Raw genomic sequence first — 55602 nt, forward strand, 5'->3', positions numbered from 1 at the left:
GCGTGCCGATCTCCGAGGCGGTGTGGGACACGTTCAGCTTTCTCGGCGTTCTGATCGTGGCCAACCTGCTGGCCCTGATCCTCTACGCGATCTTCACGCCGCTGGCGCCTTCCATCTTCTGGGGGCTGAACGGGTTCCTGCTGGGACGGGAGTATTTCACCCTGGCCGCGATCCGGCGCGTCGGGCGCGAGGGCGCGGGCAAGCTGCGCTCGCGTCACATGGCGACCATCTGGATCGCGGGGACATTGATGGCGGTGCCGCTGTCGGTGCCCCTGCTCAACCTGCTGGTTCCCATCATCGGGGCGGCCACGTTCACCCACATCTTCCACGGGCTGAATCGGCGCGCGAGTTCCGGGGATCAGCTGTAGACGAAGGCTTCGCTGAGGATCTGGCGCGGTGGCACGCCCATCGCGACCAGATCCCGGCGGACCGAGTCCAGCATCGCGGGCGGCCCGCACAGGACAAAGACCCAGTCCTTTTGCGCGGAGTCGTCAAAGACCTTTTCCAGAATCCTCCGATCGACCATTCCCACCTCACCCTGCCAGCCCTCCGGCGGCTCGGAGAGGACATGGACCAGCCGCAGACGGCCTGCCTGCTCCATCGCGGCCAGTTCCTCGCCATCGACGATCTGCGATGCAGCCCGGTTGCCATAGAGCAGCGTCACCGGGCGCGGGTCGCCCTGCGCGCGCAGCTCGCGCAGCAGGCCCAGCATCGGCGCGATGCCGACGCCTCCGGCGATCAGCGCGATGCCCGGCGCGGTCTGGCCGGACAGGGTCAGGTGACCGAAGGGCGCATCGAGATAGGCCCGCGTTCCGGCCGCGATGGTTCCGAGGCTGCGGGTGAAATCGCCGAGTTCCTTGATGACGAAGCGGATCTCGGGGCCTTCGGATGGCGCCGAGGCGATCGAGAACGGGTTGTCATTCACCGAGAACGGACTGCGCCCGACCTGCAGCCAGGCGAACTGCCCGGCCTCGTATCGCAGCCCGTCATGACCTTCGGGGGTCAGCACCATTTCCCATGTGCGCTCGGCCACGCGCCCGATCCTCGTGACCCGCCAGGGCCGCCGCAGCCGGGCGAGCGGCGCGAACAGGTAGACGCGCAGCAGGGACAGCACCGCGATGCCGCCAAGCCCCAGCCAGAGCGCCGCCAGCGCCGGATCGGCGCTGTAGCGTCCGGCCGCCAGCGCGTGCCAGATTGCGAATCCCGCCACCGCCAGGGCCGTCAGGCCATGCCCCAGCCGCCATTTCTCATAGCGTTTGCCCGGCGCGCTTCGCGACAGGGCAAGTCCGACCAGCACCGGCAGCAGGAACCATGCCATGGCCCCGGGCAGGATGGTTTCGGGCTGCCATGACAGGGTGAGTTGCCGCGTCGTGTCCCACGGATAGGCCGGGTTGCGCTCGGCCCGGTAGAGAAAGGGATGGATCAGCGCCAGCACCAGCGCCACGCGGCCCAGCAACTGGTGCCAGCGCATGGTCACATCCATGCCGATCCGGCGCGAGATCACGCGGAACCGCCCCGAAAGCGGAAACTCGACCAGCAGGATGGCCGTCGCCAGCAGCCCGGCGCCGGTGGCCAGCTCGTCCCAGAGCGATCGCGGCGGGATACCCTGAAGCACCGCCAGCGCCACGGGCGCCAGCAGCGCGCCCAGATAGACCAGAAACAAAAGCCAGCCCGGCAAGTCCTTCCTCCCCTCGGTCCTGCGGGGCCGCCAGCGCGCCCTGCCCGCCGGGGATCAGTCGCGCGGGCCCAGCCGGTTCATCCAGTCAAAGTCCCTGACGGTAATAAGGCCCGAAATGATGATCCCCGCAATGATCATCCACAGGATCACGGCGATCAGCGTCGTGATCCAGGCCTTTTTCTTGAGGTGATGCTCTTCCGGCGCGCCCGCATGCGTGCCCGGCACGATTTCACCCAGGTCGCCCTGCGTCTTGATCCGGATCGGCAGGACGATGAGGAAGGTCATGAACCAGATGACGGCGAACAGCACCAGGGCCGCGGTGATCGTCATGTCGGGGTCTCCGGAATGGTGGCGTCAGACCTGCTCGAGTTCGACGAGGCAGCCGTTGAAATCCTTGGGGTGCAGGAACAGAACCGGCTTGCCATGCGCGCCGATCTTGGGCTCTCCGGACCCCAGCACGCGGGCGCCGGTTTCCTTGAGGTGATCGCGGGCGGCGATGATGTCCTCGACCTCGTAGCAGACATGGTGGATGCCGCCCGAGGGGTTCTTTTCAAGGAAACCCTTGATCGGGCTGTCCTCGCCCAGCGGATAGAGAAGCTCGATCTTGGTGTTCGGCAACTCGATGAATACGACGGTGACGCCGTGGTCGGGCTCGTCCTGCGGTGCGCCGACCTTGGCGCCCAGCGCGGTGCGGTATTGCTCGGACGCTGCCTCGAGATCCGGAACAGCAATGGCGACATGGTTCAGGCGGCCGATCATGGGCGTCTCCTCTTTCCTCCGTTCAGACGGGGTTATGGGGGCTGCCCATCCAAAGGGCAAGTGCGCCAAAGCGCCCATTAACCCCTCGTTAGCCGGTTTTGCCTAGCAATGAAGCATCTGCTGAAGGGGAGCTTGCCATGGACGATTCGGATCTGTTTGCCGCGCCGCACCGCCGCCCAAGCCTGACGCGACCGTTGCTGGGCCTGACGATTCTGGTGATTGAGGACAGCCGATACGCCTGCGACGCGATGCGCCTGATGTGCCTGCACAGCGGTGCCCGGATCCGCCGGGCCGATTGCCTGAAATCCGCGTGCCGGCATCTGCAGGTCTATCGGCCGTCGGTGGTCATCGTGGATCTGGGCCTGCCGGACGGCTCGGGGGCCGAATTGATCGAAAACCTCGCCGCAGCGACACCGCGGATATCGGCGATCCTGGGGACGTCGGGCGACGACTTTGCCGAAAGCGTGGCGCTGGCCGCCGGCGCTGACGGGTTCCTGGAAAAGCCTCTCTCCTCGCTGGCGGCCTTTCAGGAAAAAATCCTGTCGGCACTGCCGCCGGACCTGCGCCCGCATGGCCCGCGTCCACTTGTGGATGAGGCCATCTGCCCTGACCCGATGGCCTATCGCGACGACATGGCCCATGTCGCCGACCTGCTGACCGAGCCCCGCGACGAGCGGGTGCTGGATTACGCCGCCCAGTTCGTCAACGGCGTCGCCCGCGCGGCGAAGGATCACGTTCTGGCGGATGCGGCCCAGGCGGTGGCCCGCTCGCGCAAGCGCGGCGCGCCGGTTGGCGCGGAAACGGCACGCCTGGCGGGCCTGGTGCAGAACAGGCTGGAACGGCGCGAGGCGATCTGACATGACCGAAGCCGTTCTGGGCCTGATCGCATCGTTCGGTCTGGGCCTTTTGTTGCATGCGCGCTCTCGCGCCAGGGCCATAAGGCAAAGACGCGAAGGCGCTGGTGACGCGTTCATGCGACTGGTTCTGACGAGGCACGACGACTGAGACCGGCGGGCGGGCCGATCACGCGTTCCGCCGGTGCCCTGAGCGGACAGGCGACAACCTGCCCGACCGGTTTCACGACTCGGCCCACCGCCCCTTGGCGGGACGTCGTGATCCGGCCCTGTCTCGCCGCCCACGCGGGGCGGCGACACAGGTCACTCCTGCGGAATGATGCGCAGGCCGAGGTCCATCAGCTGATCCGAGGTCGGGTCCGACGGCGCCTGCATCATCAGATCCTCGGCGCGCTGGTTCATCGGGAACATCATGACTTCGCGGATGTTGGCCTCGTCGGCCAGCAGCATCACGATCCGGTCGATACCGGCAGCACAGCCCCCGTGCGGCGGGGCGCCATAGTGGAACGCGTTGAACAGCGCGCCAAAGCGGCTTTTGACCTCATCCTCGCCATAGCCGGCCAGTTCGAAGGCCTTGAGCATGATCTCGGGCTTGTGGTTGCGGATCGCGCCCGAGACGATCTCGTAGCCGTTGCAGGCCAGGTCATACTGATAGCCCTTGACCTCGAGCGGATCGCCCTCCAGCGCCTCCATCCCGCCCTGCGGCATCGAGAATGGGTTGTGCTCGAAGTCGATCTCTCCGGTCTCGTCGTCCTTCTCGTAGATCGGGAAATCGACGATCCAGGCAAAGGCGAACCGGTCCTTGTCGGTCAGGCCCAGTTCCTCGCCGATCACGTCGCGGGCCTTGCCGGCGACCTTTTCGAAGGTCTTGGGCTTGCCACCCAGGAAGAAGGCCGCATCCCCCTTGCCGAGACCCAGCTGCAGGCGGATCGCCTCGGTGCGCTCGGGGCCGATGTTCTTGGCCAGCGGGCCGGCGGCCTCCGTCCCGTTCTCGCCCTCGCGCCAAAAGATGTAGCCCATCCCCGGCAGGCCCTCTTTCTGGGCAAAGGCGTTCATCCGGTCGCAGAACTTGCGGCTGCCGCCACCCGGCGCCGGGATGGCGCGGATCTGGGTGCCTTCCTGTTCCAGCAGCTTGGCGAAGATGGCAAAGCCGGAGCCGCGGAAATGCTCGGAGCAGTCCTGCATCTTGATCGGGTTGCGCAGGTCGGGCTTGTCGGTGCCATACCACAGCGCCGCATCCTTGTAGGAAATCTGCGGCCAGACCTTGTCGACCTTCCGGCCATTGCCGAATTCCTCGAAGATGCCGGTCAGCACGGGCTGGATCGTGTCGAACACGTCCTGCTGGGTGACGAAGCTCATCTCGAGGTCGAGCTGGTAGAAGTCGGTCGGCGAGCGGTCGGCGCGCGGGTCCTCGTCGCGGAAGCAGGGCGCGATCTGGAAATACTTGTCGAAGCCCGACACCATGATCAGCTGCTTGAACTGCTGCGGCGCCTGCGGCAGCGCATAGAACTTGCCCGGATGCAGGCGCGAGGGCACCAGGAAGTCGCGCGCGCCCTCGGGCGAGGAGGCGGTGATGATCGGGGTCTGGTATTCGCGGAAGCCGCTCTCCCACATGCGGCGGCGCATCGAGGCCACCACGTCCGAGCGCAACGTCATGTTGCGCTGCATCGCCTCGCGGCGCAGGTCCAGGTAGCGATAGCGCAGGCGGGTTTCCTCGGGGTATTCCTGATCGCCGAACACCATCAGCGGCAGTTCCTCGGCCTTGCCCAGCACGTCCAATTCGCGGACATAGACCTCGATCTCGCCGGTGGGCAGCTTGGGGTTCACCAGTTCGGGGTCGCGCGCCTTGACCGTGCCGTCGATGCGGATGCACCACTCGGACCGGACCTTTTCCAGTTCGGCGAACGCGGCGCTGTCGCCGTCGCACAGAACCTGCGTCACGCCGTAGTGATCGCGCAGGTCGATGAACAGCACGCCGCCGTGGTCGCGAACGCGATGGACCCAGCCCGACAGGCGGACGGTTTCACCAACATTGGCGGCAGTCAGATCGGCGCAGGTGTGGCTGCGATAGGCGTGCATCGGTCATATCCCTTCGGGCGGAGAATTCGTCGCGCCGATACACCGCGATGCGCCGGGGAAGTCAAGGGTTCCCCCGCGCAGCAGGCCGGTTGACACCGAAAAGAGAGACAAATCGTGATTTTGTAGTATCTTTCCAATGATGTGTTATCGTTTTGCGCGACCCGGATTTCGAAATGCCCCCATGACGGGCAGGAGAGAAAAGGATCATGTGGCAGAGTGTTTTGGATCGTGTTCTGAGTTCGTTGATCGCCCAAGGCGCGTTGCGGGTGACCTATCCGAATGGCGAGACGTGCCTCTATGGCGACGGATCGGCCCCCGCCCCCGAGATACATATCCATGACGAGGGGCTGGTGGCGCGATTGTGCCGAAATCCCGAACTGGCCTTTGGCGAAGGCTACATGGACGGCACCCTGACGACCGGCGACAGTTCGCTGGAGGACGTTCTGCGCGTGGCGATTCGCAACGTGGCGGCGGGCAACTTTCCTCCCGTCTATCACTGGATCGACCAGGTGCGGTTCATGCTGCGCCCGATCCAGCAGCGCAACACGACCGGCCTGGCGCGCCGCAACGTGGCCCATCACTATGACATCTCGGACGAGTTCTATCGCCTGATGCTGGACGAGGACATGCAATACAGCTGCGCCTATTTCTCGGACCCCGGCATGACGCTGGAACAGGCGCAGGCGGCGAAAAAGGCGCATATCGCGCGCAAGCTCTGTCTCAAGCCGGGATCGCATGTGCTGGACATCGGCTGTGGCTGGGGCGGGCTGGCGCTGACGCTGGCGCGCGACCACGGCGCAAGGGTGACCGGCCTGACCCTGTCGCAGAACCAGTATGAAACCGCCAGGGAACGCGCCGCCCGTGCCGGGTTGCAGGACCGGATCGAGATCCGCCTGCAGGATTACCGCGAGCTTGACGGAGAGTTTGACCGCATCGTGTCGGTCGGGATGCTGGAGCATGTCGGGGCGCCGCATTACCGCGAGTTCTTCACCAAGGTCGCCAACCTGCTGCACCCCGACGGGGTCGCCCTGATTCACACGATCGGGCGCAACGGGCCGCCGACGAACCAGTCGCCCTGGCTGAACAAGTATATCTTCCCCGGCGGCTACGTGCCGTCGCTGTCCGAGCTGGTGCAGCCGATCTCGTATACCGGCCTGTGGAACCTCGATATCGAGAGCCTGCGCCTGCACTACGCCATGACGCTGCGCTGCTGGCGGGAGAACTTCGAGGCGAATCTGGACCGGGTACGCGCCATGTATGACGACCGGTTCATCCGCATGTGGCGGTTCTACCTGACCATCTGCATCCTTGTCTTCGAAGAGCGCGACCAGACGGTGTTCCAATTCCAGCTTGGCCACCGCCGGGACGCGGTGCCGCTGACCCGCGATTACCTGTATTCCGAGAATGACAGGCTGCGCGACGCGGCCGAATGATCCGGTTTACCCGGACACCAGTTCCACCGGGATCAGGCCGCGCAGGGAGTTTCCGACGAAAACCTGCCTTGCGCCCATAAGGTCGCTCAAGGTCAGCGGTTCTTCGGCGAACTGACCTTTTTCCAGCAACTCTTCGCGCAGAATGCCAGGCAGCAGGCCGCTGGACAGGGGCGGCGTCACCTTTCGTCCGTCGCGGGTCTCGACGAAGACATTGGTGATCGTGCCCTCGCACAGCTCGCCACGCTCGTTGAGAAACAGCAACTCGTCCACGCCCCGAGGCAGGTTTGCGCGGGCGGTGTCGTAGAGCGCGCGCCGCGTCGTCTTGTGGCGCAACCACGGGTCGTCCGAGATCAGCCGGGTCTTTGCGATGGCGACGCGCCAAAGCGGCGGGGTGTCGGTCAGCGGGCCGGTCGCCAGCTCGAACGCGCCGGATATGTCCAGCGTCAGTCGGCACCTCAGGGGGGCGTCGCCCTTTGCCTCGGTCGGCGTGGCCTCGGCGCGAACGCGGTCAAAGGGCATTCCCAGCGCGGCCGCGGATCTGGCCATGCGCGCCAGATGGCGGTCGCGGCGGACAAGTCCTGCGCCGGGCCGATAGCCCAGGGTTTCGATCAGGCGGAAACCAGGCTCAGCTGGCGGGCAAAGCGCGCTTTCCATAGTGCCTCCTCGTATTCGGACGGGGCCGTGCTGTCCCAGACCACGCCCCCGCCGACATTCAGCGTGGCGCGCGCCCCTTCGACCATCAGGGTGCGGATCGCCACGTTGAATTCCGACCGGCCATCGGGGGCAGCCCAGCCGATGGTGCCGCAATAGATATCGCGCGGCCACGGTTCGAGATCGTTGAGAATCTCCATCGCGCGGATTTTCGGCGCGCCGGTGATCGAGCCGCAGGGAAACAGCGCCGTCAGGATCTCGGACAGGCCGGCATCGGTGCGCAGTTGTGCCCGCACCAGCGACACCATCTGGTGCACGGTGGCATAGGTTTCGACCTTGAACAGCTCGGGCACCTTGACCGATCCGGGCACCGCGACGCGGGAAATGTCGTTGCGCAGCAGATCGACGATCATCAGGTTCTCAGCCCGGTTCTTTTCGTCGCTGGCCAGAAACGCGCGGCGGCGGGCGTCCTCGGCCGGGTCGGCGCTGCGGGGCTGGGTGCCCTTCATCGGGCGGGTCTCGATCACGCCATCCGCATCGGTGCGGAAGAACAGCTCGGGCGAGCGGCTCAGCAGATCCGGCAGCCCCGACTGCTGCACCAGCGCGCCGTGGCCGACCGGCTGGCGTTCGGCCAGCGCGGCGTAGAGCGCGGCGCCGTCGCCCGCGACGCCCAGATCAATCGGAAAGGTCAGGTTGGCCTGATAGATGTCCCCGGCCCCGATCGCCTCGTGCACGGCCCGGAACGCGCGCGAATATTGCGCCTCGTCCCAGCGCGGCGCGAAACGGGTGAAACCGCCGCCTGCGCCGGGCAGCGGGTGGGACGACGGGCCATCGAAAACGCCAAAGCACAGCAGGGGCAGGCGGCGGCCCGACGGCAGTCGCGCGGCAAGGCGGGGCTCCAGCGCGTAGCCCAGCTCGTAGCTGGCATAGCCGGCCAGCCAGCCGCCCCGCGCCCGCGCCGCATCGAGCGCCGCCAGCGCAGCGGGCACCTCTGCCGGTTCATCGGCCCGGATCAGTTCCAGTGGTCGGTCGAAACATGTTCCCTGCCCCGCCGGCCCATGATCGAAACGAATACGCAAGAGATTCCCCATTTTCCGCAGGGCGCGGTATAGAGATTCCAGCGCCGAACGAAAGGGAGGAAAGCGGCAAATCCGCCGCTGTTTCCGATCCCCCTTGCACCTTTTCGCGCGGTGCCTATAACGCACGACAATTTGGGCGCTCGGTCGGCGCCCCTGACTCGCGCACAATCGAAGGAACCTGGCCATGCCGAAGAGAACCGACATCCAGTCGATCATGATCATCGGGGCGGGGCCCATTGTCATCGGGCAGGCCTGCGAATTCGACTATTCGGGGGCACAGGCCTGCAAGGCGCTGCGCGAAGAAGGCTATCGGGTCATCCTGGTGAACTCGAACCCGGCCACGATCATGACCGACCCGGAACTGGCCGACGCCACCTACATCGAGCCGATCACCCCCGAGGTCGTCGCCAAGATCATCGAAAAGGAACGCCCCGACGCCCTGCTGCCCACGATGGGGGGGCAGACCGGCCTGAACACCTCGCTGGCACTGGAAGAGATGGGCGTGCTGGAGAAGTTCGGCGTCGAGATGATCGGGGCCAAGCGCGAGGCCATCGAAATGGCCGAGGACCGCAAGCTGTTCCGCGAGGCGATGGAGCGGATCGGCCTTGAAAACCCGCGCGCCACCATCGTCACCGCCCCCAAGCGCGAGGACGGCACGGCCGATCTGGAGGCCGGCGTTCAACTGGCGCTGGACGAGTTGGAAAACATCGGCCTGCCCGCGATCATCCGCCCCGCCTTTACCCTGGGCGGCACCGGCGGCGGCGTGGCCTATAACCGCGAGGATTACATCCATTATTGCCGCTCGGGCATGGATGCCTCGCCGGTGAACCAGATCCTCGTGGACGAAAGCCTGCTGGGCTGGAAGGAATACGAGATGGAGGTGGTGCGCGACACCGCCGACAACGCCATCATCGTCTGTTCAATCGAAAACGTCGATCCGATGGGCGTGCATACCGGCGACTCGATCACCGTGGCCCCGGCGCTGACGCTGACCGACAAGGAATACCAGATCATGCGCAACGGCTCAATCGCCGTTCTGCGCGAGATCGGGGTCGAGACCGGCGGCTCGAACGTGCAATGGGCGGTGAACCCCGCCGATGGCCGCATGGTGGTGATCGAGATGAACCCGCGCGTGTCGCGGTCTTCGGCGCTGGCGTCCAAGGCCACCGGCTTCCCCATCGCCAAGATCGCCGCCAAGCTGGCCGTGGGCTATACGCTGGACGAGTTGGACAACGACATCACCAAGGTCACGCCCGCCTCGTTCGAGCCGACCATCGATTATGTCGTCACTAAGATCCCGAAATTCGCCTTCGAGAAGTTCCCCGGATCCGAGCCCTACCTGACCACCGCGATGAAATCGGTGGGCGAGGTGATGTCGATCGGGCGCACCATCCACGAATCGATGCAAAAGGCGCTGGCCTCGATGGAATCGGGACTGACCGGGTTCGACGAGATCGAGATTCCCGGCCTGAACGTGGGCGTCTGGGACGAGGCCGATGACAAGGCCGCCGTCATCAAGGCCATCAGCCAGCAGACGCCCGACCGTCTGCGCACCATCGCGCAGGCGATGCGGCACGGGCTGTCGGATGACGAGATCCAGGCAGTCACCAAGTTCGATCCGTGGTTCCTGTCGCGCATCCGCGAGATCGTCGAGGCCGAGCGCGACCTGCGCAAGAACGGCCTGCCGGTCACCGAAGAAGGCCTGCGCGCGGTCAAGATGCTGGGCTTTACCGACGCCCGTCTGGGCAAGCTGACCGGCCGCGACGAGGACAACGTGCGCCGCGCCCGTCACAATCTGGGCGTCAAGGCGGTGTTCAAGCGCATCGACACCTGCGCCGCCGAGTTCGAGGCGCAGACGCCCTACATGTATTCGACCTACGAGGCCCCCACGATGGGCGAGGTCGAATGCGAGGCGCGGCCCTCCGACCGCAAGAAGGTGGTCATTCTGGGCGGCGGTCCGAACCGGATCGGTCAGGGGATCGAGTTCGACTATTGCTGCTGCCACGCCTGTTTCGCGCTGACGGACGCGGGGTACGAGACCATCATGGTCAACTGCAACCCGGAGACGGTGTCGACCGACTATGACACCTCGGACCGGCTGTATTTCGAGCCGCTGACCTTTGAACACGTCATGGAAATCCTGCGGGTCGAGCAGGAGAACGGCACCCTGCACGGCGTGATCGTGCAGTTCGGCGGCCAGACGCCGCTGAAGCTGGCCAACGCGCTGGAAGAGGCCGGCATCCCGATCCTCGGCACCTCGCCGGACGCCATCGACCTGGCCGAAGACCGCGAGCGGTTCCAGGCGCTGGTCAACGAGCTGGGCCTGAAGCAGCCCAAGAACGGCATCGCCTCGACCGACGAAGAGGCTCTGGCCATCGCCGAAGAGATCGGCTTTCCGCTGGTGATCCGCCCCTCCTATGTTCTGGGCGGCCGCGCGATGGAGATCGTGCGCGACATGGACCAGCTGAAACGCTACATCAACGAGGCCGTGGTGGTCTCGGGCGACAGCCCCGTTCTACTGGACAGCTATCTGGCCGGGGCGGTCGAACTGGACGTGGACGCGCTGTGCGACGGCAAGGATGTCCATGTGGCGGGCATCATGCAGCATATCGAAGAGGCAGGCGTGCACTCGGGCGACTCGGCCTGTTCGCTGCCGCCCTACTCGCTGTCGAAAGAGATCCTTGCCGAGATCGAGGAACAGGCCAACAAGCTGGCCCGTGCGCTGAACGTCGTGGGACTGATGAACGTGCAGTTCGCGATCAAGGACGGCGAGATCTACCTGATCGAGGTCAACCCGCGCGCCAGCCGCACCGTGCCCTTCGTGGCCAAGGCCACCGACAGCGCGATTGCCTCGATCGCGGCGCGGGTGATGGCGGGCGAGCCGCTGTCGAACTTCCCGCAGCGCCCGCCCTACAAGGCAGGCCAGGACACCAAGATCGCCGACCAGATGACCTTGGCCGACCCGAACATGCCGTGGTTCTCGGTGAAAGAGGCGGTGCTGCCCTTTGCCCGTTTCCCCGGCGTCGATACCATCCTCGGCCCCGAGATGCGCTCGACCGGCGAGGTCATGGGCTGGGACCGCGACTTCCCCCGCGCCTTCCTCAAGGCGCAGCTTGGCGCGGGCATGGAACTGCCGTCCAAGGGGCGGGCCTTCATCTCGATCAAGGATGCCGACAAGGGCGATCTGATGCTCGAGGCGGCGAAGGTTCTGGTGGAACAGGGCTTTACGCTGGTGGCCACACGCGGCACGCAGACCTGGCTGGACAGCCAGGGCGTGCCCTGTGACGTGGTCAACAAGGTCTATGAAGGCCGCCCGGACGTGGTGGACATGCTGAAGGACGGCCAGGTGCAACTGGTGATGAACACCACAGAGGGCGCGCAGGCCATCGAGGACAGCAAGGCCATCCGCTCGATCGCGCTCTATGACAAGATCCCGTATTTCACGACTGCCGCGGGCTCGAACGCCGCCGCGCTGGCAATCAAGGCGCAGGCGCAGGGCGATATCGAGGTCAAGTCCCTGCAGGGATAAGTCACCCACCGAAGAAAACTGAAACACGGCCCCGAGCAGTCGCCCGGGGCCGAATTTTTTGTTGGTTTCGCGATTGAAACCACAGGCGACTCAGGGCCGCGCCGCGTAGAACACGTTGGTCTGGCTCTTGATCGGCAACTGCTCGACGGTTGAAAACCCGCCTTCCCTGAGCAGTGAGATCGTGTTCTCGGGGCCCATGCAGGTGCCCAGCCCCGGCCCGCCCTGTGCCAGCGATTGCGTCATGCAATGAAACAGACTGAAGCCATAATAGGACGTTCCAAGAGAATTCACGTTGTCCTCGAGCCGGTCCGCGGCGCGTGGCTCCATAACCATGAGAACACCGTCGGAGCGCAGCCTTTCCCGTATAGCGGCAAGGGTTTCTCGCGGCTCGGTCAGATCGTGGAGACAGTCGAACAGTGTCACGAAGTCGAACCCGTCTCCCCTGCTCACGTCGTCAATCTTGCCCTTCAAGAATGTGACCCGTTCCGAGGCCTCTTCGTTCAGATTGCCTTTTGCCTGCTCGATCGATACCTCGTCAGGATCGACACCGACGATTTCTGCATTGGGAAAAGCTCTGGCCAGGACCGCTGCAACCCGGCCCACGCCGCAACCCACATCCAGAATACGGCCTCCGCTCGCCAGTCGCTCGGAAATGTCCGGTATCTGCCCTATCCAGTAGGAGGCAAGCCTGTGTTCGTACGCGCCGCTGTTCATGAGGTCCATTGCCTCGATCCAGTCATCGTCGTACTCGCTGAACGCGACCCCCCCACCTTCTCGGAACGCCCGCGCAACTTTAGGTGCCTGCGACAGCAATGCCGGCCCCGCCAGAAAGAGACCGCCCATGAAATGGTCGGTGCCTTCAGACGCAATCAGGAAAGCATGTTCCTCGGGCAGGCTGAACTTTTGGGTTTCTCGGTCATGTTCCAGCCAACCTGCGGCGGTCATTCCTTTCAGCCATTCCTCGACATATCTGGGCTGCAGACCCGTGGCGCTGGCAAGCTGGGCTTGCGACACGTCGCCCGCGGCAGCCAAGGCGTTGAACAGACCCGTTTTCTGCCCGAGATAGCCTATTCCTATGGCCATGGCCCCGGCCATGTCCCGGTACACGGTTTCGGCGAATTCCGCCATGCGCTGCTTGTCCATGCGCGCCTCCCTTGTTCAGAACCGCCACGGCCATTCCGAATATCACCGGACATCGGTGTTCGCACTGCACGCGAGAGCCTTCGGGCGACCAAGGCGCGCTTACTATAACATGGCCGAGGCAACCCGAAAAACGGGCCGTCCCGGCGAAGCCGCAACCGGATAGGGCCTAGGCTGCGACGGGCGCGGCTTTCCGCCGTTCATCCCGGGCAAAGAACACGAGATAGAACACCGGCGCCGCCACCATCGTCAGAATGGTGGCAAAGGCCAGGCCGCCCATGATCGTCACCGCCATCGAGACAAAGAACGCGTCCCACAGCAGCGGCGCCATGCCGAGGATCGTGGTGATCGCGGCCAGCATCACCGGGCGCAGACGCGAGACCGAGGCCTCGATGATCGCCTCGCGCAGTGGCTTGCCGGTTTCGCGCACCAGGTCGATCTCTTCGACCAGCACGATGCCGTTCTTGATCAGCATCCCCGACAGGCTGAGCAGGCCCAGAAGCGCGGTGAAGGTAAAGGGCAGCCCGGTACCCAGCAGGCCGATCACCACGCCGTTCACCGACATGGGCACCAGCAGCCAGATGATGATGGGCTGGCGGATCGCGTTGAACAGCAGCACCGAGATCAGCACCATCACCAGCAGGCTGATGGGCAGCTGCCTGCCCAGGCTTTCCTGCGCATCGCGCGAGTCCTCGAACTCGCCGCCCCACTCCATCTCGTAGCCGGTCGGAAGCGCCATCGACTCGATCGCGTCGCGCAGCTCGGCATGGACCTGCGCCGCCGTCATGTCGGGCGGGATGTCGGCGCCGACGGTGATGGTCAGAACCCGGTTGCGGCGATGCACCAGCGTGTTGAGCGCCTTGTATTCGAACCCGTCCACCATCTGCTCGACCGGAACGAATTTCTGCGCCTGGTCGGAATAGACGACCTGATCGACGATCGAGTATTCGCCATCTGCGGGGCGCCGCAGGATGATCGGGATCAGGCGGTCACGCTCGCGGAACACACCACCCGTGATGCCATCGGTCGAGAACAGCAGCGTTCCGGCGATGTCCTCGCGGGTGACGCCCGCGGTCTGGGCGCGCTCGGTGGCATAGACCGGCTGAAGGGCCAGTTCCATTTCGCGCCAGTCGTGATGGACGTGCAGCGCGTTGGGCGAAGCCTCGGCCATGCGGCGCACCGCTTCGTCGGCCAGCTGCCGCAACACGGCCGGATCGCTGCCCGAGAACCGCGCCTCGATCGGCGTGCCGCCGCCGGGGCCAAAGACCAGCCGCTTGGTCCGGAACTCGCCCTCGGGGAAGCGCGCATTGCCGAACGCCTCAAGCTCGGCCTGAAGCGCGGGGATGTCATCCAGCGTTTCCGTGCGGATGATCATGTGCCCGTAGCTGGGGTTCGGCTTTTCCGCCGAATAGGTCAGCATGAAGCGCGTCGCCCCCTGCCCCACGAAGGTGGTGGTAGAAACCACGTCGTCACGCTCGGCCAGCCAGGATTCGATTTCGGCCAGATCCGCCGCGGTGCGCGCGATCGGGGTGCCTTGCGGCAGCTTGTAATGCACGAAGAACAGCGGCGTGTTCGAGTTGGGGAAGAACTGTTCCTTCATCAGCCCGAAACCGGCATAGCAGGCCACCGTGATGCCCACCAGCCCGGCCACGACCAGCCAGCGGAACCGCAGGGCGAGGCCAAGGGACGCGCCATATGTCCGGAACAGCCAACCGCCATAGGCGTCGGTTTCCCCTTCCTTGCCCTGCTTGAAGAAATAGTGCCCCAGGAGCGGCGTTGCCGTGATGGCCAGCACCCAGCTGAGCAGCAGCGAAATGCCGATCACCGCGAACAGCGAGAACAGGAACTCGCCCGTCGCATCCGGGCTGAGCCCGATGCCCGCGAAGGCCATGATGCCGATGACGGTGGCGCCGAGCAGCGGGATCTGGGTTTTCGAGGCCGCCTCGTCCGCGGCATCGCGCGAATTCTTGCCGCGCAGCATGGCGATCTGCATCCCCTCGGCCACCACGATGGCGTTGTCCACCAGCATCCCCATCGCGATGATCAGCGCGCCAAGGGAAATCCGCTCCATCTCGATCGAAAACAGCGCCATGAACAGCAAGGTGCCCACCACGGTCAGCAGCAGGGTCGACCCGACCACGATGGCGGCCCGCCAGCCCATGAAGATGCCCAGCACCGCCACCACGATGGCGACCGACATGGCCAGGTTCACCAGGAAGTCGTTCGAGGCCTGCTCGACCACGACGTGCTGCTGATAGATCGGCTGGACTTCGACGCCGAAGGGAATGGACTGGTCCAGTTCGGCCAGCTTTTCGTCAACCCGTTGCCCAACCTCGACGATGTTTTCGCTCGAAAGCCCGGCAATGCCGAGGGTGAACGCCTCGGTCCCGTTGTGGCGGATGATGATGTCGGGGTCATCCTGCCGCGCGCGATAGACGTTCGCCATGTCGAACAGGTTGATCACATGGCCCTGCGAGCCCACCGACAGCCCCGCGATGGCCGACACGCTGTCCGAGCCTTCGGCGGTCAAAATCGTGGTTCTGTTGTCTTCCGATTCAAGCGAGCCGGAATCGTTGACCGAGTTCGCGTTCGCGATGGCGCTGTTGATCGCCTGAAGCGGCACGTTCTGGTTCACCGAGATCGCCAGGTCGGGCTCGACAAAGATCGCCTCTTCGGGAAGGCCCTGCACCTCGACATCGGCCACCCCTTCTACGGTCAGCAACTCGCGGCGCAAGAAGGTGGCCAGCTCGTGCTTTTCCGCGTCCGAGAAGCCCTCGGCCGTGACCGCGTAGAACAGGCCGAACACGTCGCCGAACCCGTCATTCACAAAAGGCTGCCCGACGCCTTGGGGCAACCCACGGGCGGCGTCGCGGATCTTGGCGCGCAGCTTGGTCCAGATGTCCGGCAGTTCCTCGCCGTCATAGGTCATCTTGATCTCGACCTCGATCAGCGACTGTCCGGGCCGGTTGACCGAAGTGATGACATCGACCTCGGACATCTGCTGGATCGCGGATTCCAGCGGTTCCGACACCTCGAGCGCCACCTGCTCGGCCGTGGCGCCGGGATATTCGGTCGCGATCACCGCCTGCTTGATGGTGAAGGCAGGGTCTTCGAGACGGCCCAGCGAGAAGAACCCCCAGATCCCCCCGAGCAGGGCGATCAGGATGATCAGCCACGTATAGAGCGGCCGGTCGATGGAGGCGCGCGCAATGTTCATCGGCCCGCTCCTCAGTTCGCGAAGCCGCTGAAGCGGCGGACTTTCTGCCCGTCGACCAGCACGGCGCCGCCGGCAACGACGATCTCGTCACCGTCCTTGAGGCCCGACAGCACCCGGACATCGCCGGATTGCGTCGGCTCGATTTCGACGGGAACCCTTTTGACGGTGCCCTCCTCGGCCCCGACCGGAGAGAAAACCATGACGCCCAGTTTCCCGTCGGCATCCGCCACGATGGCGGTCGGCGGCACGATGATGCCCGTCTTGTGGTCCTGCACCTGGACATTCACCGTCACGGACGAGCCAGGCAGGATCTGCAGCCCTTCGGGGGGTGTAAGTCCGAACTGGATCCGGAAGGTCTGTCCCACGCTCGAGGTTTCCGCGTCGAATTCGCGGATCTGGAGCGGGAAAACCTCGTCGCTTGCCGGAAACTTGGCGGTGATCGTGACGTCGTCCTGCGCGCTGGCCCGCTGGAACAGGATCTCGGGGACGTCGACCTCGATCCGCAGCTCGGACATGTCGTGGATGCGAACGATCGGGGTTCCGGCGGCAACGGTGGAATATATCTCGACCTCGCGGCGCGAGACCAGCGCATCGAAAGGCGCGGTCAGCGTTGATTGCTCCAGCGCGTATTCGGCGTCGCGAAGGGCGATGGCGGCCAGTTCGGCGTTGGTTTCGGCGTCGTCCAGCGCAACCTGGCTGACCGTCGTGCCCTTGAGCCGGGCCAGGCGGGCAACCGTGCGGTCGGCCTGATCCTTTTGCAGGCGCGCGCGATTGAGCTGCAACTCGAAGGGTTCCTGATCCAGCCGGGCGATCAGATCGCCCTTGGCGATCACGAAGCCTTCGGTGACCGGCATCTCGACGATCTGACCGGCGACCTGAAAGGCAAGGTCCACGGTTTTCCGTGCCGCAACCCGGCCAAAGAACTGGCGCGAGAAACCGGGGGCGGTTTCACTGACCTGCATCAGTTTGACGGGCTTGGCGGCCCCGTCAGCCGAGGCCGAGGCGGCAAAAATCGCCAGACCAAGGCCGAATGCTGCAAGCAATTTCATTTCTTAAGTCCCTCTGGGATGCCTGTTTTCAGAACGTTGTCTCGGATCTTGCGGGAAAGCCGCGCGAATTCGTGGGTTTCGTGATCGTTCAGACCGGAAGCGCGGCGGAACAACTCGCCCGCCTCGGCCATGAATCTCTGCCGGACGTCGGCGCCTCGCTCGGTCAGCACCAGCAGCCAGGCGCGCCGGTCGTCAGGGTCGCGCTGGCGTTGCAGATAGCCGGCTTTTTCCAGCGCGTCGGCAGTGGCGGTGATGGTCGAAGGCAGGGTGAGCATGTCACAGGCCAGAACACCCATGCGCTTGGGCTGCCCCAGCTTGACCAGCATGTGGATCTCCTGCCGGCTCAGGTCCATCTGGCCGGCCTTTGCCTCGAAACTTTCCTCCAGTTTCCAGTAGAGCGCATAGACGCCCATCATGGCGATGATCTCGGGACTCAGCCCTTCCGCCGAATAGGAATCGTCGTCAGCCATTTTGCCGCCTTTCGCAAACCTGCGTGGCATATATTTCATTTTTTGAACTATTCAATACGCGAAACGTAATTCCGCCGAAGGCGATGCCTTCCCTCGGGTCAACTGCCCTTGATCCCGAAAGGGTGTGCCTGCATTTTGAGCAAATTCAGGAGATGTCAGGAACGACCATGCATACGCCCGCAATCACCGGAACCGGCGTTTTCACGCCCGAGAACGTGATCACCAACGCCGAGCTTGTCGCCGCGTTCAACGCCTATGCCGACAAGCAGAACGCCAAGAATGCCGAGGCCATCGCCGAGGGCCGGATGGAGCCGATGCAGCATTCCTCGGAAGAGTTCATCGTCAAGGCGTCGGGCATCGAGAACCGCTATGTGATGGACAAGACAGGCATTCTGGACCCGGACGTCATGCATCCGCTGCTGCGGCAACGCAGCGACGATGAACCCGGCATCATGACCGAGATGGGCGTGGATGCCTGCAACAAGGCACTGGCGCAGGCGGGCCGGACTCCCGAGGACGTGGACCTGGTGATCTGCGCGGCCTCGAACCACGAACGCGCCTATCCGGCGATCGCGATCGAGATCCAGAACGCCCTGGGGATCAAGGGATTCGGCTTTGACATGAACGTCGCCTGCTCGTCGGCCACGTTCGGCATCCAGGCGGCGGCCGACATGGTGCGTTCCGGCTCGGTCCGGTCGGCGCTGGTCGTCAACCCCGAGATCTGCTCGGGCCACCTGGAATGGCGCGACCGGGACTGCCACTTCATATTCGGCGACGTGGCCACCGCGACGCTGATCGAGCGCGCCAAGGACGCCAACGGGCCATATTTCGAAATTCTCTCCACCCGCTGCGCCACCGAGTTTTCGAACAACATCCGCAACAACAACGGTTTCCTGCGCCGGTCGCGCCCCGACGGGCTGAAAGACCGCCGCGACATGCAGTTCATGCAGAACGGCCGCAAGGTGTTCAAGGAAGTGCTGCCGATGGTCAGCCAGCATATCAGCGACCACATGCAGGCCGAAGGGATCGAAAGCGCAGACCTGAAACGCCTCTGGCTGCATCAGGCCAACAAGACGATGAATGACTTCATCGGTCGCAAGGTGCTGGGCCGCGAGCCGGAACCGGACGAACAGCCCAACATCCTGCAGGATTACGCGAACACCTCGTCGGCCGGGTCGATCATCGCCTTTTCCAAGCATTCGAACGACTTCCAGGACGGCGATATCGGCCTGATCTGCTCGTTCGGAGCGGGATACTCGGTGGGGTCGGTGATCGTGCGCCGCCACGCCTGAGCTTCACTTTTTTCAAAATACTCCGGGGGAGTCGCGGCCCCGCCGCGACGGGGGCAGCGCCCCCATTGCCCCCCGGACCTTGGCGTCCTAGACAGGCGTCATGGCAAAGCTCTACTTCAACTACTCGACCATGAACGCCGGCAAGTCGACGGTGCTGCTGCAGGCGTCTCACAACTACCGCGAACGCGGCATGGATACCTATCTGATGACCGCCGCCATCGACGGGCGCGCGGGCGCGGGGCGCATCGCCTCGCGCATCGGGATTACCGCCGAGGCGGATACGTTCAGACCCGAAGACGACGTTTTCGCCATGATCGAAACGCGCCTGTCAAAAGGGCCGGTGGCCTGTGTCTTCGTGGACGAGGCGCAGTTCCTGTCGGAACGGCAGGTCTGGCAGCTGGCCCGCGCGGTGGACGACCTGAAGGTGCCGGTTCTGGCCTATGGTCTGCGGGTGGATTTTCAGGGCAAGCTGTTTCCGGGCTCGGCCACCCTGCTGGCGCTGGCGGATGAAATGCGCGAGGTGCGCACCATCTGCAAATGCGGCCGCAAGGCGACCATGGTGATCCGGCAGGACGAGGCCGGAAACGCGATCACCGAAGGGGATCAGGTGCAGATCGGCGGCAACGAGACCTATGTCTCGCTCTGCCGCAAGCACTGGCGCGAGGCCGTGGGCGCCTGATCCTACGCAGTCACCGCGTTGGGCAGGGGCCGTCCGTTCAAAAAGGCCGCCACGTTGTCCAGCGCCATGTTCCCCATGTCGGTCCGGACCTCTTCGGTTGCGGTGCCCAGATGCGGCAGCAGCGTGACGTTTTCCATCTCGCGCAAGGCCGCCGGCACCTCGGGCTCGAACTCGTAGACGTCCAGCCCGGCGCCGGCGATCTGTCCGCCCTGCAACGCGCCTATCAGGGCGGTCTCGTCCACCACCTCGCCGCGCGCGATGTTGATGAGCAGGGCCGAGGGCTTCATGGCGTCCAGAACCAGCGCGTCGATCAGGTGCCGCGTCTCGGCCCCGCCGGGAACCGCGAGCATCAGGAAATCGACCGATGCCGCCAGCGCGGGCAGATCCGGGACGTACTCGGCGGGGAACTCCAGTTCTTTCCGGCTGCGCGCCACATAGGCGACCTGCATTCCGAACCCGAAATGGCAGCGCCGCGCGATCGCCTGCCCGATGCGGCCCATGCCGACGATACCGACCCGCTTGCCCGTGACGTGCTGGCCCAGCATCTGCGTCGGGTGCCAGCCCTGCCACTGGCCCGAGCGGACCAGCCGTTCGCCCTCGCCCGCCCGCCGGGCGGTGGCCAGCAGCAGCGTCATGGCGATGTCGGCGGTTGCGTCGGTGACGGCGCCGGGCGTGTTGGTGACCTGCACCCCGGCCGCCAACGCGGCCCGGACGTCGATGTGGTTGTAGCCGACCCCGAAATTGGCCAGCAGCTTGCAGCGCGGCTGAGGCACAGCGGCAAAGATATCCGCCGAGAACAGGTCACCCAATGTCGGCACGACGATGTCGAACCCGGTCAGCGCGCGGTGCATTTCGTCACGGCTCAGGGGCAGGTTGCTGTCGCGGATCTCGGCATCGAAGTCCGCCCGCGCCCGCGCCTCGACCGCGGGCGGCATCGGCCGCGTGATCCAGAGCTTCATCAGTGCATTCTCCCACCCAGCGGCACCTTGCCGTCGGGGCCGATCAGGACGATCTCGCCGTTTTCGTCGGGCAGGCCCAGCACCAGCACCTCGGACATGAAGCGGCCGATCTGGCGCGGCGGGAAGTTCACCACCGCCAGCACTTGCCTGCCCACCAGCGACTCGGGCGTGTAATGCGCGGTGACCTGGGCCGATGTCTTGCGCTCGCCGATCTCGTCGCCAAAGTCGATCCACATCTTGATCGCGGGCTTGCGCGCCTCGGGATAGGGTTCGGCGCGGATCACCTCGCCCACGCGAATATCGACCTTGAGAAAGTCGTCGAAAGAAATCTCATTCACGAGACAGCTCCTTGGAACGGTTGGTGGCGGCGGCGACGGCGCGGTTCAGCAGCGCCGGAAAACCGGTTTCCGGGTCCATCAGAACCTCGAGCGCGGCCTGCGTGGTGCCGTTGGGCGAAGTGACGTTGATGCGCAGTTGCGCCGGGTCTTCCTCGGCCGCCTCGGCCAGCGCCCCTGCCCCGGCCACGGTGGCCTTGGCCAGCTGTATCGACAGGTCTGCCGGCAGGCCCTGCGCCTCGCCCGCGGCGGCCAGGGTTTCGATCAGGTGGAACACATAGGCCGGGCCCGAGCCGCTGACGCCGGTCACCGCATCCATCTGGGCCTCGCTGTCCAGCCGCACGGTCTGACCCACCGCAGCCAGCAACCCCTCGGCCTGCGCCATGTCTGCCTCGGTGGCATGGGAATTGCCGATCAACGCGGTGATGCCCTTGCGGATCGCGGCAGGTGTGTTCGGCATCGCGCGGACGATCGGAGTGTTTTCGCCCAGCACCTTTTCGAAGGTGGCGATCGAGGTTCCGGCAGCGACCGAGACAAACAGGGTATCACCGCCGCCCAGCGCCTTTATCCCCGGCAGGGCCTCGCCCATCATCTGCGGTTTGACGGCGATCAGCACGACGGCAGGAGATTCAGGCAGCGGCGCGTTGATGTTCACACCCTGCGCCTTGAGCCAGTCCGACGGATAGGGGTCGATCACCCAGACCGAGGCCGCGGGCAGACCGTGCTCGAGCCAGCCCGCCAGCATGGCCGACCCCATCTTGCCGCAGCCCAGAAGAACCAGCCCCTGATCCGCGACCCGTGACATGTCCATGAGTGCCCCTCCCCTTCATTTCAGGTTCGGGGCAAAGCTTTACGCGCGGCCGTAGGCCTCTGCAATGGCGACTTGCATTGCCTCATCCGGGGTCCGGTTGCCCCAGGTCACCAGCTGGATCGCCGGGTAGTAGCGCTCGGCGCTCAGAACCGCCGCGGTGATCATCGTGTCGATCTGTTCGGGGCTTGCCACCTGCCCCCCGGCCAGCACGAGCCCGTAGCGGTAGACCATCAGTTTCTGGTTGCTCCAATAGGTGAAGGCGCCCGCCCAGCACTGATCGTTCATCGCGTTGAGCAACTCGTAAAGCTCTGCTTCGCGATCCTCGGGCGGCTCCATCTCGAACGAACACAGCATCCGCAGCGTCTCGTCATAGGGGGACCAGGCCAGCGTGATCGAGTAGGTGCGCCACTGTCCTTCGACCGCCATGGCGATCTGGTCATCCCCGATGCGATCAAAATCCCATTCGTGGTGTTCGGCCAGATGCTCGACGATGTCGATCGGATGAATGTCCTCTTCGAGGTACTGCTCGGATAGTGCCATGATACACCTCACTGATCTCTAGCTGGTCGGGGCGGGCAGCGCCCCAGCGCTAGTTGCCTGCTCTACAGACCGGGCGTCCCCCCGCAGCCTGATACTAGATATGGTGCGGTGTGGCAGGTGTTCTGGCAACCCCAATTTTTGGGGATAACGGCAATAAGTTGTGGACAGCCAGCAACTGCGCCCAAAATATTGGCGCCCGCCCCATCTTTTTCTTGAAATATGCCCGCGAGACGCCAGAATACACCGCAGCGCGCAAGCCTTGATGGGATTGCACGGTACGATTTTTCTGGCCTTTGAGATGAAATGCTCTGAACCTGCGCTCAGTCGCCCAGCTTGGCTTCGAGTTCGGCGATGCGCGCCTCGAGAGCAGCATTTTCCTCGCGCGCCTTCTGCGCCATGGCGCGCACGGCGTCGAATTCCTCGCGGGTGACGAAATCGCGATCGGCCAGCCAGCGGTCGAGCAGCGACTTCATCGCGGTCTCGGCCTCTTCCCGCGCGCCCTGCGCCACGCCCATGGCATTGGTCATCAGTTGGGAAATGTCGTCAAGGATCTTGTTGCGGGTCTGCATGTCTTTACTCCGGTATCTCGGTTGCCCCCTATATGGGCAAGGAAAGGCCCGGGCTCAAGGTTGACTTGCCCCTCAAACCCCGGGCAATGAGGCGCACATGCAGGCAGTTCTGAATTTCCCCGACCTTTCGCCCGAACTTTTCTCGATCTCGCTGTTCGGGATGGAGTTTGCCTTGCGGTGGTACGCGCTGGCCTATATCGCCGGCATCCTGATCGCATGGCGCATGGCGCTTGCGGCTCTGCGGCGCCCAGCCCTGTGGCCCGACGAGACGCCGCCGATGACGGCGCAGCGGCTCGAGGACCTGCTGACCTGGATCATTATCGGTGTCATCCTTGGGGGCCGTCTGGGCTTCGTCCTGTTCTACCAGCCCGCCTATTACCTGCAGAACCCGGTCGAGATCCTCAAGGTCTGGCAGGGCGGCATGTCATTCCATGGCGGCCTGCTGGGCGTGGTGCTGGCCGCACTCTTCTTTGCGAGGCGTCACGCGATACCGGTTCTGCCGCTGGCCGATCTGGTCGCCCATACAGTTCCGCCGGGTCTGTTCCTCGGGCGGCTCGCCAATTTCGTCAACGCCGAGCTTTGGGGCCGGCCCAGCGACCTGCCCTGGGCGGTGATCTTTCCGGGGGCGGCAGCCCAGAGCTGTCCGGATGTGGTCGGACTGTGCGCGCGCCACCCGTCGCAACTCTACGAAGCGGCGCTGGAGGGGCTGCTGCTTGGCGGTCTGTTGCTGTGGATGGTCTATCGCCGGGGCGCTTTCCGTGCGCCGGGGCGGGTTCTGGGCGCGTTTCTTGCGGGCTATGGCGCCTCGCGTTTTGTCGTCGAGTTCTTCCGCCAGCCCGACGCGCAGTTCGTGACGCCGGACAATCCGCTGGGGCTGGCTTGGCATGTCGGGGGCTACGGCCTGACGATGGGGCAGCTTCTGTCGCTGCCGATGATCGCGCTGGGGCTGTTCTTTCTGCTGCGCGCACGGCGGGGGCCGGCATGAGTCTCGAAACGCTGCTGATCGAACGCATCCGGCAGGGCGGTCCGCTGACGATCGCGGATTACATGGGTGAATGCCTGCTGCATCCGGTTCATGGCTACTACACCACGCGCGACCCGCTGGGAGAACGCGGCGATTTCACCACGGCCCCCGAGATCAGCCAGATGTTCGGCGAACTGATCGGTCTGGCGCTGGCGCAAAGCTGGCTCGATCAGGGCCGCCCCGCACCGTTCACGCTTGCCGAACTGGGCCCGGGCCGCGGCACCTTGATGGCGGATATTCTGAGGGCCACGAAGGGCGTGCCGGGTTTCCACGATGCGGCACGGATCTGCCTCGTGGAGGCCTCGCCCACGCTGCGGGAGGTTCAGGCCAGAACCCTTTCCGGCCATGCGCCCGACTGGCTCGACAGCATCGAGGAGCTGCCACAAGCGCCGCTGTTTCTGGTCGCCAACGAGTTCTTCGACGCCCTGCCCATCCGCCAGTTCGTGCGGGACGGCGACGGCTGGCGCGAGCGCCTGATCGGCGTTCATGACGGAGAGCTAGCCTTTGGCCTCGGCGCACAGGCACCGCAGGAGGCGTTGGCGGACCGTCTGGAGGACACACGGGACGGGGATATTGTCGAGCTTTGCCCCGCCGCCGCCCCGATCGCGGCGCGGATCGCCGAGCGAATCTCGTCGCATGGCGGGGCCGCGCTGATCGTGGATTATGGGGACTGGCGCTCGCTGGGCGACACGTTTCAGGCCGTGCGCCGGCACGAGAAGGTGAGCCCGCTGGAATCGCCGGGACAGGCCGACCTGACCGCGCATGTGGATTTCGAGGCGCTTGCCAATGGCGCAAAGGCACAGGGCTGCCGCCACACGCGACTGGCGCGGCAAGGCGTCTTTCTGGAACGGCTCGGCGTCACCGCCCGGGCGCAGGCGCTGGCCAGGGGAGCGGATGAAAAGACCGTTGCGGCGGTTATCCGCGCACATCGCCGGTTGACGCATCCCGAGGAAATGGGAAACCTGTTCAAGGTGCTGGGTCTCTATCCCGCACATGCCGCACCGCCACCCGGACTGGAGCCATGACCCTCGAAATCCTGACCTCCGAGTTGCTGAACCCCATTCAACACGGATTCTTCACCCGCCGCGGCGGCGCATCGTCCGGTGTGTTCGCGGGGTTGAACTGTGGGCAGGGGTCGTCGGACCAAAGCGAGATCGTGGCCCTGAACCGCGGCCGGGTCGCCGAGGCGATGGGGGTGACGCCCGAGGCGTTGATCGGCGTGCATCAGATTCATTCGGCAGATGTTCACGTCGTCACCGGCCCGCATGCGGATGCACGGCCCGAGGCCGACGCCCTTGTGACATCGACGCCGGGCCTGGCGCTGACCATCCTGACCGCGGACTGCCAGCCGGTTCTTTTCGCCGATCACAAGGCGCGGGTCATCGGCGCCGCGCATGCGGGATGGCGCGGGGCGCTGGATGGCGTTCTTGAGGCGACCCTGGATGCCATGGAAGACCTTGGCGCGAATCGCGCGGACATCGTCGCGGTGATCGGACCGACCATATCTCAGCGTGCCTACGAGGTCGGACCGGAATTTCTGGACGATTTCCTTGCCGACAGCCCGGACAACGTCCGGTTCTTCGCCAATGGCAACGGCGACAGGCTGCTGTTCGATCTGCCCGCCTATGGCCTGGAGCGGTTGCGCAGCGCCGGCATAGGCGAAGCGGTATGGACACGGCACTGCACCTATTCCGACCCCGATCGCTTCTATTCCTATCGCCGCTCGACACATGCCGGTGAAGCGGACTATGGTCGGCTCATCTCGGCGATCCGCCTGTAGAAATGTGGCGAAAATAAGGCAGTCTTGCCACGTTTTGACCTCAATTATCCTGTCTACTCGAAGATGAGCCAGTCGGAAAATCCCGACTGAACTCAGAAACTTAGCGTATGAGCGCGGGCTGCGGGCCCGGGTTTTCAGCAAAGGGAGAATTCAAGTAGCCGGTAGTTTTGTCCTCATTTTTTCCCTGATCAGCCCTATCCACGCCTCAAAGTGATTTCAGAGTCCAAGCTGGAAACAGGAACGGCCGGAGAGCCAAACAGAGGCAGGAAGAAACGGATGAAACCCAAATCACGCTTTATCAGGTCCATGATTGCTGCCGCCAGGGAACACGAGCTGCACATGCCTTGGAAACGCGCGACGAGAGTTTCAGGCGAAACTGCCTACCGGAGAGGTGGCCGGCCTTGATCGGGGAAGTGCACCAAAGAGCCAATCTGCTCGGCAATTTGGTGTTTGCCGCGTCGGTTGTCGGCCTCGGGCCGATGCGGAAACAGACCACCGCCCGGTTTGCGCAGTGGTCTTTCGAGGCTGACAGGTGCGTGAGCAATTACCGCCCGCGTGTGACGAGTTCTGACTGGGGGGTCACGGTGATGACGACAAGCGCGACTGAAAGGTCGCAGATTCAGCATACTTCGCGGGGGATTTTTCCTGCGGATTCTCTCCCAATTCAGATTGTGGACGAAAAGAACAGAAAGCCACGTGAAGGCCGTCTGAGGGGGTTTCTCGGCAATGGCAAGAGTTGAAAGGGACGGAATACGCATGCCTATTCCACATTCATTGACCCGCGCCGCGCGCAATGCCGTCGAAACATCGGCGCTGCTGCGCGACACGGGCACGCAGCGCCCGAAACTGCGGCGTTACGAGGTAAGCTATCTGTCACCGGATGGCGAAGTGGTGCAAAAGCGTCATATCGCGCCGGCCTTGCCGATTTTCGAGGACGCCTTTTGCGCCTTCACTCGCGGCTCGCTGGTGGAAACCGACAGGGGGCCGATGGCCATCGAGGATCTGCTGCCCGGCGACATGGTCGTGACCCATGATGGCGAAGTTCAGCAAGTGCTGTGGAAGGGATCACTGCTGTTGATTCCCGGGCAGCCGGACTCGCGCGGCAGGACGCATCCTCTGACGCGGATCATGGCGGACACATTCGGCATGCAGAAACCACTTTCCGGCGTGATCGCAGGCCCTTCGGCGCGTATACTGGCCACTCCTGTCCATTTGCGCCATCTGGCGGCGGGTGGACAGCTGTTGACCCCCGCGCACGAGTTCCAGGATGGAATGAACGTCGTCGAAACCCTGCCTCCGACGCCGGTCGAGCTGTTCCATCTGTGCCTGCGCCGGCATTCGCTCATCCGCATCGACGGTTTGCAGTTCGAAACCTACCATCCGGGAATCAACGCACTGCGGATGCTGGGGCAGTCACTGCGTTCCCTGTATCTCGGTCTCTTTGCGCATATCGATTCGATCGGCGATTTCGGCCCGCTTCTTTTGCCGCGGGCTGGTGACGGCGAAATCGACGCAATCACGGCATAAAGGAGGAAGACGCGATGCAGATCGTTGTCTGCTGGCTGATCTCGCTGGCAATCGCCGCCTTCCTGCCCCCCTGCAACGCCTATCCGAAACGGCACCGGATCAAGCGGTCCGGCTCAGCCGCTCTTCCAGAACATCAAATGGAACCCCCGGCTCATCTTTCGCCCCGCGGATGACGAGCGACGTCTTGACGCTGGCCACGTTCGGCGTGGTCAGCAACTCACCGGTCAGGAATTGCTGAAAACTGCTGAGATCGGGCGCCACGCATTTCAGGATGAAATCCACCTCTCCGTTCAGCATGTGGCATTCGCGGACCAGCGGCCAGTTGCGGCAGCGTTCCTCGAAGGCCCGCAATTCGACTTCGGCTTGGCTGTCCAGGCCGACCATCGCAAAAACCTGCACTTCGAACCCCAGTTCGCGCGCGTTGACCTCGGCGTGATATCCGCGTATCAGCCCGGCCTCTTCCAGAGTGCGGACGCGCCGCAGGCATGGAGGGGCCGAAATCCCCACGCGTTTCGCCAGTTCCACATTGGTCATGCGACCGTCGGCCTGCAATTCGGCCAGAATCTTGCGGTCTATCTCGTCCAGTCGTGTCGCGACCATGAAATGCTCCTGATGTTTGCGGTTCTTATAGCAGCACCCCAAGGATGCGCAATATTCTTTCGCGCTTGAGCAATATTGTTTATTCTCAATGTTCTTTTTCGACCGCAATGCCTTTTCGCGACGCCGGGCAACCAATTCACGAAAGGGGTTTAAGACCGGCCCCGCGACCGCTATATCCACGCTCTTAGAGCAGCTAGCTCGTTGCAGCAGACATATTTGGGGGAACAATGGCCGAAACTCGTCACACCAGGGTCCTGATCATCGGCTCGGGGCCTGCAGGCTATTCTGCGGGCGTCTATGCCAGCCGCGCGATGCTGCAACCGATTCTGGTTCAGGGCATCGAACCGGGCGGCCAGTTGACCACGACGACCGAGGTCGAGAACTATCCCGGCTTTACCGAGGTTCAGGGGCCGGACCTGATGGTCAAGATGCAGGAACATGCCGAGGCGATGGGCTGTGAGGTGATCGGCGACATCATCACCGATCTGGACCTGAGCAAGCGCCCCTTCACCGCCAAGGGCGACAGCGGCACCACCTACACCGCCGACGCCGTGATCCTTGCCACCGGTGCGCGCGCGAAATGGCTGGGCCTGCCGTCGGAGGAGAAATTCAAGGGCTTCGGCGTGTCGGCCTGCGCCACCTGCGACGGGTTCTTCTATCGCGGACAGGAAATCGTGGTGGTCGGGGGCGGCAACACCGCCGTTGAAGAGGCGCTTTTCCTGACCAATTTCGCCAGCAAGGTGACTCTGATCCACCGCCGCGACGAACTGCGCGCGGAAAAGATCCTGCAGGAGCGGCTGTTCAAGAACGAAAAGATCGAAACCCTGTGGTTCCATGTGCTCGAGGAAGTGGTCGGCACCGAGGACCCGCTGGGCGTCGAAGGCGTCAAGGTACGCAACGTCCAGACCGGAGAGATCAGCGAAATCCCCTGCAAAGGCGTGTTCATCGCCATCGGCCACGCACCGGCGAACGAACTGGTCAAGGACGTGCTGGAAACCCATATGGGCGGCTATGTCGTGGTCAAACCGGGCTCGACCGAAACCTCGATCCCGGGCGTCTTTGCCGCGGGCGACCTGACCGATCACAAGTATCGCCAGGCCGTGACCTCTGCGGGCATGGGCTGCATGGCGGCGCTGGATGCCGAGCGTTTCCTGGCCGAACAGGACGCCTGACACCTTCGGTTCTTCAATTTTCGCGGGCCGGTCTCTGGCAAGGGGCCGGCCCGTTCGTGTTTTGCCGTGCACGGAGCCGTGTATTGACCCGGTTCGCCCTGCCCCGCAGAGTCGAGCGGACGGACAACAGGCGGAGATATCGTTGGCGCGTGCAATCTGGCGAGGCAGCTGGACCACGAGACTCAGGCTCGCAACAGGTCTGATCCTGTTCACCTTCGCCTTTTTCCACTTCATCAATATCGGGCTGGGCCTGCTGGACCCGGTCTGGATGAACGGCATGCAGGACGCCCGGCAGGTGATCACCCGCAGCGCGGTCGGCACCGTCATTCTGTACGGCGCCCTGCTGATCCATGTCGGGCTGGCCCTGACATCCCTGGCGCGGCGGCGCACCCTGCGGATGCCGTTCAACATGGGGCTGCAGATTCTCCTGGGCCTGCTGATCCCGCTGCAACTGATCCCGCATGTCGTTCACACCCGGCTTGCCCACGACCTGTTCGGGGTCAATGACGAGATGAGCTATCTCATCGTCCTGATGTGGCCGACCGAGGCGGTCTGGTGGCAGAGTCTGCTGCTCTTGCTCGTCTGGATTCACGGCTGCATCGGCCTGCATCTGTGGCTGCGCCTGACGACGTGGTGGCACCGGGCGGCGCCCTATCTGATCGGCCTTGCGGTCCTGATCCCGGCGTTTGCCTTTGCCGGGCTGATTACCGAAGGGCGGCGCATGACGTCGGAGTTCGCGGATGACGAGCTGCGCACGGCCTATATCGAACATTTCAACTGGCCGGGCGAACAGGCGTTCGCGACCCTTTTTGCCGTCAAGGGTTGGGGACACGCGGTCTTCTGGGCCGCTCTGGCGCTGACCGCTTCGGTCTATCTGGGCAGGAAGGTCTGGCGCCGGCGGCACACGGTGCGGATCCGTTATGTCGAGGGGCCGGAAATCCGCTCGGAACTGGGTATGACCCTGCTCGAGATGTCGCGGGCGAACGGGGTGCCGCATACCGCGTTGTGTGGCGGCAAGGGGCGGTGCACCACCTGCCGGGTGATCGTCGAGGAAGGGGCCGAGCTGCTGCACCCGCCGGGCGAAACCGAGGCCCGCAGCCTTGCCGCGATCGGGGCGCCCCTGACGATGCGGCTGGCCTGCCAGATCCGGCCGCAACACCCCTCGACCGTGTTCAGGGTCTTCCGCCCCGATGGCCGAAAGAGCCGTGCGCACTCGAGCCAGGGACAGGAACGGAAGCTGGCCGTTCTCTTTCTGGACATGCGTGGATTTACCGAGCGGACCGTCGGGCAGTTGCCCTATGACGTGGTGTTCCTGCTCAACCGCTTTTTCGACGCCATCGTGCCGGCCATCACCGGCGCGGGAGGAACGGTGGACAAGTATCTGGGCGACGGGTTGCTGGCGGTGTTCGAAACCCGCGATGCCGCAAGCTCGGCCCGCGCCGGACTGAGGGCGGCGATGGAGGTTGGCCATGCGCTGGAGCGCTTCAACGAGCGGCTTGCAAGCGAAAACGCCCCGGCCATCCGGATCGGAATGGGGTTGCATCTGGGCAACCTGGTGTTGGGTGAAATCGGCGCGGCCGGGGATGCGGCGCGAACCATCGTCGGGGATACCGTGAACGTGGCCAGCCGCCTGGAAGGGCAGACCAAGGCGCTCGGCGTCGAGCTTCTGGTGTCACAGGAAATCCTGCGGGCCGCCGAAATCGAGACCAATCGGCTTGCCCTGCGGAAATTCGAGCTGCGGGGCGTCACGGAACCGGTCCGGGCCCTGCCCGTCGAACGGGCCTCGCAGCTGGCGGCGCATGTCGCCCCCTTGGAACATGGGTCTCGAAGGGCGCCTTGATCCGGGAAAATCGCGGAAGACCGTCCAATCCAAAGCCCGAAACAGGAAAATCCTTTCAATCTGCGAAAAAACGGCACACAACGTCCTTACTTTCATCCACCTGTCTGGACTTCCGCCGGACGACGAGTCAAATGCCCAGCCGAAGATCCCAGAAACACCGGTAATTCCAACCGAACCGACAAGAGTATTCCAATGACGATGTTGAGCAATCTGGCCCCCATTCCCGAACTGTATGTCTCTTACGACTCGGCGCAGAAACTGAAGGTCGAGGCGGCGGACCTGACCAGCTGGGATCTGACCCCGCGCCAGATCTGCGATCTGGAACTGCTGATGAATGGCGGCTTCAACCCTCTCAAGGGGTTCCTCTCGGAAGAGGATTACAACGGCGTCGTCGAGAACATGCGCCTGGCCGACGGCACCCTCTGGCCGATGCCGATCACGCTGGACGTGAACGAAGAGTTTGCCGAGAAGATCGAGCTGGGCCAGGACATCGCGCTGCGCGATCAGGAGGGCGTGATCCTCGCCACCATGACGGTCACCGACCGCTGGACCCCGGACAAGGCGCGCGAGGCCGAAAAGGTTTTCGGCGCGGACGACGAGGCGCATCCGGCGGTGAACTATCTGCACAACGTGGCCGGCAAGGTCTACCTCGGCGGTCCGGTGACCGGTATCCAGCCTCCGATCCACTATGACTTCAAGGCCCGCCGCGACACGCCGAACGAGCTGCGCGCCTATTTCCGCAAGGTGGGCTGGCGCCGCATCGTTGCCTTCCAGACCCGCAACCCGCTGCACCGCGCGCACCAGGAACTGACCTTCCGCGCCGCCAAGGAGGCGCAGGCCAACCTGCTGATCCACCCGGTCGTGGGCATGACCAAGCCGGGCGACGTCGATCATTTCACCCGCGTGCGCTGCTATGAGGCGGTGCTGGACAAGTATCCGGCCTCGACCACCTCGATGAGCCTGCTGAACCTGGCCATGCGCATGGCCGGCCCGCGCGAGGCGGTCTGGCACGGGCTGATCCGCAAGAACCACGGCTGCACCCATTTCATCGTCGGCCGCGACCACGCGGGCCCCGGCAAGAACAGCAAGGGCGAGGATTTCTACGGCCCCTATGACGCGCAAGAGCTGTTCCGCAAGTACCAGGACGAGATCGGCATCGAGATGGTCGATTTCAAACACATGGTCTATGTGCAGGAGCGCGCGCAATACGAGCCCGCCGACGAGATCGCGGACCGCGACAACGTCACCATCCTGAACATCAGCGGCACCGAGCTGCGCCGCCGTTTGCGCGAGGGGCTGGAGATTCCGGAATGGTTCTCGTTCCCCGAGGTGGTCGAGGAACTGCGCCGCCGCTTCCCGCCGCGGTCCAAGCAGGGCTTCACCGTCTTTTTCACCGGCTTCTCGGGTTCGGGCAAGTCGACCATCGCCAACGCGCTGATGGTCAAGCTGATGGAGATGGGCGACCGCCCGGTGACGCTGCTGGATGGCGACATCGTGCGCAAGAACCTCAGCTCGGAGCTGGGCTTCTCGAAGGAACACCGCGACCTCAACATCCGCCGCATCGGCTATGTTGCCAGCGAAATCACCAAGAATGGCGGCATCGCCATCTGCGCCCCGATCGCGCCCTACGCCGCCACCCGCCGCGCGGTGCGCGAAGAGATCGAGCAATTCGGCGCCTTCTGCGAGGTGCATGTGGCGACCTCGATCGAGGAATGCGAACGCCGCGACCGCAAGGGGCTGTACAAGCTGGCGCGCGAGGGCAAGATCAAGGAATTCACCGGCATCTCGGACCCCTATGACGTGCCCGAAAACCCCGAGCTGCGCGTCGAGACCGAAAACGTGGACGTGGACAACTGCGCCCACCAGGTGCTGCTGAAGCTGGAGAGCATGGGCCTGATCGCCGGCGCTTAAGGGAATAGCGACCGAATTGGAAACGGCCTCCGGACTCCGGGGGCCGTTTTCCGTTTCAGCGCCTTGCGCCGTTACTGCCGCGGCGCAAGGATCAATCGGATCGGGGCTGCAACTGATCCCGCAGTGCCTCGGCCGCGCGGCGTTCGAAATCGCCGTATTGTGCGGCGACCGGCTGAATGGCCTGGATGTGCGGCAGGCGTTTTTCGAAATCCTCGACCGAAACCATCTCGACCGCGCGGCGAATGTCGGCTTCGCTGTTGCAGAGGATCATGCCCGTGGTGTCCAGGAATTGTTCGATATTGGGGCAGCCCCAGTAGATCGGCACGGTGTTGCACAGGATCGCGTCGATCAGTTTTTCGGAAAAGTAGTTCGGCTCCTGCACGTTCTCGATCACCACCGAAAACCGATATGGGGCCAGCCCATCCGCCTTGCGCTCGAACGGGGTATAGCCGCGGCCCATGATGTCCACCTCCTGCCCCGTCTCGCGCACCCATTCGACGATGGCATGGCGCAGCTGATGCCCGGTCGTGTCGCGCTTGGCCGAGGCGATCAGCGAGCAGGATTTCGTCTTTTCCAGCGACAGGTCGCGCCATTCCGGCACCCAGGTCGTGCCATAGGGCAGGAATACCGCATTGGGCAGGGTCCGCAGCAGCTCTTCGTGAAAGGTGAACACCCGGAAGAAGCGCCGCCAAGTGTAGCGCAGCAGCTTGATATGCTTGGCATGAATGGCCGCCGGTTCCCCCATCATCAGCGAGATCCGCGCCTTGGTGCCACGGCGCAGGCGGAAATGGGCCATCGTGTTGGGGAACATGATGATGTGGTCGTTGCGATCCATCTGGCCCACCGTCGCGCCACTCAGGCGGTCGGGGCGGCCAAGCGGCCAGATCAGGTCTGACACCGGCACCTGCGCCAGATCGGGGCCCAGCCGCAGGCCATAGGGCAAAAGGGCGATCGCAGGGTCTGCCATCACGCGCCCTCCGTCGGCAGATCGACCTGCCCCCGCATCAGGACAAAGCCCTTGCCCGCCACCTTGACCCCGGTCATCGCATCGACAGGTCCGACGCGGGTGACGGTGGCGCGGCCGGGCCGGCCCATGTCATGCCCCTGTTCGGCCACGAAGCTGTCTTTCTGCATCAGCCCATGTCTCCACAGATAGGCCGCCATCGCGCCGGTCGCCGAGCCGGTGAACGGATCCTCGGGCGGGCTGGGCGGCGCCATCAGCAGGCGCGAGAAGGTGTCGCCCTGATCGGTCGCGCCCTGAAGGGTCACCAGGAAGGGCTCCATCATGTCGGTGCCGGAATAGCCTTGGCTTGCGGCCATGCGGCGCAGGGCGTCGATGTTCAGCCGTGCCGCCCGCAACGCCTCGTGATCGCGCAGAACGGTGATGCAGAACGGCAGGCCGGTCGAAACCATCTGCGGCGGCGAAACGATCGCATCGGGATCGAGGCCGATGCCTTCGGACACCAGATCCGCAGGGATCATCGCGCCGAAAACAGGGGCAACCTGCGTCATTTCGATCTCGTCCCCGTCCAGCCGGATTTCGACGATCCCCGCGCCGGTTTCCAGTGCCAGGGTGTCGCCGGATACCAGCCCGCGCGCGCGCATGGCGGCGACGGTGGCGATGGTGGGATGGCCGGCAAAGGGAATCTCGCGGCTGGCCAGGAAATAGCGCACGCGGGTATCGGCAATGTCAGAGGGGCCGGTGAAGGTGCATTCGACCAGCGAGGTCTCGCGCACGTAGGCGATGCAGACGTCCTCGGGCAGCACCGCACCGCCATGCACGACGGCGCAGCCATTGCCGCCAAAGGCGCGGTCGGTGAACGCGTCCACCCAATCGAAGTCGAACCAGCTCATGCGCACTCTCCCGCCGTTGCGTTGATACAGGTCGGGAACCAGCCCGATGGGCCCGTATCTATCACCGCAAGGGCGGCGGATGCCATGTCAAATCAGAGGTTGAGCCGGTGGATCAGTGGACGGTCACGGGCGACAGGTCGTGTTGCCGCGCCAGCACGAAGGCCAGCTTGCGGTCGGCGACAAGCGCCAGTTGCTGCCCCTGGGAATCGTGGACCGCGTAAAGATGTTCGCGGTCTCCGGCCTGCAGCCGGACTTCCTCGGGCAGATCGGCGACGTCGACAGCCTTCACATAGACGATCTTGCTGCCCTCGTCCTTGAAGTCGAATGGTGTGTGCATCGCTTACCCCTTTTTGATGTTGATGGTCTGCACCACGGTTTCGGGAACCGCGCGCGTCAGGTCGATGTGCAGCAGACCGTTTTCCATCACGGCCTCCCCGACCTCGACCCCGTCGGCCAGCACGAACATGCGCTGGAACTGGCGAGCGGCGATTCCACGGTGCAGGAACACGCGCCCCTCGCTGTCGTCGCGTTGACGGCCCCGGATCACCAGTTGGCGATCCTCGATGGTGATCGACAGATCATCCTCGGCGAATCCGGCCACGGCCAGCGTGATCCGGTAGGAATGGTCCGAGGTCTGTTCGATGTTGTAAGGTGGATAGCCTTCGTTTCCGGCCTTGGCCGAGCGTTCCAGGAGGCGTTCCAACTGCTCAAACCCCAGCAGGTGCGGATATGAGCCAAGAGTAAGTTTCGACACGTTCTTTTCGTCCTTTTGCCAAAGCGACGTCGTTCCGCAGCCCCGTAACGGCGACTGCGCTGACTAGAATATGGGGAGAAATCGTGTCGTCCACAAGGTCTAGGCGAAATCAATGCGAGGGCTTATTCTCTTGGCCAAGCAGCAAACCCAACGAAATGAGTCGCCCATGAACGCGCCCACCGATCTGTCGATGAAATCCGATGAAGTTCTGCGGGTCGAGCTTGAGGTGTTCCGCCGCCAGCACCGCGATCTGGACGAGGCGATCGAGGCGCTGGAAGCCAAGGGAACGGCCGACCAGTTGACGATCCGGCGCCTGAAAAAGCAGAAACTGCGCCTCAAGGACATCATCGCAATGATCGAGGATCGCCTGACCCCCGACATCATCGCCTGAGCTTGCCGCAGCGGGCGTCAAACGCCTTTGCATCCGCCCACCATACCGCATTGCCACATGGGCCGATTTGGCTATAGTGCGCGCTCTTTCCAAAGCCGGGGACAGAGCGGATGGGCGATATCAAGGTTGGGATCATCATGGGCAGCCAGTCGGACTGGCCGACCATGAAGGAAGCAGCGAACATTCTGGACGAGCTGGGCGTGGCCTACGAGGCCCGCATCGTCTCGGCCCACCGGACCCCCGACCGGCTGTGGGACTATGGCAAGACCGCCGTGGAACGTGGCCTGCAGGTGATCATTGCGGGCGCTGGTGGCGCCGCGCACCTGCCCGGAATGATGGCCTCGAAAACACGGGTGCCGGTGATCGGCGTTCCGGTGCAGACCCGAGCGCTGTCGGGTGTCGACTCGCTCTATTCCATCGTTCAGATGCCCAAGGGCTTTCCGGTCGCGACCATGGCCATCGGATCGGCCGGCGGGGCCAATGCCGGGCTGATGGCCGCCGGCATCCTCGCGTTGCAGGACGAGGCACTGGCGAAACGGCTGGATGACTGGCGCGATGCGCTTTCGGCCTCGATCCCGGAGGCGCCCAGCGATGAGTGACATGCTCGCCCCCGGCGCGGTGATCGGCATTCTTGGCGGCGGGCAGCTTGGCCGGATGCTCTCGGTCGCTGCCGCGCGCCTCGGGTTCACCACCCATATCTACGAGCCGGGCGCCAACCCGCCCGCCGGACAGGTGGCCGACCGGGTCACGACCGCGGCCTATGATGACGAGGCGGCGCTCAGGGCTTTTGCCGACTCGGTCGACGTGATCACCTATGAGTTCGAGAATATTCCGACCGAGGCACTCGACCTGCTGGAGGCGCACCGCCCGATCCGCCCCGGTCGCGAGGCGCTGCGCGTCAGCCAGGACCGGCTGACGGAAAAGAGCTTTCTGCGAGATCTGGGCCTGAACACCGCACCGTTTGCCGACGTCACCGATCTGGACAGCCTCAAGGCCGCGATCGACGCGATCGGCACGCCCGCGATCCTGAAGACCCGCCGGTTCGGCTATGATGGCAAGGGGCAGGCGCGTCTGCGCGCGCCCGAGGATGCCGAGGCGGCACTGGCCGATATGGCTGGCGCGCCCGCGATCCTCGAGGGTTTCGTGGAATTCAGCCACGAGGTGTCGATCATCGCGGCGCGCGGGCTGGATGGGCAGGTCGCCTGCTTCGATCCGGGCGAGAACGTGCATCGCGACGGCATCCTGCACACCACCACCGTTCCGGCCCGACTGTCGCCCTCACAACGCACCGACGCGGTACTCTTGGCGGCCAACATCCTGAACGCGCTGGACTATGTGGGCGTGATGGGGGTCGAGCTGTTCGTGACGCCGCAGGGGTTGATCGTGAACGAGATCGCGCCGCGGGTGCACAACTCGGGCCACTGGACCCAGAATGGCTGTGCCGTCGACCAGTTCGAACAGCACATCCGCGCCGTGGCCGGCTGGCCGCTGGGTGACGGCCGCCGTCATGTGGATGTGGTGATGGAGAACCTGATCGGCGATGACATGGAGCGGGTGCCCGATCTGGCGCGGCAAAGCGATGTCGCCATTCACCTATACGGCAAGGCCGAGGTGAAGGCCGGCCGCAAGATGGGTCATTTCAACCGCATCATCCGCGACCGTTGAGGGAAATCGCGCCTTTGGCGCGATGCCTCCGGCGGGAGTATTTGGGAAAAGATGAAGAGGTTCAGCCGATGAGGCGGGCGGCGATGTCTCCCGACATGTAGCTGACCCGCCCTCTGGCCAGCGTGGCGGCGACCCGATGCGTGGCCGCGTCGAGGATTACCAGGTCGGCGCGTTTGCCCGGCGCAAGTGTGCCGCGGTCCTCTAGTCCCAGAACCCGCGCGGGGCCGTCCGAGATCAACCTCCAGGCCGAGGCCAGATCCAATACCCCCGTAGCCGCCAGCATCAGCGCCGCGCGGCGCGGGCTGGGATAGTGATAATCCGAGGCCAGAGCGTCACACAGCCCCATCGCGATCAGGTCGAGGGCGCTGGCGTTACCGTTGTGCGAGCCGCCCCTCACCACGTTCGGCGCGCCCATGATGACGTGATCGCCCCCGGCTTTTGCCGCTTCGGCCGCCTCGAGGGTCTCGGGAAACTCGGCTATGCGCACGCCGCGATCGCGCCAGACCTGCCGTGTATCCGCTGCAGCGTCGTCGTGGCTTCCCATTTGCACGCCTTGCCGTGAAAGGCGAGAGCAGAGTTCGTCCAGCGCCTGCGGCACTTCCTCTCTGCGCGCATGCAATTTCTGCATCAGGGCCAAGTGCGCCTCGGGGCTACGCCCGGCCTTGAGCGCCTGCCCGGTCAGCCGTGGCGGCTTGCGCCCCTGCGCCAGCCGGTCATGCGGCAGGTGATCGTTGAACACGACATAGGAGACACCCCATTCCGCCAGCCGCGCGGGCAAAGCCGCGTGGTCGTCAAGCATATGTGTCTCGAACCGCAGTTGCGGTATCAGGTCGGTCACCACGTCATCGCGGACGGCGGCGATGGCGTGAAAGACCCTTGCCGCGAACTCGGCGCCGCGAAGCCCCCCTTCCCAGCTATGGAACTGCGCCAGTACCGCGGTGGTGATGCCGTTCGCGGCCAGTTCGGCCTCGGCGGCCAGAACGCCCTCGTTCATCTGTTTCATCGCGCCACGCCGAGGGGCCAGGTGGCGTTCGAACCCGTCCCCGTGCAGATCGACGATGCCCGGCAAGAGCATGTAGCCCGAAAGGTCAATCCGCCGACCCGCGGGCTGAGCCACTATGCGACCGCCCGCAATGGCCAGCTCGGCGCGCGCCAGCCCCTCCCCGGGCAGCAGCACATCGGCACCGCACAATGTCAGTTCCAAACTCAATGCGAGGCCTCCGCTGCAGGCTGCGCGCAATCGGCCCCGATACAGATCTCGTCGATGGTCTCCATCACGGCATCGAGCCATGTGATATCCGGATCGAAATGGCCCTGTTCGATGAAATGCACCGCTTGGGCAACGACCAGCGGATTGTTCATCATGAAGGTGTGGGTCACCGGCAGCACGATGTGATCCGTCATGCCCTCGACCCTGGTCGAGGCGACCGAGACCTTGCCGTCATCCGGGCCGTCTATCATCGAGGAAAACAGCAGGTTCAGCGTTTTCTCTCCGGCGATCACCCCAAGCTCGAAATCGACCGGCGGCAGGCTGCGCGGGATGCTGTCGGGACCGGTGCCCAGAGACAGACCGGCCGGACCGTTCAAGAGGCCGAAGACCTCCCAGTCCCCCAGCTCGTCAACCAGTTCGCTGCCCTGGTTCGGAGGCCCCAGCATGACGACACGGCCAAGGTTTTCGGGCTTTTCATCCTTCAGCCAATAGCGGATCAGGATCCCGCCCATCGAATGCGCGACGAAATGGGTTACCTGCTGGCCGCATTCGGCCATGGCGGCCGGCAGGGTCTGCTTGGCCAGTTCCGGGACCGGCAGATCGGTCGAGGGATAGCCCGGCCGGACGACATCATATCCGCGCAGCGTCAGAAGCTGCTCCATCACCGCAAAAGACGACTCGGTTCGCGCAAGCCCGTGCAGCAGGACGACACAATCCGCCCGCGCGGCGGCGGGCCAGAGAAGGAGAAATGCTAACAGAAGACGCATGACAGCCAGATAAGCCCAAATGGCGGACAGGGAAAGGCTCAGTTGGCACGGCGTCGGGTGACGGCAAGCGCGATCCCGCCCAGAACCACCACGGTTCCGGACAGCAGCTGCCAGCCAGCCGTCTCGCCAAGCAGAACAATTCCGCCCGCTATGGCGATGACGGGCACGCTCAGTTGCACTGTGGCCGCCACCGAAGGGGAAAGCTGCGGCAAGACCCGGTACCAGAGCGCATAGCCCAGGCCCGAAGTCACCGCACCGGACAGGATCGCCAGCCCGTATCCCGACAAGGACATGCCCCAACCGCCCCCAAGGGCCAGAATGGCCGCACCGGTGACCGGCAAGGCCACCGTGAAGTTCGCTCCTGTCGCCGCCAGCGCGTCGGGCTCGGTGCGCCCTGCCAGCGTGTAGGCAGCCCAGCCGAGCCCGGCCAGCGCCATCAGAGCAGCGCCACCCGGATCTACCCGCAGATCGCCCGCAGGCCAGAGGATATAGGCCAATCCAGCAAACGCGATTGCCGCCCCAAGGGCCTGCCGCGGCAGTGGCCGAATACCGGTCACGGAGGAGACACTGAACATGGTGATCTGCACGACACCGAACAGAATCAGCGCACCAAGCCCCGCGTCCAGCGTCAGGTAAGCGGTCGAGAAACCGAACATATAGAGCGACAAGGCCCCCGCCCCCACCAGCCTGCGCCGTGACGCCAGAGGCAGCGCTCCGCCGCGCAGGGCCACCAGCGCGGCCAGAGTCACGGCCCCGGCCATGACGCGGACAACGGCAAAGCCTCCTGGCTCGGCAGCACCGCTCTCGACGGCCAGCCGGTTCAGGATCGAATTGGCCGCAAAGGCGATCATCGTCAGAGCGGTGAGCAGGAACAGTCTCATGCGTAAGGCATAACGTTTCCGCCGCTCCGACACACGCTTATTCGCTGAGGGCCGCGTGCAATTCCCTCACACACTTCATCTTTTCCCAAAATACTCCCGCCGGAGGCATGCCTGCAAAGCAGGCATACAAAAAAGGGGCGCACAAGGCGCCCCTTTCCTTCAAGCCTTGAAGGCAGCTTACATCATGCCGCCCATGCCACCCATGTCGGGCATGCCGGCGCCTGCGCCTGCGCCTTCCTTGGCGGGCTTGTCGGCCACCATCGCTTCGGTGGTGATCAGCAGACCGGCAACCGAAGCCGCATCTTCCAGAGCGGTGCGGACAACCTTGGCCGGGTCGATCACGCCGAAGGCAAACATGTCGCCATATTCTTCGGACTGTGCGTTGAAGCCGAAGGCAGGGTCATCCGACTCGCGGACCTTGCCGGCGACCACGGCACCGTCAACACCTGCGTTCTCGGCGATCTGGCGCAGCGGCGCTTCGATGGCCTTGCGCACGATGGCGATACCGGCATCCTGATCGGCGTTTGCGCCTTTCAGCTCGGCCAGACCCTTGCCAGCCTGGACCAGAGCGACACCGCCGCCCACGACGACGCCTTCCTGAACGGCTGCGCGGGTTGCGTTCAGAGCGTCGTCCACACGGTCCTTGCGCTCTTTCACTTCAACTTCGGTCATGCCGCCGACGCGGATCACGGCAACACCGCCTGCCAGTTTGGCAACGCGCTCTTGCAGCTTCTCGCGGTCGTAGTCGCTGGTGGTTTCCTCGATCTGGGTGCGGATCTGGGCCACGCGTGCCTCGATCTCGGCCTTCTCGCCAGCACCATCGACGATGGTGGTTTCGTCTTTGGTGATGGTGATCTTCTTGGCGGTGCCCAGCATGTCCATGGTGACATTCTCGAGCTTCATGCCCAGGTCTTCCGAGATCACCTGACCGCCGGTCAGGATCGCGATATCCTGCAGCATGGCCTTGCGGCGATCGCCGAAGCCCGGAGCCTTGACGGCAGCAATCTTCAGGCCGCCGCGCAGCTTGTTGACAACCAGGGTTGCCAGAGCTTCGCCTTCAACGTCCTCGGCGATGATCAGCAGCGGCTTCTGCGACTGGATCACCTGCTCGAGCAGCGGAACCATCGGCTGCAGCGACGACAGTTTCTTCTCGTGCAGCAGGATCATCGCGTCGTCCAGCTCGGCGACCATCTTGTCTGCGTTGGTCACGAAGTAGGGCGACAGGTAGCCGCGGTCGAACTGCATACCCTCGACAACGTCGGTCTCGGTTTCCAGACCCTTGTTCTCTTCGACGGTGATGACGCCTTCGTTGCCGACCTTCTGCATCGCGTCCGCGATCTGCTGGCCGATTTCAACTTCGCCATTGGCCGAGATGGTGCCGACCTGAGCGACTTCGGCCGAGTCCTTCACTTCGCGTGCCGCGGCCTTGATGCCTTCGACGACCTTGTGGGTGGCCAGGTCGATGCCGCGCTTGAGGTCCATCGGGTTCAGGCCGGCTGCAACCTGCTTGAGGCCTTCCTTGACGATGGCCTGCGCCAGAACGGTTGCGGTGGTGGTGCCGTCACCGGCTTCGTCGTTGGTGCGCGAGGCGACTTCCTTCACCATCTGCGCGCCCATGTTCTCGAACTTGTCTTCCAGTTCGATTTCCTTGGCGACCGACACACCGTCCTTGGTGATGCGCGGCGCGCCGAACGACTTGTCCAGAACCACGTTGCGGCCTTTGGGGCCAAGGGTCACTTTCACGGCATCCGCCAGAATGTTGACGCCATGCAGCATCTTGTTGCGGGCATCGGTATCGAACTTGACGTCTTTTGCAGCCATGTTCTTTCTCCTTGAGAAATGTGTTTCGAATGAAGCGTCACGAGATCAGAGAAGCGCGCGGCTTACTCGATGATCCCCATGATGTCGCTTTCCTTCATCATCAGCAGTTCTTCGCCGTCGATGGTGACTTCGGTGCCCGACCACTTGCCGAACAGGATCTTGTCACCCGGCTTGACAGCCATCTCGATCAACTCACCACTATCCTTGCGTGCACCTTCGCCGCAGGCCACGACAACACCCTCGCTGGGTTTTTCCTTGGCGCTATCGGGAATGATCAGTCCGCCTGCGGTTTTCTCTTCGCTTTCCACGCGGCGAACCAGCACACGGTCATGAAGCGGTTTCAATGCCATCTTTGCAGCTCCTTGGGCTCAAAGGTTGTTTTTCCTCCCCCCGCTCCTTGGCGGGAGCATTAGCACTCACCCGAAGAGAGTGCTAACGCAGGCATAGCTAGGAGGGAAGAAAGGACGAGTCAACAAGTCGGGGCTGAATTTTTTTCACCGGCAACGGAAAACCTCCGCAACGGCACGATTTACACCGGTCAGTCGGCAGATAGAGTGACGGCCAAAGCCGATCAAGCGCGGCCAGAACAATACTCGCCCGGGGAGTTCCAACCATGCAGATAGAAGCGAACGGCATCAAACTGGAAGTGGAAGAACACGGCCCGCGCGATGGTGTTCCACTGATCCTGATCCGGGGGCAGGGCAGTCAGCTTGTGCATTGGCCGAATGCCCTGATCGAGGGTTTCGCCGGGGCCGGATTCCGCACCATCCTTTTCGACAACCGCGATGTCGGCCTGTCGCAACGCTGCCCCTCGGACGGTGTCCCGGGAAATGCGGATGCGATCTTGGAACTGGTCCGCGCAGGTGGCGAATTGCCGGCGCTCTATGGCATCATGGACATGGCAGAGGATGTGATTGGCCTGATGGACGCGTTGAGGATCGAACGCGCGCATGTCCTTGGCATCTCGATGGGCGGCGCCATCCTTCAGCAGATCTGCATCGACCATCCGAACCGGTTGCTGTCCGCCACCATCGTGATGACCGCCTGCCGCCCCTTTGAAGAAGTCGCCGGCGGTGACCCGGCGGCGCGGCTGGCCATGATCGAGAACCTGCTGGTGCGCCCCCGATCTTTGCAGAAATATTCGGACGAGCAGGTTGCGGAACATGCGAAATGGGGCAGCCCCGGCTACCCGATGCCCGAGGCCGAAATCCGGGCAATGGCAGAGCGCGCCTACGCTCGCGGCGTGGATGACGAGGGTATGAATCGCCAAGTCCTGGCGGTATCCAAGGCCCCGGACCGGCGTCCGGCGCTGCGCAAGGTGTCCCTTCCCTGTCTGGTGATCCACGGCTCGGACGACAAGCTGTTGCCGCCTCAACTGGGCCGAGAGATTGCAGCCCACATCCCCGAGAGCGAATTCCACGAGGTCGAAGGGATGGGGCACATCATCACGCCCGCCTTGTCACCGGTCATCGTCGAGACGGTCAGCGACTTCATCAACCGCCGTGCTGCCTGACGGCGCGGCCGCTGTCGCGGGCTCGTCGTCCCAGCTGTAGGCCCAGTGTTTCAGGCCTTCGCTGCCCGCCTCGGTCAGCCGGTAGATGCCCGTGGCCGGCCGCTCGAACCAGCCATAGTGATTGTCCCGCATCAGCCGCGTGGCCTCGGCCACGCCCGTGGCCTTGGCGACATCCGCCCCCTTGGTCGGCCCGTTGCGCGCCAGGAAAGCGGCGCAGCGCAGCGCGTCCTGCCGATAGGCCGTCACGATTCCGTGCCGCGTAGCCCCACCCGAGTTCGGATCACCCTGCAACCGGTCGAACTCGCGCAGCAGCCGCGCGGCTTTCCGGGGCGACCTGCGCGGGGCAAACGGCCCCGGATCGCAATGCACCTCGACCCGCCCGTCCGGCCGGACGGTGATCAAACCCAGGCCCAGCCTCCGGCACAGAGCCAGATTGTCGCGCAAGGCCCGCCGCGCCGTCCTGCCCCTTGGTCTGGCCACGGCGACATAAACCCGGTCGGTGATCCTCAGACGCGCGATTGCCTGATGGAAAAGCGCCAGCGAAAACCTCAGTTTCAGCTCGACGATGACGGGGGGTTCCCCTTCCCGCATGGCGACGACATCGGCGGCCCCCACCTCACCCTTCACCGAATATCCCTGCCTTTCCAGCAACGTCTTGATCGGGGGGTACAGATCCTGCTCGCGTTCCATTGCAACATGCTACGCACAATTCGGCAATCTGCACAAATTGCGTTTGCGGGCGGCACGCGCCCGCGCAACTATGAGGCGGGCCGCAGAAAAAGCCCGGCCCGCACCGATATTCGACAAGATCAAACCTGGATTTGAAACATGCGACTGGTTCTCGGAATTCTCCTGTTCTTCCTGCTTCCCCTGCAAGCCATCGCCGCCTGCGAGGGCCGGGATCTTCGGCAGGACCTGACACCAGAGGAGCGGGCCGAGCTGGACGCGGCCCTGGCCGACATTCCATTTGCCGAAGGCAACCACTGGGTTGCCAGGAAAGGCAGCACGACGCTGCATCTGGTCGGAACCCTGCACACCAACGATCCGCGCATGGACGCGGTGGTCGAGCGGCTGGTCCCCATCCTTTCCGAAGCCGACAACTTCTATTTCGAAATAACCCAAGAGGACATGAAGGACTTCGAGCAGAGCCTCGCAAAGGATTTCAGCCAGGTTCTGATCACCTCCGGCCCGACACTGATCGACCTGATCGACGAAGAAAGCTGGCAGACGATCTCGGCTTTACTCGCAGAGCGGGGCATCCCCAGCTGGGTGGCGGCCAAGATGCAACCCTGGTTTCTGAACATGATCCTTGGCATCCCGCCATGCCTGATGGGCCAGCCGGACGCGGATTACGGCATGGACAAGCGCCTGTCGGAACTGGCCGAACAACACGGCATCCCGAGGCATTCTCTGGAAACGATTGAAGAGCTGATGGCCCTGTTCAACACCCACCCGATCGAACAGCAGGCCCAGTCGGTGGTGCACCTCGCCGATGCGCTGGATGCCGGAGAAGACCAGTTGGCAACGATGGCCAACGCCTACTTGGAGGAAAAACACGCCGAGATCCTCCAGTTCGCGCGCCTGCAGGGGAATGCGGATTCCGACCTGTCCGATGGCGAGTTCGACGCAGAATGGGCTGGCTTCGAGGAGCAACTTCTGGTCCAGCGCAACGAGAACTGGCTGCGACATATCCTGGCCATTCGCGATGAAACTGCCGTGATTGCCGTCGGAGCAGGCCATCTGGGCGGCGAACACGGGCTGCTCAACCGCTTGCAACAAGAGGGATACACGCTGGAGCGGGCCGAATTCTGACCCGCCAGCCCCTGCAGTCAGACCATCCGTCGCATGCCACCCACTGCCGGGTGACAAGCGGTTCGTGCCGCCCTATAAGGCGCGCAAATTTCAATCCTGCAGGACGCTGACATGACCACGCAAGTTTTTGGCCACAAATCCCCCGACACCGACTCCACCGGCTCGCCGATCCTCTGGGCCTGGTATCTGAACGAGGTTCAGGGTGTGGATGCCACCCCGGTATTGCTGGGCGAGCCCAACACCGAGGCCGCATTCATGCTGAAACGCTGGGGCCTGGAGAAGCCCGCGATCATCGAGGATGTCGAAGACGACGCCCCGGTCGTGATCGTCGACACCAACAACCCCGCCGAACTGCCTGCCAACATCAACAATGCCGACATCCGCGCCATCATCGACCACCACAAGCTGGTCGGCGGGCTGGAAACCAAGGGGCCGATCGACATCACCGTGCGCCCGCTGGCCTGCACCGCGACCATCATGTACGACCTGATGGGCGACGACGCCGCCAAGATGCCCGAGGCGATCAAGGGCGCGGCACTGACCTGCATCCTGTCGGACACGCTGGAGTTCCGCTCGCCCACCACCACCGCGCATGACCGCGAAGTGGCCGAGAAGCTGGCCGCCGAACTGGGCCTGGACATCCCCGGCTACGCCGCCGAGATGTTCGCCGCCAAGTCGGATGTTTCGTCCTTCTCGGACGCCGAACTCATCCGCATGGACAGCAAGGAGTACGAGGTCGATGGCACCAAGTTCCGCGTTTCGGTTCTGGAGACCACCGCGCCGGGCGTCGTACTGGACCGCAAGGCCAGCCTGACCGATGCGATGGTCGAAGTGGCCAAGGAAGACGGCGTCGATCAGGTTCTGCTCTTCGTCGTCGATATCCTGAACGAGGAAGCCACACTGCTGGTGCCCAATGACCTGGTCAAGACTGTCGCCGAAAAGAGCTTTGGCGCCACGGTCGAAGGCGACACGGTGGTCCTGCCCGGCATCATGAGCCGCAAGAAACAGATCATTCCGAACCTCAAGGTATGATCTGACCTGACTTGAAACGAGAGGCGCCCGGCTCGGGCGCCTTATTATTGCGAGGCTCTGCCTCGCGCTCCGGGATATTTGGAGCCAGATGAAGCATGAGGGTCTTCATTCATCTGGCCGCAAATATCCCGGGGGAGGCGCCCGCAGGGCGGCGGGGGCAGAGCCCCCTCTGGCAAAACGCTTCAAGCTCTGCCATAGCCTTAGTTGCTCAGCAGCCGCTCCCACAATGAGGCCCTCATGACCCAGATAATCACTGCGCTCGATGAGATTTCCGACCGTTACAAGGCACTGTTCGTGGATCTTTGGGGTTGCGTCCACAACGGCGTCACCGCCTATCCCGAGGCCGTGGCCGCCCTGAAAAAATACCGAGCGCAGGGTGGGCTTGTTGTTCTCGTGACCAATTCTCCCAAGCCGCGAGCCGGTGTGGCCGAACAGCTGGAACAGTTCGGCGTGCCGGAGGACGCCTACGACACCATTGCGACCAGCGGCGATTCTGCCCGGGCGGCGATGTTCCAGGGCGCCGTTGGCCGCAAGGTCTATTTCATGGGGGAATGGGAACGGGACGCTGGGTTCTTCGAGCCGCTCAGGCTGCTGGAGAACCCGGTGGAAATCGAACGCGTCCCCCTCGATCAGGCCGAAGGCATCGTTTGCTGCGGCCCGTTTGACCCGATGGCCGACCCGTCGGTCAACCGGCCCGATTTCCTCTATGCCAAACAGAAGGGACTCAAGCTGCTCTGTGCAAACCCGGACATCGTCGTGGACCGGGGCGAAGTGCGCGAATGGTGTGCCGGGGCTCTGGCGCGGCTTTACACCGAGATGGGCGGGGAGAGCCTGTATTTCGGCAAGCCGCATCCGCCGATCTATGACCTGGCCCGTCGCCGCCTGTCGGCGCTTGGCGTCGATGTCCCCGATTCCGACATCCTTGCGATCGGCGATGGGCCCCATACCGACATTGCAGGCGGTATGGGCGAAGGATTCGACACACTCTTCATCACCGGCGGACTGGCCGCATCCGAGACAAAAACATCATACCAGCCGGACCCGGATGCGCTTAAGGCTTATCTGGAAAAGGAAAAAATCGCTCCGACCTACTCGATCGGCCGTTTGCGCTAGCTGATTTTTGACTTGATTTTCTGCAACTGCAAAGTAATAAAGTTGCCACCCGGTGGCCGGATGTGACGTTTTGTTGCCCGGTCGATGACCAAGAGAGGGCGACATGTTGGACAATCTTCCGCGCGGCACGATCTGTATCGAAGACATCGAAATGGGCATGACCCGGCACCTGCGCAAAGTGGTGACGGACGAGGATATCGAGATGTTCGCGCAGGTTTCGACCGACCGGAACCCGGTTCATCTGGATGACGACTATGCCCGCGACACGATTTTTCAGGGCCGCATCGCCCACGGCATGCTGACCGCCGGCCTGATCTCGGCCGTGATCGGTGAACAGTTGCCGGGGCACGGCACGGTCTACATGGGCCAGTCGCTGAAATTCCTCGCCCCCGTGCGCCCGGGCGACATGGTCTATGCCGAGGTCAAGGTGATCGATATCGACATCGCCAAGCGCCGGGTCAAGCTGGACTGCCACTGTTCGGTGGATGGCAAGAAGGTTCTCGTGGGCGAAGCGATGGTTCTGGCCCCGTCCCGCAAGTTCGACTGAGATCGCTTCAGGTTGTCCTCGACAGGCGTCCCAGCGGGCGCCTTTTCCTTTTCAACGCTTTGGAAACCTTCACGCGCGGCGCCCCCGGCTCCGCCCCTTCAGCACGCCGGATTCGAGAATGATCTCGGACACGAGATGTTCGCGCCGGTAGGCCATGACATGCACGCCGGCAACGCCCGCGATCTCGCGTATCTGCTGGATCAGTTCGATGCAGATCTTCTTGCCCTCGTCCGACGGCTTCTCTGCCTTTTCGAGCCGGTCAATGACGTGATCCGGGATGTGGATGCCCGGCACGTTGCTGCGCATCCACCGGGCCGCCCGCGCCGAGGCAAGTGGCCCCACGCCCGCGATGATGAAAACACGCTGATCAAGCCCCTCGTCCCGCACCCGTGCCATGAACTTCTCGAACAGGGGAATGTCGTAGATATAGTTGGTCTGGATGTATTCGGCACCCGCCTCGGCCTTCTTGGCCAGACGGTCGGGCCGCCACTCATAAGGCGGGATGCACGGGTTTTCCGCCGCGCCCAGAAACAGCTGCGGCGGCCGGGTGATCTTGCGCCCGGACAGGAACTGACCCTGATCGCGCATGCTGCGGATGGTTCGCAGCAGGGTGAGCGAGTCGAAGTCGAATACCGGCTTGGCTCCCGGCTGGTCCCCCACCCCCACGCCATCGCCCGTCAGGCACAGCACGTTGCTGACGCCCAGCGCGGCCGCGCCCAGAACATCGCCCTGAATGGCGATGCGGTTCCGGTCGCGGCAGGAGATCTGGTAGACCGGCGAATAGCCTGCCCGCGTCAGCAGAGCGCAGATTCCGATCGAGGACATATGGCAGTTGGCTCCCGACGCGTCCGTCGCGTTGATCGCATCCGCCACCTCGCCCAGGGGCTGCGCCGCCTGGTACACGTCCTCGGGGTCGGCGCTGTCGGGCGGGTTGAGTTCCGCCGTCACCGCGAAGCGCCCCGAACGCAGCACCCGTTCCAGCCTGCTGTGGGAAACGAAGCCCTCGGGCACCGGCAGATAGCCCGTTCGCTCGACTTCTGTATCGCCCGAAGGACTCATTTCCTGGCCTCCCGGTTGATCGCGTTGGCGGGCTCGTCGGCCAGTGGTGCCGACGAGGGTTCGTTCTTGCGCGCCTCGGGAAAGGCCTGCGCCATTGCCAGCCGCGCCGCATCGCGCGCCTCGCGGCGTTTGGCGGCAATCTCGCGGCTGACGCGCAGCCACGAGGACGAGCCGCGCAGCGAGTGTTCGACCGGCGGCAGCACCTGCCTGATCCGCGACGGCCCGTCGCGCATGCGGCTGGCGCCGTCCCACGCCAGCGCCCAGACGCATTTCATCTGCGGTTTCACCTCGCAGAACCCCCCCTCGCGCACGCCGCCGCAGGGGCCATTGCGCAGTTGCTTTGGGCAGTTCATGGGGCAGGACATGCCCGTCGACGACAGCACGCACTGGCCGCACATCTTGCAGTCGAACAGCAGAACCTTGACCCCCTTCTCGACCAGCGCAATGGGGCGTTCGACACGGTTGTAGCCGATTTTGGCGAACAGGGGATCAAGCGCGACCATCCCCTGTTCGACGCGCTTGTAGATCCACTCGAACGCGCGCGCGTGACGGATGGCGAAGAGGCGTAGTCGATACATGCCGCTGGTCCTCCCTGACCCGCGCCGGCACTTGCCGAGGCTGAAATACCCTTTTCGAAACGGGTGGTTAAGCTGGCCGGATTCATAGCTTACACCCCGAGTTTTTCTCAGATCAAGAAACGGATTCCCGCAACACGTGGCAGGCTTTGAACAGGGACGGCAGGTCATGTGGCGAACTGGCGCTTGAACATGCCCCCCAGTCCCGCTACGCAATCGCCCATGCGGATCATCCGGGATTATCAATACGTCGAACCCGAAGACCGCGGCGCCAGCGCCGCGATCGGCAATTTTGACGGGGTTCACATCGGCCACCAGTCGGTGATCGAACTGGCACGCAAGGCCGCGCCCGAGGCCCCCTTGGGCGTTCTGACCTTCGAGCCGCACCCGCGCGAGTTCTTCGCGCCCGACGCGCCTCCGTTCCGCCTGATGCGCGGCAACACACGGGCGCACCGGCTTGAGAAACTGGGGGTCGAGAAGCTCTACGAGCTGAACTTCAACGCTGCCCTGGCGGGGCTCACGCCCGAAGAATTCGCCCGCAACGTGATCCGCGATGGCCTCGGACTGGCGCATGTGGTGGTCGGGGCCGATTTCTGCTTTGGCAAGGGCCGCAGCGGCAACGCCGAGGACATGGCCCGGTTCGGCCGCGAGATGGGGTTCGGTGTCACGATCGCGCCACTGATGGAACGCTCGGAAAACGTGGTCTCCTCGACTGCCATCCGCACCGCCCTGTCCGAAGGTCGCCCCCGAGATGCCGCCACCATGCTGGGCCACTGGCACCGGATCGAGGGCGAGGTGATCGGCGGCGAGCAGCGCGGGCGCGAGTTGGGTTTTCCCACCGCGAACATGACCATCGAAGGGCTGCACCAGCCGAAATTCGGTGTCTATGCCGTGCTGGTCGACGTGCTGGAAGGCCCGCATCAGGGCAGCTACCACGGCGCGGCCTCGGTCGGCACGCGGCCGATGTTCAAGGGCGAGCAGCCCAATATCGAAACCTTCCTGTTCGATTTCTCCGGCGATCTCTATGGCTCCACCCTCTCGGTCGGTCTGGTCGAATACCTGCGCCCCGAGATGACCTTTGACGGCGTCGAGGCGCTGGTTGCGCAGATGCAGGACGACTGCGCGAAGGCGCGCGAAATCCTGGCCGCGCTATGAAACGGGACCCTATAGACCGTGCCGGGCTCGCCCCGCGTTTCTGGGAACGCAAGCCGCTCTCGAAACTCACCGAGCAGGAGTGGGAGGCGCTCTGCGACGGTTGTGGCAAGTGCTGCCTGAACAAGCTCGAGGACGAGGATACCGGCGTCGTCGAGTTGACCTGCGTGGCCTGCCGCCTGCTGGACGACGAGACCTGCCGCTGTACCCAGTATGAGATCCGCCATCAGTTCGTGCCCGAATGCATCGTGCTGAAGCCGGACAACCTGGACACCCACGCCTACTGGATGCCGCAGACCTGCGCCTATCGGCTGCTGTGGGAGGGCAAGCCCCTGTTCGACTGGCATCCGCTGATTTCCGGCACGCCGGACAGCGTGCACGAGGCCGGCGTGTCGGCCCGCGGCCGGACCGTCTCGGAATTCGAAACCCCCGAGGAAGAGTGGGAAGACTACATTATCGAGGAGCCCGTTTGATGTTTTTTGCCTCCGACAATTCCGGCCCCGTCCATCCCGAAGTGATGCAGGCCCTGGCCGAGGCCAACCAGGGCTATGCAATGGCCTACGGCGCCGATGCGCTGATGAACGAGGTACGCGACCATATCCGCGGCATCTTCGATGCGCCCGGCGCGGCGGTCTATCTGGTGGCGACCGGAACGGCGGCCAATTCGCTGGCGCTTGCGACCCTCTCGAACCCGTGGGAGACGATCTTCTGCTCTCCCGTCGCCCATATCCACGAGGACGAGTGCAACGCGCCCGAGTTCTACACCGGCGCCAAGCTGACCCTTGTGCCGGGCGGCGACAAGATGACGCCCGAGGCGCTGCGCGGCGCGATTGCCGCCGAGGAAACCCGCGGGGTGCATGGCCCGCAGCGCGGGCCGGTGTCGATCACGCAGGTCACCGAGCGCGGCTCGGTCTATTCGCTGGACGAATTGCGGGCGCTGTGCGGCGTGGCAAAGGAATACGGCCTGCCCGTTCACATGGACGGCGCGCGTTTCGCCAATGCGCTGGTCGCGCTCGGCTGCTCACCTGCCGAGATGACCTGGCAGGCGGGTGTCGATGCGGTCAGTTTCGGCGGCACCAAGAACGGGTGCATGGGCGTCGAGGCGGTGATCTTTTTCGACGAATCCAAGGCGTGGGAGTTCGAGCTGCGCCGCAAGCGCGGGGCGCATCTGTTCTCGAAACACCGCTACCTGTCGGCGCAGATGGCTGCCTATCTGCGGCATGATCTGTGGCTGCACTCTGCCCGCCGGGCCAATGCCAACTGCGCCCGACTGGTCGAAGGGCTGCGCGCGGCCGGGGCCGAGTTCCTGCACGAACCGCAGGCCAACATCGTCTTTGCCAGCTTCCCCCGCAGCACCCACAAGCGCCTGCACGCGGCCGGCGCGGTCTATCACCTGTGGGGCGCGGAACTGGACGGCGAGGACGAGAACGAAGCCCTGCCCTGCCGGCTGGTCTGCGACTGGTCGATCGGAGCTGACCAGATCGACGAATTCCTGTCGCTTCTGACCTGATCAGACACGCGCCCAGAGGGCGCGCACATGCTCGGCTGTCTCAGTCGGGTGCGTGATCGGCAGCATGTGCCCTGCCCCCTCGACCACCACGCTCGTTGCGTCCGGAAAACGGCGGGCAAGCCCCTCGTTGATCGCTGCGATCACCGGGTGGGTCAGCGATCCGCGCATCAGCAGGATCGGCATCGTGGCCCGATCCAGAATACCTGGCTGCAACAGCCCGACACGATCGGCGAACAAAGCCTGCTCGACGGTCGGCACCACATGGATACCGCGGATCATCGCGGCGCGGGTGCTTTCGGGCAGTTGCGGCCAGCGAGGGCTGTCATCGGTGCTCCACATGCGGTTGAAGAGCCGCGCGGCCATTGCCTCGTCCCCTTCGGCCAGCGCATCCAGATAGGGCTCGGCGTCGTGGTGGTGCTTGTCGATCAGCTCGGGCGCATCCTGTTTGGCAACGGCAAAGAATACCGGCTCGACCAGAACGGCGCTGCGCACCAGGTCCGGGTGTTCGGCAGCCAGACGCAGAGCGACGGCCGCCCCAAAGGAATGGCCGATCACGTCCATCGGTTCGGTCAGTTGCGTCCGCGCAATTTCCGTGATCCGGTCGTAGAAATCCCCCTGCCGGTCCCAGTCCGGGCTGCGCCCGTGCGACAGCATGTCGGGCGCGATGAACGTCGCCTCTTGCGCCAGACGTTCCGCCAGCCCCTTCCACGCGCCCGAATGGGCGATGGTGCAGTGCAGGGCCAGAACCCGGCGCGGGCCCTGACCCAGTTCACGGACGTGAACGGGCTGCGGCAGCACGGGCAGATCCTTCATCCCCTGATCTCCGCCAGATGGGCGTCGAGATCATCGAGCCGGTCCTGCCCCCAGAACCTCTGCCCGTCCGACGTGATGTAGAACGGAGCGCCGAACACGCCGCGATCGACCGCCTCTTCCAGGTTGGCCGCATAGGTCTCGGCCCCGACCAGCAGGCCGCTGTCGGCCAGACCTGGGTCGAACCCGGCTTTCTCAAGGCATTCCCGGATCACCGCATCCTCGGCAATGTCCTTCTCCTCGGCCCAGCAGGCGCGCAGGATCGAGTGGCAGAGTTGACCGACATCGCCGCTGCCGTCCCGGATGGCGGCAATGATGGCGTAAGAGGACGGTGCTGCATTGGTCGGCCAGTGCGCCGGTTGCAGGTTCAGCTTCATGCCCAGCTTCTTCGCCTGCCGCACCAGTTCCTGCGCCCGGTACTCGATCCGCGAGATGTGGCGATCCTTCGGCGGCGTGCCCCCGGTTCGGCCGAACAGCGCCACGATGTCCACCGGCTTGTAGGCGATCGTCGCGCCGTGCTTGGCGGCAAACTCTTCCAGCCGTGTTCCTGCCAGATAGGAATACGGCGAGAGTGTCGCAAAAAAGTAGTCAATATCGGCCATGTTCACTTTCTCCACCTCGCTACCTTTGCGGGACGGTAAGCCCGTGGTAAGCGGTGCCCAAGTCACGAATCTGTCATATATAGCCTGCTGCCCGGGGATAACAGAAGATGCCGACACTCACCGAACCCAAGCTCATCGCTGGGAACGCAAACCTTCCGCTTGCCGAATCCATCGCCAGCCGGATGAGCCTATACCGTGGCGTTGACCAGGAACTGGTCGATGCGCGGGTCGAACGTTTCAATGACGGCGAGATATTCGTCGAGGTGTTCGAGAATGTCCGCGGTGAGGACATGTTCATCATCCAGCCGACCTCGAACCCGGCCAATGACAACCTGATGGAACTGCTGATCATCGCCGACGCGCTGCGCCGGTCGTCGGCGGCCCGGATCACCGCCGTGATCCCCTATTTCGGCTATGCCCGCCAGGACCGCCGCACCAAGGCGCGCACGCCGATCTCGGCCAAGCTGGTGGCCAACATGCTGACCGGCTCGGGGATCGAGCGGGTTCTGACCATGGACCTGCATGCTGCCCAGATCCAGGGTTTCTTCGACATTCCGGTGGACAACCTCTATGCCTCGCCGATCTTCGCGCTGGACGTGCGCAATCATTTCAAGGGCCATATGGAAGACCTGATGGTCGTTTCGCCCGACGTGGGCGGCGTGGCCCGTGCCCGCGAACTGGCCAAGCGCATCAACGCGCCGCTCTCGATCGTGGACAAGCGCCGTGAAAAGCCCGGCGAAGTGGCCGAGATGACGGTGATCGGTGACGTGACCGACAAGATCTGCCTGATCGTGGACGACATCTGCGACACCGCCGGAACGCTGTGCAAGGCGGCCCAGGTCCTGATGGACAAGGGTGCCAAAGAGGTCCACTCCTACATCTCGCACGGCGTCATGAGCGGCCCGGCGGTCGAGCGTGTGACCAATTCGGTGATGAAATCGCTGGTCATCACCGACACGATCCAGCCGACCGAGGCGATCCTGAAGGCGCCGAACATCCGCGTCGTGCCAACCGCGCCGATCTTTACCCAGGCGATCCTGAACATCTGGAACGGCACCTCGGTGTCGTCGCTGTTCGAGGACAAGACCCTGGTCCCGATCTACGAATCCCTCTATCGGTAAGATCTCACCCAGGGGCGGCCTTCGGAGCCGCCCCGATTTTCTTTTGCGAGCCTAACTCGCCGCCGCAGGGCGGTGCGCCGGCCAGATTTCATGAACGCCGGCCAGCAGAACCAAGGCGCGGCGGCAGTGATGGCGACCGTCCCCACGCGCCGGCCAGCCCCATGTCTGCCAAAGCACGGACGGGCAGCCAGCAGAATCCCCACAAGGCCCCTGTTCCAACGACAATCGCCGTGGACAATAGTGTCGTTCGGTCTTGCTGCATGGCCCTGGATCAAGCCGAAAACCGTGCGCCAGACAAAACGATCCGAGAACCGGACGCAAAAAAACGGCCCCGCGAGCGCAGGGCCGTTTCTTGGATCGATCTTTCAGAGCGTCACAGGCTCATATGCGTTCCCAGAGCTTCCATGTCGGCCAGCAACTTGGCCGCGTCATCGAC

At 64.1% G+C, this 55602-nt stretch carries 57 protein-coding genes (2 of these 57 only partly in view); 26 read left to right on the forward strand and 31 right to left on the reverse strand.

Features of this window, described 5'->3' with window-relative positions:
• Positions 1 to 368, forward strand: partial view of an EI24 domain-containing protein gene (locus tag AVO45_RS17840; RefSeq protein ID WP_240482172.1) — the 3' portion only. Its footprint begins 358 nt before the window's first position; the window shows 368 of its 726 coding nt (coding positions 359–726); its start codon lies off the left edge, out of view; its stop codon occupies positions 366 to 368.
• Here the strand turns inward: AVO45_RS17840 and AVO45_RS17845 are convergent.
• Genes AVO45_RS17845 through mce form a run of 3 tightly spaced genes read right to left on the reverse strand, consistent with a single transcriptional unit; the run spans position 359 to position 2437 of the window.
• Complete coding sequence (locus tag AVO45_RS17845) at positions 359 to 1678, reverse strand: ferredoxin reductase family protein (protein ID WP_068349751.1); 1320 nt, start codon at positions 1676 to 1678, stop codon at positions 359 to 361. The genes AVO45_RS17840 and AVO45_RS17845 overlap by 10 nt on opposite strands.
• Before the next feature lie 54 nt (positions 1679 to 1732).
• On the reverse strand, positions 1733 to 2008 hold the full coding sequence (locus AVO45_RS17850) for a DUF1467 family protein (RefSeq protein WP_068349753.1): 276 nt from the start codon (positions 2006 to 2008) through the stop codon (positions 1733 to 1735).
• A gap of 24 nt (positions 2009 to 2032) precedes the next feature.
• Positions 2033 to 2437, reverse strand: coding sequence for a methylmalonyl-CoA epimerase (mce, locus tag AVO45_RS17855; RefSeq protein ID WP_068349754.1), 405 nt, complete (start codon positions 2435 to 2437; stop codon positions 2033 to 2035).
• A 137-nt stretch (positions 2438 to 2574) separates the two neighbouring features.
• On the opposite strand from mce, the gene AVO45_RS17860 reads away from it, so the two are divergent.
• Both AVO45_RS17860 and AVO45_RS19840 read left to right on the forward strand, forming a co-directional pair.
• Positions 2575 to 3294: a response regulator gene (locus tag AVO45_RS17860; protein WP_068349756.1), complete on the forward strand. Its 720-nt coding sequence runs from the start codon at positions 2575 to 2577 to the stop codon at positions 3292 to 3294.
• 1 nt (position 3295) lies between these two features.
• Positions 3296 to 3442 carry a hypothetical protein gene (locus tag AVO45_RS19840; protein ID WP_157770198.1) on the forward strand — a complete coding sequence of 49 codons (147 nt, stop codon included), beginning with the start codon at positions 3296 to 3298 and terminating at the stop codon, positions 3440 to 3442.
• A gap of 152 nt (positions 3443 to 3594) precedes the next feature.
• Here AVO45_RS19840 and aspS read toward each other — a convergent pair whose 3' ends face one another.
• Entirely contained in the window at positions 3595 to 5370 is a 1776-nt protein-coding gene (gene aspS, locus AVO45_RS17865; RefSeq protein WP_068349758.1) for an aspartate--tRNA ligase, read from the reverse strand.
• Positions 5371 to 5576: 206 nt separating this feature from the next.
• Between aspS and AVO45_RS17870 the strand changes: the two genes are divergently transcribed.
• Positions 5577 to 6803, forward strand: coding sequence for an SAM-dependent methyltransferase (locus AVO45_RS17870; RefSeq protein WP_068349760.1), 1227 nt, complete (start codon positions 5577 to 5579; stop codon positions 6801 to 6803).
• Positions 6804 to 6809: 6 nt separating this feature from the next.
• Here the strand turns inward: AVO45_RS17870 and AVO45_RS17875 are convergent, their stop codons facing one another.
• Complete coding sequence (locus AVO45_RS17875) at positions 6810 to 7457, reverse strand: aminotransferase class IV family protein (protein WP_068349762.1); 648 nt, start codon at positions 7455 to 7457, stop codon at positions 6810 to 6812.
• Positions 7412 to 8533 (reverse strand): aminodeoxychorismate synthase component I, encoded by a 1122-nt coding sequence (locus tag AVO45_RS17880; protein ID WP_068349764.1) that lies wholly within the window; start codon positions 8531 to 8533, stop codon positions 7412 to 7414. The genes AVO45_RS17875 and AVO45_RS17880 overlap by 46 nt, the downstream gene beginning before the upstream one ends.
• A gap of 184 nt (positions 8534 to 8717) precedes the next feature.
• Between AVO45_RS17880 and carB the strand changes: the two genes are divergently transcribed.
• Positions 8718 to 12062, forward strand: a complete 3345-nt coding sequence (carB, locus tag AVO45_RS17885) for a carbamoyl-phosphate synthase large subunit (RefSeq protein WP_068349766.1) — start codon at positions 8718 to 8720, stop codon at positions 12060 to 12062.
• Positions 12063 to 12152: 90 nt separating this feature from the next.
• Here the strand turns inward: carB and AVO45_RS17890 are convergent, their stop codons facing one another.
• From AVO45_RS17890 to AVO45_RS17905, 4 genes are all read right to left on the reverse strand, one after another.
• The gene (locus AVO45_RS17890; RefSeq protein ID WP_068349769.1) at positions 12153 to 13205 is read right to left on the reverse strand and encodes a class I SAM-dependent methyltransferase; all 1053 of its coding nucleotides are present in this window, start codon (positions 13203 to 13205) and stop codon (positions 12153 to 12155) included.
• Between the two features lie 166 nt (positions 13206 to 13371).
• Positions 13372 to 16419 (reverse strand): efflux RND transporter permease subunit, encoded by a 3048-nt coding sequence (locus tag AVO45_RS17895; protein WP_068349770.1) that lies wholly within the window; start codon positions 16417 to 16419, stop codon positions 13372 to 13374.
• A gap of 11 nt (positions 16420 to 16430) precedes the next feature.
• On the reverse strand, positions 16431 to 17468 hold the full coding sequence (locus AVO45_RS17900; protein WP_068349773.1) for an efflux RND transporter periplasmic adaptor subunit: 1038 nt from the start codon (positions 17466 to 17468) through the stop codon (positions 16431 to 16433).
• Positions 17465 to 17938: a MarR family winged helix-turn-helix transcriptional regulator gene (locus tag AVO45_RS17905; RefSeq protein ID WP_068350014.1), complete on the reverse strand. Its 474-nt coding sequence runs from the start codon at positions 17936 to 17938 to the stop codon at positions 17465 to 17467. The genes AVO45_RS17900 and AVO45_RS17905 overlap by 4 nt, the downstream gene beginning before the upstream one ends.
• Positions 17939 to 18105: 167 nt before the next feature.
• Here AVO45_RS17905 and AVO45_RS17910 point away from each other — a divergent pair, with 167 nt between their 5' ends.
• Entirely contained in the window at positions 18106 to 19230 is a 1125-nt protein-coding gene (locus AVO45_RS17910) for a beta-ketoacyl-ACP synthase III (protein ID WP_068349775.1), read from the forward strand.
• A 100-nt stretch (positions 19231 to 19330) separates the two neighbouring features.
• Positions 19331 to 19909 (forward strand): thymidine kinase, encoded by a 579-nt coding sequence (locus tag AVO45_RS17915; protein WP_068349777.1) that lies wholly within the window; start codon positions 19331 to 19333, stop codon positions 19907 to 19909.
• A 2-nt stretch (positions 19910 to 19911) separates the two neighbouring features.
• Here AVO45_RS17915 and AVO45_RS17920 read toward each other — a convergent pair whose 3' ends face one another.
• The 5 genes from AVO45_RS17920 to AVO45_RS17940 form a co-directional block, all read right to left on the reverse strand.
• Positions 19912 to 20868: a 2-hydroxyacid dehydrogenase gene (locus AVO45_RS17920; protein WP_068349779.1), complete on the reverse strand. Its 957-nt coding sequence runs from the start codon at positions 20866 to 20868 to the stop codon at positions 19912 to 19914.
• Positions 20868 to 21206: a tRNA-binding protein gene (locus tag AVO45_RS17925; RefSeq protein WP_068349781.1), complete on the reverse strand. Its 339-nt coding sequence runs from the start codon at positions 21204 to 21206 to the stop codon at positions 20868 to 20870. The genes AVO45_RS17920 and AVO45_RS17925 overlap by 1 nt, the downstream gene beginning before the upstream one ends.
• Positions 21199 to 22014, reverse strand: coding sequence for a pyrroline-5-carboxylate reductase (proC, locus tag AVO45_RS17930; RefSeq protein WP_068349783.1), 816 nt, complete (start codon positions 22012 to 22014; stop codon positions 21199 to 21201). Before proC ends, AVO45_RS17925 begins: the two co-directional genes overlap by 8 nt.
• A 39-nt stretch (positions 22015 to 22053) precedes the next feature.
• On the reverse strand, positions 22054 to 22554 hold the full coding sequence (locus tag AVO45_RS17935; RefSeq protein WP_068349785.1) for a type III secretion system chaperone family protein: 501 nt from the start codon (positions 22552 to 22554) through the stop codon (positions 22054 to 22056).
• Between the two features lie 320 nt (positions 22555 to 22874).
• On the reverse strand, positions 22875 to 23123 hold the full coding sequence (locus tag AVO45_RS17940; protein WP_068349787.1) for an accessory factor UbiK family protein: 249 nt from the start codon (positions 23121 to 23123) through the stop codon (positions 22875 to 22877).
• Positions 23124 to 23220: 97 nt separating this feature from the next.
• On the opposite strand from AVO45_RS17940, the gene lgt reads away from it, so the two are divergent.
• The 4 genes from lgt (at position 23221) to AVO45_RS17965 (ending at position 27454) form a co-directional block, all read left to right on the forward strand.
• On the forward strand, positions 23221 to 24108 hold the full coding sequence (gene lgt, locus AVO45_RS17945; RefSeq protein ID WP_068349789.1) for a prolipoprotein diacylglyceryl transferase: 888 nt from the start codon (positions 23221 to 23223) through the stop codon (positions 24106 to 24108).
• Positions 24105 to 25172: a class I SAM-dependent methyltransferase gene (locus tag AVO45_RS17950; RefSeq protein ID WP_068349791.1), complete on the forward strand. Its 1068-nt coding sequence runs from the start codon at positions 24105 to 24107 to the stop codon at positions 25170 to 25172. The genes lgt and AVO45_RS17950 overlap by 4 nt, the downstream gene beginning before the upstream one ends.
• Complete coding sequence (gene pgeF, locus AVO45_RS17955) at positions 25169 to 25927, forward strand: peptidoglycan editing factor PgeF (protein WP_068349793.1); 759 nt, start codon at positions 25169 to 25171, stop codon at positions 25925 to 25927. Before AVO45_RS17950 ends, pgeF begins: the two co-directional genes overlap by 4 nt.
• Before the next feature lie 756 nt (positions 25928 to 26683).
• The gene (locus AVO45_RS17965) at positions 26684 to 27454 is read left to right on the forward strand and encodes a Hint domain-containing protein (protein ID WP_082688867.1); all 771 of its coding nucleotides are present in this window, start codon (positions 26684 to 26686) and stop codon (positions 27452 to 27454) included.
• Between the two features lie 99 nt (positions 27455 to 27553).
• On the opposite strand, the gene AVO45_RS17970 is transcribed toward AVO45_RS17965, so the two are convergent.
• Positions 27554 to 28054 (reverse strand): Lrp/AsnC family transcriptional regulator, encoded by a 501-nt coding sequence (locus AVO45_RS17970; protein ID WP_068349797.1) that lies wholly within the window; start codon positions 28052 to 28054, stop codon positions 27554 to 27556.
• A 227-nt stretch (positions 28055 to 28281) separates the two neighbouring features.
• Here AVO45_RS17970 and trxB point away from each other — a divergent pair, with 227 nt between their 5' ends.
• The 3 genes from trxB (at position 28282) to AVO45_RS17985 (ending at position 32977) form a co-directional block, all read left to right on the forward strand.
• Positions 28282 to 29226 carry a thioredoxin-disulfide reductase gene (gene trxB, locus AVO45_RS17975; RefSeq protein ID WP_068349799.1) on the forward strand — a complete coding sequence of 315 codons (945 nt, stop codon included), beginning with the start codon at positions 28282 to 28284 and terminating at the stop codon, positions 29224 to 29226.
• A gap of 142 nt (positions 29227 to 29368) precedes the next feature.
• Positions 29369 to 31066: an adenylate/guanylate cyclase domain-containing protein gene (locus AVO45_RS17980; RefSeq protein ID WP_068349801.1), complete on the forward strand. Its 1698-nt coding sequence runs from the start codon at positions 29369 to 29371 to the stop codon at positions 31064 to 31066.
• 192 nt (positions 31067 to 31258) lie between these two features.
• The gene (locus AVO45_RS17985) at positions 31259 to 32977 is read left to right on the forward strand and encodes a bifunctional sulfate adenylyltransferase/adenylylsulfate kinase (RefSeq protein WP_068349802.1); all 1719 of its coding nucleotides are present in this window, start codon (positions 31259 to 31261) and stop codon (positions 32975 to 32977) included.
• Positions 32978 to 33068: 91 nt separating this feature from the next.
• Here the strand turns inward: AVO45_RS17985 and AVO45_RS17990 are convergent, their stop codons facing one another.
• From AVO45_RS17990 to AVO45_RS18005, 4 genes are all read right to left on the reverse strand, one after another.
• Complete coding sequence (locus AVO45_RS17990) at positions 33069 to 33944, reverse strand: glycosyltransferase family 10 domain-containing protein (RefSeq protein ID WP_068349804.1); 876 nt, start codon at positions 33942 to 33944, stop codon at positions 33069 to 33071.
• Positions 33944 to 34831 carry a PhzF family phenazine biosynthesis protein gene (locus AVO45_RS17995; protein WP_068349806.1) on the reverse strand — a complete coding sequence of 296 codons (888 nt, stop codon included), beginning with the start codon at positions 34829 to 34831 and terminating at the stop codon, positions 33944 to 33946. Before AVO45_RS17995 ends, AVO45_RS17990 begins: the two co-directional genes overlap by 1 nt.
• Positions 34832 to 34943: 112 nt before the next feature.
• Positions 34944 to 35168 carry a DUF1150 family protein gene (locus AVO45_RS18000; RefSeq protein ID WP_068349808.1) on the reverse strand — a complete coding sequence of 75 codons (225 nt, stop codon included), beginning with the start codon at positions 35166 to 35168 and terminating at the stop codon, positions 34944 to 34946.
• 3 nt (positions 35169 to 35171) lie between these two features.
• Positions 35172 to 35585 (reverse strand): Hsp20 family protein, encoded by a 414-nt coding sequence (locus AVO45_RS18005; RefSeq protein ID WP_068349809.1) that lies wholly within the window; start codon positions 35583 to 35585, stop codon positions 35172 to 35174.
• A 166-nt stretch (positions 35586 to 35751) separates the two neighbouring features.
• Here AVO45_RS18005 and AVO45_RS18010 point away from each other — a divergent pair, with 166 nt between their 5' ends.
• The 3 genes from AVO45_RS18010 (at position 35752) to AVO45_RS18020 (ending at position 37641) form a co-directional block, all read left to right on the forward strand.
• Positions 35752 to 35976: a YdcH family protein gene (locus AVO45_RS18010; RefSeq protein ID WP_068349811.1), complete on the forward strand. Its 225-nt coding sequence runs from the start codon at positions 35752 to 35754 to the stop codon at positions 35974 to 35976.
• 110 nt (positions 35977 to 36086) lie between these two features.
• Complete coding sequence (gene purE, locus AVO45_RS18015; RefSeq protein WP_068349813.1) at positions 36087 to 36575, forward strand: 5-(carboxyamino)imidazole ribonucleotide mutase; 489 nt, start codon at positions 36087 to 36089, stop codon at positions 36573 to 36575.
• Positions 36568 to 37641 carry a 5-(carboxyamino)imidazole ribonucleotide synthase gene (locus AVO45_RS18020; protein ID WP_068349815.1) on the forward strand — a complete coding sequence of 358 codons (1074 nt, stop codon included), beginning with the start codon at positions 36568 to 36570 and terminating at the stop codon, positions 37639 to 37641. The genes purE and AVO45_RS18020 overlap by 8 nt, the downstream gene beginning before the upstream one ends.
• A gap of 61 nt (positions 37642 to 37702) precedes the next feature.
• Here the strand turns inward: AVO45_RS18020 and AVO45_RS18025 are convergent, their stop codons facing one another.
• The 5 genes from AVO45_RS18025 to AVO45_RS18045 form a co-directional block, all read right to left on the reverse strand.
• Positions 37703 to 38851 carry an alpha-D-ribose 1-methylphosphonate 5-triphosphate diphosphatase gene (locus AVO45_RS18025; protein WP_068349817.1) on the reverse strand — a complete coding sequence of 383 codons (1149 nt, stop codon included), beginning with the start codon at positions 38849 to 38851 and terminating at the stop codon, positions 37703 to 37705.
• Positions 38848 to 39618 (reverse strand): alpha/beta fold hydrolase, encoded by a 771-nt coding sequence (locus AVO45_RS18030; protein WP_068349819.1) that lies wholly within the window; start codon positions 39616 to 39618, stop codon positions 38848 to 38850. The genes AVO45_RS18025 and AVO45_RS18030 overlap by 4 nt, the downstream gene beginning before the upstream one ends.
• Before the next feature lie 38 nt (positions 39619 to 39656).
• Positions 39657 to 40499, reverse strand: a complete 843-nt coding sequence (locus AVO45_RS18035) for a DMT family transporter (protein ID WP_068349821.1) — start codon at positions 40497 to 40499, stop codon at positions 39657 to 39659.
• Between the two features lie 177 nt (positions 40500 to 40676).
• A complete protein-coding gene (gene groL, locus AVO45_RS18040) occupies positions 40677 to 42320 on the reverse strand; it encodes a chaperonin GroEL (protein WP_068349823.1) in 1644 nt (547 codons plus the stop codon).
• Between the two features lie 62 nt (positions 42321 to 42382).
• Positions 42383 to 42670: a co-chaperone GroES gene (locus AVO45_RS18045; protein ID WP_068349825.1), complete on the reverse strand. Its 288-nt coding sequence runs from the start codon at positions 42668 to 42670 to the stop codon at positions 42383 to 42385.
• 263 nt (positions 42671 to 42933) lie between these two features.
• Between AVO45_RS18045 and AVO45_RS18050 the strand changes: the two genes are divergently transcribed.
• Positions 42934 to 43833 carry an alpha/beta fold hydrolase gene (locus AVO45_RS18050; protein ID WP_068349827.1) on the forward strand — a complete coding sequence of 300 codons (900 nt, stop codon included), beginning with the start codon at positions 42934 to 42936 and terminating at the stop codon, positions 43831 to 43833.
• Here AVO45_RS18050 and AVO45_RS18055 read toward each other — a convergent pair.
• A complete protein-coding gene (locus AVO45_RS18055) occupies positions 43780 to 44523 on the reverse strand; it encodes a DUF2161 domain-containing phosphodiesterase (protein ID WP_068349829.1) in 744 nt (247 codons plus the stop codon). The two genes, AVO45_RS18050 and AVO45_RS18055, sit on opposite strands and share 54 nt — an antisense overlap.
• Positions 44524 to 44661: 138 nt before the next feature.
• Between AVO45_RS18055 and AVO45_RS18060 the strand changes: the two genes are divergently transcribed.
• The 4 genes from AVO45_RS18060 (at position 44662) to AVO45_RS18075 (ending at position 48337) form a co-directional block, all read left to right on the forward strand.
• Positions 44662 to 45645 carry a TraB/GumN family protein gene (locus tag AVO45_RS18060; RefSeq protein ID WP_068349831.1) on the forward strand — a complete coding sequence of 328 codons (984 nt, stop codon included), beginning with the start codon at positions 44662 to 44664 and terminating at the stop codon, positions 45643 to 45645.
• Between the two features lie 111 nt (positions 45646 to 45756).
• Positions 45757 to 46677, forward strand: coding sequence for a manganese-dependent inorganic pyrophosphatase (locus tag AVO45_RS18065; protein ID WP_068349833.1), 921 nt, complete (start codon positions 45757 to 45759; stop codon positions 46675 to 46677).
• 237 nt (positions 46678 to 46914) lie between these two features.
• On the forward strand, positions 46915 to 47790 hold the full coding sequence (locus AVO45_RS18070) for a TIGR01459 family HAD-type hydrolase (protein ID WP_068349834.1): 876 nt from the start codon (positions 46915 to 46917) through the stop codon (positions 47788 to 47790).
• A 103-nt stretch (positions 47791 to 47893) separates the two neighbouring features.
• A complete protein-coding gene (locus AVO45_RS18075; RefSeq protein ID WP_068349836.1) occupies positions 47894 to 48337 on the forward strand; it encodes a MaoC family dehydratase in 444 nt (147 codons plus the stop codon).
• Positions 48338 to 48406: 69 nt separating this feature from the next.
• Here AVO45_RS18075 and AVO45_RS18080 read toward each other — a convergent pair whose 3' ends face one another.
• Positions 48407 to 49396 carry a methylenetetrahydrofolate reductase gene (locus AVO45_RS18080; protein WP_068349838.1) on the reverse strand — a complete coding sequence of 330 codons (990 nt, stop codon included), beginning with the start codon at positions 49394 to 49396 and terminating at the stop codon, positions 48407 to 48409.
• Positions 49393 to 49974, reverse strand: a complete 582-nt coding sequence (locus AVO45_RS18085) for a methylenetetrahydrofolate reductase C-terminal domain-containing protein (protein WP_068349840.1) — start codon at positions 49972 to 49974, stop codon at positions 49393 to 49395. The genes AVO45_RS18080 and AVO45_RS18085 overlap by 4 nt, the downstream gene beginning before the upstream one ends.
• A gap of 219 nt (positions 49975 to 50193) precedes the next feature.
• On the opposite strand from AVO45_RS18085, the gene AVO45_RS18090 reads away from it, so the two are divergent.
• Genes AVO45_RS18090 through AVO45_RS18100 form a run of 3 tightly spaced genes read left to right on the forward strand, consistent with a single transcriptional unit; the run spans position 50194 to position 52633 of the window.
• Complete coding sequence (locus tag AVO45_RS18090; protein ID WP_068349842.1) at positions 50194 to 51126, forward strand: bifunctional riboflavin kinase/FAD synthetase; 933 nt, start codon at positions 50194 to 50196, stop codon at positions 51124 to 51126.
• Positions 51123 to 51596, forward strand: coding sequence for a YcgN family cysteine cluster protein (locus tag AVO45_RS18095; protein WP_068349844.1), 474 nt, complete (start codon positions 51123 to 51125; stop codon positions 51594 to 51596). Before AVO45_RS18090 ends, AVO45_RS18095 begins: the two co-directional genes overlap by 4 nt.
• A complete protein-coding gene (locus AVO45_RS18100; RefSeq protein WP_068349845.1) occupies positions 51596 to 52633 on the forward strand; it encodes a threonine aldolase family protein in 1038 nt (345 codons plus the stop codon). The genes AVO45_RS18095 and AVO45_RS18100 overlap by 1 nt, the downstream gene beginning before the upstream one ends.
• Here AVO45_RS18100 and AVO45_RS18105 read toward each other — a convergent pair whose 3' ends face one another.
• Positions 52634 to 53446: an alpha/beta fold hydrolase gene (locus AVO45_RS18105; RefSeq protein ID WP_068349847.1), complete on the reverse strand. Its 813-nt coding sequence runs from the start codon at positions 53444 to 53446 to the stop codon at positions 52634 to 52636.
• A complete protein-coding gene (locus AVO45_RS18110; protein ID WP_068349849.1) occupies positions 53443 to 54045 on the reverse strand; it encodes a 2-hydroxychromene-2-carboxylate isomerase in 603 nt (200 codons plus the stop codon). The genes AVO45_RS18105 and AVO45_RS18110 overlap by 4 nt, the downstream gene beginning before the upstream one ends.
• 107 nt (positions 54046 to 54152) lie before the next feature.
• On the opposite strand from AVO45_RS18110, the gene AVO45_RS18115 reads away from it, so the two are divergent.
• Positions 54153 to 55166 (forward strand): ribose-phosphate pyrophosphokinase, encoded by a 1014-nt coding sequence (locus tag AVO45_RS18115; protein WP_068349852.1) that lies wholly within the window; start codon positions 54153 to 54155, stop codon positions 55164 to 55166.
• 373 nt (positions 55167 to 55539) lie between these two features.
• Here the strand turns inward: AVO45_RS18115 and AVO45_RS18120 are convergent, their stop codons facing one another.
• A protein-coding gene (locus AVO45_RS18120) for a F0F1 ATP synthase subunit epsilon (protein WP_068349853.1) crosses the window boundary here: on the reverse strand, positions 55540 to 55602 show its final stretch. The gene runs 348 nt beyond the window's last position; only the last 63 of its 411 coding nucleotides appear in the window; its start codon lies off the right edge, out of view; its stop codon occupies positions 55540 to 55542.

The sequence above is a fragment of the Ruegeria marisrubri genome (assembly GCF_001507595.1).
Taxonomy (GTDB): Bacteria; Pseudomonadota; Alphaproteobacteria; order Rhodobacterales; family Rhodobacteraceae; genus Ruegeria; species Ruegeria marisrubri.

Coding starts and splice junctions, on each gene's coding strand:
- trxB (WP_068349799.1), top strand. CDS start 28,282: ATGGCCGAAACTCGTCACACCAGGGTCCTGATCATCGGCTCGGGGCCT.
- AVO45_RS18065 (WP_068349833.1), top strand. CDS start 45,757: ATGACCACGCAAGTTTTTGGCCACAAATCCCCCGACACCGACTCCACC.
- pgeF (WP_068349793.1), top strand. CDS start 25,169: ATGACCCTCGAAATCCTGACCTCCGAGTTGCTGAACCCCATTCAACAC.
- AVO45_RS17920 (WP_068349779.1), bottom strand. CDS start 20,868: ATGAAGCTCTGGATCACGCGGCCGATGCCGCCCGCGGTCGAGGCGCGG.
- AVO45_RS18115 (WP_068349852.1), top strand. CDS start 54,153: ATGCCGACACTCACCGAACCCAAGCTCATCGCTGGGAACGCAAACCTT.
- proC (WP_068349783.1), bottom strand. CDS start 22,014: ATGGACATGTCACGGGTCGCGGATCAGGGGCTGGTTCTTCTGGGCTGC.
- lgt (WP_068349789.1), top strand. CDS start 23,221: ATGCAGGCAGTTCTGAATTTCCCCGACCTTTCGCCCGAACTTTTCTCG.
- AVO45_RS17875 (WP_068349762.1), bottom strand. CDS start 7,457: ATGGAAAGCGCGCTTTGCCCGCCAGCTGAGCCTGGTTTCCGCCTGATC.
- AVO45_RS18060 (WP_068349831.1), top strand. CDS start 44,662: ATGCGACTGGTTCTCGGAATTCTCCTGTTCTTCCTGCTTCCCCTGCAA.
- AVO45_RS17900 (WP_068349773.1), bottom strand. CDS start 17,468: ATGAAATTGCTTGCAGCATTCGGCCTTGGTCTGGCGATTTTTGCCGCC.
- mce (WP_068349754.1), bottom strand. CDS start 2,437: ATGATCGGCCGCCTGAACCATGTCGCCATTGCTGTTCCGGATCTCGAG.
- AVO45_RS17990 (WP_068349804.1), bottom strand. CDS start 33,944: ATGGCAGACCCTGCGATCGCCCTTTTGCCCTATGGCCTGCGGCTGGGC.
- AVO45_RS17995 (WP_068349806.1), bottom strand. CDS start 34,831: ATGAGCTGGTTCGACTTCGATTGGGTGGACGCGTTCACCGACCGCGCC.
- AVO45_RS17985 (WP_068349802.1), top strand. CDS start 31,259: ATGACGATGTTGAGCAATCTGGCCCCCATTCCCGAACTGTATGTCTCT.
- AVO45_RS17965 (WP_082688867.1), top strand. CDS start 26,684: ATGCCTATTCCACATTCATTGACCCGCGCCGCGCGCAATGCCGTCGAA.
- AVO45_RS18090 (WP_068349842.1), top strand. CDS start 50,194: ATGCGGATCATCCGGGATTATCAATACGTCGAACCCGAAGACCGCGGC.
- AVO45_RS18080 (WP_068349838.1), bottom strand. CDS start 49,396: ATGAGTCCTTCGGGCGATACAGAAGTCGAGCGAACGGGCTATCTGCCG.
- AVO45_RS18085 (WP_068349840.1), bottom strand. CDS start 49,974: ATGTATCGACTACGCCTCTTCGCCATCCGTCACGCGCGCGCGTTCGAG.
- AVO45_RS17915 (WP_068349777.1), top strand. CDS start 19,331: ATGGCAAAGCTCTACTTCAACTACTCGACCATGAACGCCGGCAAGTCG.
- AVO45_RS18010 (WP_068349811.1), top strand. CDS start 35,752: ATGAACGCGCCCACCGATCTGTCGATGAAATCCGATGAAGTTCTGCGG.
- AVO45_RS18020 (WP_068349815.1), top strand. CDS start 36,568: ATGAGTGACATGCTCGCCCCCGGCGCGGTGATCGGCATTCTTGGCGGC.
- AVO45_RS18050 (WP_068349827.1), top strand. CDS start 42,934: ATGCAGATAGAAGCGAACGGCATCAAACTGGAAGTGGAAGAACACGGC.
- AVO45_RS18030 (WP_068349819.1), bottom strand. CDS start 39,618: ATGCGTCTTCTGTTAGCATTTCTCCTTCTCTGGCCCGCCGCCGCGCGG.
- AVO45_RS18035 (WP_068349821.1), bottom strand. CDS start 40,499: ATGAGACTGTTCCTGCTCACCGCTCTGACGATGATCGCCTTTGCGGCC.
- AVO45_RS17910 (WP_068349775.1), top strand. CDS start 18,106: ATGCATACGCCCGCAATCACCGGAACCGGCGTTTTCACGCCCGAGAAC.
- AVO45_RS17890 (WP_068349769.1), bottom strand. CDS start 13,205: ATGGACAAGCAGCGCATGGCGGAATTCGCCGAAACCGTGTACCGGGAC.
- AVO45_RS18095 (WP_068349844.1), top strand. CDS start 51,123: ATGAAACGGGACCCTATAGACCGTGCCGGGCTCGCCCCGCGTTTCTGG.
- AVO45_RS17860 (WP_068349756.1), top strand. CDS start 2,575: ATGGACGATTCGGATCTGTTTGCCGCGCCGCACCGCCGCCCAAGCCTG.
- AVO45_RS18075 (WP_068349836.1), top strand. CDS start 47,894: ATGTTGGACAATCTTCCGCGCGGCACGATCTGTATCGAAGACATCGAA.
- AVO45_RS18105 (WP_068349847.1), bottom strand. CDS start 53,446: ATGAAGGATCTGCCCGTGCTGCCGCAGCCCGTTCACGTCCGTGAACTG.
- purE (WP_068349813.1), top strand. CDS start 36,087: ATGGGCGATATCAAGGTTGGGATCATCATGGGCAGCCAGTCGGACTGG.
- AVO45_RS17950 (WP_068349791.1), top strand. CDS start 24,105: ATGAGTCTCGAAACGCTGCTGATCGAACGCATCCGGCAGGGCGGTCCG.
- aspS (WP_068349758.1), bottom strand. CDS start 5,370: ATGCACGCCTATCGCAGCCACACCTGCGCCGATCTGACTGCCGCCAAT.
- AVO45_RS18100 (WP_068349845.1), top strand. CDS start 51,596: ATGTTTTTTGCCTCCGACAATTCCGGCCCCGTCCATCCCGAAGTGATG.
- AVO45_RS17895 (WP_068349770.1), bottom strand. CDS start 16,419: ATGAACATTGCGCGCGCCTCCATCGACCGGCCGCTCTATACGTGGCTG.
- AVO45_RS18055 (WP_068349829.1), bottom strand. CDS start 44,523: ATGGAACGCGAGCAGGATCTGTACCCCCCGATCAAGACGTTGCTGGAA.
- AVO45_RS17935 (WP_068349785.1), bottom strand. CDS start 22,554: ATGGCACTATCCGAGCAGTACCTCGAAGAGGACATTCATCCGATCGAC.
- AVO45_RS17970 (WP_068349797.1), bottom strand. CDS start 28,054: ATGGTCGCGACACGACTGGACGAGATAGACCGCAAGATTCTGGCCGAA.
- AVO45_RS18070 (WP_068349834.1), top strand. CDS start 46,915: ATGACCCAGATAATCACTGCGCTCGATGAGATTTCCGACCGTTACAAG.
- groL (WP_068349823.1), bottom strand. CDS start 42,320: ATGGCTGCAAAAGACGTCAAGTTCGATACCGATGCCCGCAACAAGATG.
- carB (WP_068349766.1), top strand. CDS start 8,718: ATGCCGAAGAGAACCGACATCCAGTCGATCATGATCATCGGGGCGGGG.
- AVO45_RS19840 (WP_157770198.1), top strand. CDS start 3,296: ATGACCGAAGCCGTTCTGGGCCTGATCGCATCGTTCGGTCTGGGCCTT.
- AVO45_RS17870 (WP_068349760.1), top strand. CDS start 5,577: ATGTGGCAGAGTGTTTTGGATCGTGTTCTGAGTTCGTTGATCGCCCAA.
- AVO45_RS18110 (WP_068349849.1), bottom strand. CDS start 54,045: ATGGCCGATATTGACTACTTTTTTGCGACACTCTCGCCGTATTCCTAT.
- AVO45_RS17905 (WP_068350014.1), bottom strand. CDS start 17,938: ATGGCTGACGACGATTCCTATTCGGCGGAAGGGCTGAGTCCCGAGATC.
- AVO45_RS17940 (WP_068349787.1), bottom strand. CDS start 23,123: ATGCAGACCCGCAACAAGATCCTTGACGACATTTCCCAACTGATGACC.
- AVO45_RS17850 (WP_068349753.1), bottom strand. CDS start 2,008: ATGACGATCACCGCGGCCCTGGTGCTGTTCGCCGTCATCTGGTTCATG.
- AVO45_RS18045 (WP_068349825.1), bottom strand. CDS start 42,670: ATGGCATTGAAACCGCTTCATGACCGTGTGCTGGTTCGCCGCGTGGAA.
- AVO45_RS18000 (WP_068349808.1), bottom strand. CDS start 35,168: ATGCACACACCATTCGACTTCAAGGACGAGGGCAGCAAGATCGTCTAT.